Here is a 44,985-nt window from a genome sequence, read left to right as displayed (position 1 = left end):
ACTCGGGCTCTTACCTCCGGAGGGTAATGTGATATCCACTTCACTACGGGCGCAAAAATCTGTTATTCCAATGTGCCTAGATTTTACCACGCTTTCGGCGGCGGGCAAGATTTTGAATTAACCCACCAGCGGGCTTAATTGTGCCAGTTCACCGCGCAACTGAGCGATGATTTTGAGGTTGCCTTCTTCATCCCCCAATCGGCGAAATTGATGTTTTTTATGGGCGAGTTCGGCACACAATTGATAAAAATGAGCAATTGTGGGGAATGATGGTTTACCGAAATGATTTAGAAGTGTTTTGAAGCGGGCAATATTTGAGGACGAATTAAGATACTGTTCCAAAGAAATGATGCCCAATTGCACCTCTTCTTTCAATTCCGATTGAATTAACTTTTTCTCGTGATAAATGACATACAGGATGAAAATTCCCAAGCCGAGCCAGCCCGTCCAGTCAAATAATGTTCCGATCACAATGCCGGCAATACCAGGAATGATCGAGGGGATGGTATTATGGATACTGTGTAAAGCAATTGAAAGTAACAAACCACCTGTGGGGAACAACAATCTTTTGAAGCGGTGCGGTGAAAGGCGGCCAATTGCCAAACCGATGCCAAAAAATGCGGTGTAGAATGGATGTTGCCAGCCTACCAGAATCACCCTGATAAAGACCAGGGTTAATAAACCGGTATACCCGCTTTCGAGATACCCGTAATTAAAAATATAGTAGGTATTTTCTGTGGCGGCAAAACCCAACGCTGTAATTCCTGCATACACAATTCCATCTAAAATGGAGTCAAACTCTTTGCGGTAAAAGAAAAAGACGATCAGCACGGCCATCCCTTTGAGGGATTCTTCAATGATTGGGGCGATCAGCGAACCGGTGGTTTGTTGGGCAATCAGCTCTGAGCCGGTTAAGATAAAAATTCCTGCTCCAAGCAAGGTGTTGATCAAAAAGGCAAAACCAGCTGCAACGACAGCTCCCCACACGAAAGCCCCACCCAACAGGTGGCGGGGTTCTTTCTCGTAACGGTCAAGCCAGTAAACAAAGAAGGCAAAAACCAGCATGGGTAAGAAGCCGAAAATGACCGACAGGATAAAGCCCATGTTCTGAATAACTCCCGATTATTTAGACAGTTTCATATACTCGTGCAATCTCATCGCGGGTAAATTTGGTCAGCAGTTGCCGGCCATGTTCGGTGATTTGATAAACGGCTGGCTGACCACTTTCGATTTCGCCGATGACGGAAGCGTTAATGCTCTCTTTCCGCAAGGCTTTGATAATTTCCAGACCCGATTCGGCGGAAGCGGCAATGAGGAGTGCTCCTGATGCGATGCTACCCATGGGATCTAGCCCAAAAATATTGCAAACTTTACGGGAAAGTTGAGGGATAAATATTTCAGAGGGATCAATGACCAGAGTTTTCTGACTGGCATATGCCAGTTCCCAGAGGGCGGTTGCCAGCCCGCCCTCGGTCGGGTCGTGCATGGCATGGACTTCTCCTGCTTTGACCGCAATTTCTGCATCGCGGCTTACCGAAATGCCGGGTTCTTTAAGAAAATTTTGAGCTTGATCAACTTCAAATTCGCTGAGGATGCCTTGCAGCCGCTCGGGAAATTCTTTTGCCAGCAGGGCGGTAGCCTCGATGGGGATGCCTTTGGTTAAAATCAGGACATCGCCGGGTTTAGCGCCTAAGGGAGTAATGACCTTTTCGCGGGTAGTTTCTGCAATCAAAGTGGAAACCAAAATTGGCCGATCCAAGCCGCTGGTTACTTCGGTATGTCCGCCGATCAGCACAATTCCCATTTGACGGCAGGTTTCACTCACCTCTTCGGCAATTTCTTTGACCATTGAAGGGCTGGTTTTATTCTCCGGAAGCAGCAGGGTAAGCAGCATCCATTGCGGACGTGCTCCAGTTGTGGCAATATCATTCGCGGCAATTTGTACGGCATACCAGCCGATCTGGCGGGTTGCAAATGTGATCGGTTCGCTCTTAAAGACCAGACAGCGTTCACCAAACTCAACCACCGCACAATCCAGACCAATGCCGGGGCCGACGATGACCCGCTCGGATTGAGTGGGGAGAGTGTTAATCAGTTGCTGTAAAAATTCAGGGGGTAGTTTTCCAACCGGGAATGTAAAATTCATTTTTCCTCGTTGTTGATGATGGCAAAGCGTTGGATAATCGGTTTGATGCGATCGTAGTGAGAGCCTTTCCAGTAGATTTGACCACACTGCGAACAACGGCTGAACTCGTTATAGTACTGGCGGGTTAATGGCAGCAAATGTTGAAGGATTGCCTCTTTTGCTACCCGTTCTAAGAGGCCGTTGCAGCGCGGGCAACGGGTGAAGGGTTTGAAATAGGACGCAAGTTGAAATTGGCGAGTGACCTCGTCTAACTGGGAAAGTGGGTTGTCCGCCCGCACGCAATAACCCCGCTGAATCACTTTTCTCTTCAATAAGCCGCGATCACGGGTCAAGACGATGCGACCCTGTTCGGCGGCAATTTGAGCAATATCGGCATCTTCAAATTTGGGATTGTAACCGGCATCAATACCCAGCAAGCGTAAATATGCCGTCAATTTACCCAAGTGGTTGTCCAGTATGAATTTTGGGCAATTGTCGGTGGAGGTTTGCTGATCCAGTTGACCGGGGTAAATGTGGATCAGGTCGCCAGGTAGGGGATGAAAGGTCAAGTCCGCTTCTTGCTGGTTGACAAGGATTTTCCCAACTTCGGGGTGTGGCACACCCAGGGCTTCAATAATGTGCTTGAGGGAGGTCTTTTCGCGCAGTTGAAATTGGATGGTGCAAGATTCCGATTTGGATTTAAAGAAATCGGTCAAAGCGCCATGGAAAATGACCGTAATCTCACCCCGGTAAATCGATTCAGTAGACAAATTCACGGATGTCATAGCGGCTGATGTGCGGAGTGCCTTTTTTCCCGAAAACCAAATTGTTTTCAATCGCTTCGCCCTGTTGAATACGCTTTTCTGCACTTAAGGGTTGAAGGGAATTCTGGTAAGCCGTTTGAACATAGGGGAGGTTTTCATTTTCGACCAGCTCGGAGAAGTAAATCAAATCTTCCATGTCCAGTGGCATTGCGTTGATTAACCGGATTGTATCTTGAATATGGGCTTGTGCATAAGTTTCACCACCTGCTCCCAGCAGCACGATGATTCCGACCGCCACACCGCCTGCTTTGATGTTGCGAACGGCTTGTAATACATCCTGCGGCGTGCCGGGTTTGCGTAAGAATTTAAGCAGCGGTTCATGTCCGGATTCCATGCCAATGTAAATCCGTTTCAGACCCAATTCAGCCAGGCGTGAAAAATCCTGTGGGGTTTTGCGCTCCCCGCTAAAACCATCCAGAAATGCAAAAATGCCGCCCAGTTTTTCCACATCCAGTTCCTCATGAATTACTTCCATAAGGCTGATCAAGCGTGGCATTGGAATGACAAGCGCGTTGGCATCGCCCAGGAAGATGGTGCGGCGCAAACTGAGGCCTTCCCCCAAAAATGCTTTTACTGCACGGATATGTTCTCGAAATTCATCAACTCGTTTTATTCGGAAAGGACGATCGCGGTAGAAATCGCAAAAGGTGCAGGTATTAAAGGAGCAGCCTTCGGTTGCCTGTAAAACAACCGAGATATATTGATCGGGTGGAAGAATGCCGATCGGTTTGTAAACCCGGAAATAGCCGAGTGCATCGGCTTCAGCGGCGGTGTTGTCGAAGGCGGCAGCGGTTTGTAAATCGCGCCAGCCCTTGTCGTTTAGCGGTGGGTTGAGAACAATTTTTTGAGAGCGTAAGTCGCTCGTCAGCTTGCAGAGGAGAGCATGACCGCGTTCAATTAGATCAGCCGATTCAGGTGGGGTAAGCCAACGACGCTGGCGGGTTTTCTCACCAGTCTGCCATTTGGCAACAATTTTGCCATCCAGACCACGCCGATAGGAAATTTCATCTACCAGCGCTGTCCACAGGCGACCCGCGAGGTCATAACTGAATACCTCCCTGCTCCCCATACTGATGGTGAGGCAGTTTCCTTTGACGCTGATGGTCAGAGATTGATGATTCCAGAAACCTTGATGAACCATAAACAAGATTTTTTGAACGGTATAATAAAGCGATGTTCCAAAATTATCTGTGAATTATATACCAAATAGGCACACCCTCCACCAATCGAAAAAGGAAAGCGAAATAATGCGTATTCTGTTTATTCGACATGCTCAATCAACCAATAACTTATTATGGGAACAAACCGGCAGCAGTGATGGGCGTTCCAGCGATCCAACGCTGACGGAATTGGGGATAAAACAATCGCTGGCATTATGCAATCATTTCGAGCGATATCTGTCCAGAGAGGGTGACCCTCAAATCCATAAACCAGATAGTATTCACCTTTACAGCAGCCTGATGTGGCGTTCTCTTCAAACTGCACAGCCCATTGCAGAAAAATTGGACTTAAAAATCCTGGGATGGCGGGATTTGCACGAAGTCGGTGGTGTTTATCTCAAAGATCCCGAAACGGATCTCAACATCGGTCTGCCCGGTAAGAAACCGACCGAATTACAAAGCGCTTTTCCGCGCTTGAAGTTTGTGGAGAATGTTGATCAGGAAGGCTGGTATAACGCACCTTTCGAAACGGACGAACATGCTCACTTCCGCGCCAAACGAACCATTCACCGGTTGATGGAACGCCACCGCAATACGGCCGACGTGGTGGTGATGGTCAGTCATGGTGCGTTTTTCAATTATTTTATGACGGAACTGCTGGGGGTGGCTTCTCCCTATCAGGGCTGGTTTGTGATGAACAACACGGGGGTGACCTGCATTGAAGTGGATAATGAGGGCACCTATATTGTCTTTGTCAATCGAGTTGATCACTTGCCGGTTGAGTGGGTCAGTTAGGTCTTGAGTTGGTTGACTCATCCAGCCGGGGAAGGTTGATTGCGAATAAAGATCAACTGGCGGTTACGCCAGAACATGACAAAACCGATGAGTTGCAAGGCTCCGCCGACTACCAGCGCAATGCTGAGCCCGGCAAGGTCTGCGATCAGTGTGCCAATCAGGGGTGAAAGGATGGATGATATATATTGGAGACCTTGAGCGATTGAAACAAATGTGGCGCTGTATTCGGTTGGGACGGTTTTCATCAGCTCGTCGAAAAAGACCAGATTTAAACCGGCCTGAAAAATGCCGTTGATCCCGGCGAATAAGGTGATAAGAACCACATTATGTGTACTGGCTACGAGGATTGGATAGAGCGCTGCTCCTAAGGTGGTCCAGAGCAGTACATTTCGTGAACCGCGCCGACGGGATTGTTGAGTCCAGAAAAAGTAACCCACGATGACAATCGCCGTCTGAGCCATATTGATCGTGGCAATCCAACTGTTACTGGCCTGCACTTCCCGCACAAAATAAAGCGGAAAGAGAGGTAAGGTCAAGGCTGCTCCTGAGAGGAATACAAAGCGCTTAATCACAAAAGATTGAAATGGTTTTTCACCACTCAAGAGGATGCGATATTCTTTGAGGGTTTCTCGAAGTGGCCTTTTCCCCTGTGTGTTTGGTTTTTGAAAATCGGGCAGGTTGATGTGAGAAGAAAAATAGTAACTGATTAATCCACCAATTGAAAGAAAAATAAAGATGACCTGAAAGTTGGTTGGGAATGCTATACGGTCTAAAAATTGTCCGATGATGAAAACCGCTATGGCAGTAGTAACTCCCAGAATTGACCAACGCCGGGTCATTAATTCGTAACGCAAATTGGGGCCTGCCACAGCATTCATGACCACCGAAAAGGAGATGTTCAATAAGGTTTGTGGAATTGTAGCCAACGCCCAAACGAGGAGAATGCCGGTAATCAGTGGCTGACCCTGAAGCAGAAAAGCCAGAATGCCGGTGAGAGCGTAACTCATGATGACGCCCAAACGGGCAAGACTGAACCATGGGATAATCTTTTTTTGATTTTGTAAAAATTGCCCCATGGGTATTGCCAGAATCAAGCCTGCCAGGGCTGGCATGGATGTCAATAGACCAATTTCGTAAGAGGTTGCCCCCAAACGGGTAAGAAAAACCGGTAAAAATGGCGCAGCTGCGTTCGCCAGTCCAACACCAATGGCGTCTATTTGTACATTGGTGAAATTCTTTGATTGTATCCTGTCCAGTTCTGTAGGATTTGAAAATAACTTTTTGAGGTTCACAATGGATGATCCAAAGGGTTCAATTCAACCAAAACCCCATTATACTCTTCCCCATTAAAGTTTTTTACAACAAAATGTCAAATTCACCAATTTGGAGCGGCTCAGCTTCACCGATTTGAATATCAAAACGCGCGCGCCAATGCAACAATTGCAGGGCAAACTCCAACCATTGGCGGCTAGAAATTGGCATATCCATTTTCAGCCAGCCGGTAATTTTTTCAATCCATTCATGCAGGTCGCTTTGAATGGGTTGAAAGTACAAAAGGAAAGGCTGTAAATCCCATATTACTACTTTGCCATCCGTGCTGGAACTGATGAGCAGGTTTCCATCAGGAGTGAGGCCAAGTCCAGAGGCTGGTTGGGTGTGGAGTTCGCTTTCCAGGATGACTTCCAGGTCCGTTTCGTGCCGGGCATTTATTTTGCCGCTAATTTCCATACCAAAAAGCAGTGGTACAGTGGGATGATAGATGAGATGGTTCAAAGGCGAGCCCGTGGAGCGGCCTGGAGTAAGCGGCTGATAGGTGGATAGACTGAATTGTTGAATCGTCGCAGAACGAGAGGCAATCGCCAGTTTCTGGCGGGAATTGACTGCTAAGGCAAGAGGAACCCCATCCATTTCAGAAATTGAATGAATTGGTTGACCACCACTCATGGGGAAGAAATTGCAGGTGCGATTGGCACTGGAATAAATCAATAATTGATTATCCGGGGAAATGGTCAGTGAAAAAATCTCTTGTCCAGTTTCGATAGGGGGTTGAGAGGTCAAACCACTGGGGAAGTGCCACGAGAAAATTCTGCCGTCAAAACCAGCTGAATGAACCCTTCGTCCGTCCGATTGGAAAATGATGGACCTGATCTGGCCTTGATGTCCTTCCAGAGTTTTTACCAGGGCGTAGTCCTGACGACGAAAAATGCGAATGCGTTGATCGCCACCAGCGCAGACAAGATAAGTTGCCTGTGGATCGTAAGCAAGCACACGTGTCGGAGCCGTTGGACTGAGCAGGGGTTTTTGCCATTCAAGTGTGATCAGACTGAGCAATTGAATTGAGGATTCTAGACTGCCAAATGCTACTTCGGTCCCAAATGGTGAAACTGCCAAACAGGTATTGCTGCCGGCAGGGGATTGAAGAACAGTTCTTGAAGGGAAGGGCAGCGGTTGAGGCAGACATCCTTTCGCTTGTTGTGCAATCTCGCTCAATTCCGGTTCTGAGCTGAAAACGTCCGGTGCGGCGGTCAATTGAGCGAGCAGCCAGGCTGCCCAGTAAAGAGGAGCATAATTCAAAAGGCGCACCCAGGAATTATCCCGCGGATTGGAAAGAATAGTTATCCGGATTTTCTCCCAATCTGACGGGCTTAACTCCCAGATCATCAAGGCGGGCCGGTAATTGGAAAGATTGGATAACCACCCAATTTGACCCGTTGTGCGGGCATGCGCCAGGACTTTTTGGCGTAAAGATGGGCTGGCAGATGAGTAAGCTTCCAACAGCCAGTGATGAGTGAAGTCGTATGTTTCGTACTGCTCCCACTGGCTGGATAGAAAGTAGAACAGGGCTTTTTCGGCGGGTAGAAAAGGCGAGTAGTTCCGCTGAAGACAGATTTCTCGCGCGGCAGGGTCATCATAACTGATTACCAACCGACAAAGCGTGTTTTGAGCAGCAGTGTTTCCCGAATCGGCGAGGATAGTTAATTGTTGCAGGATTAATCGCTTTTCGATTTGTGAGGATTGGGGATAGAACCTGACGAGAAAGTCGCTCTTTTCTTCCTGATCCAGCCACAGCGCATTCAGCAAATTGGAAAGTCTGTGTTTGAAAGAAGAGTTGGCAGATTGGATGATTTTCAGCCGGGTGGAAGGCTGGGCCAGGTGGAAAAAATAGTCGGCTAACCGCGTGAAGTCTTTGTCGAATTGCGCATAGTCATCATCGGTGAGGTACATAAACGAAAATGCCGCTTGAAGCTCGGGCTGAGGGGAAGTCAACGGATGTTTTTGGAGAAAAGAAATGGCCCCGGAATGATTACCTTCTACTGCGAGGCGGTACAACCCTAGAACCGCGTCTGATAGATTCTCGCGGCTTAACTGAAAGAGGGCATTCAGGGCATCTTCGCGAATTTCGGGAATTGGAGCGGTAATACAAACATCCTCAAGCAGGGCAATGCTATGCGGGTTGGGGTAAGAGAGCAGCTCGCGAATGATTCCCCTATGGATCAACCGTATCAGTATCTCTTTGGGGAGCGCCGGAATCTCGCTGATCGAATGGAGCGTGCGACGAAAATCTTCCAGAAAAGGCTGGTCATTCATGTTTATCGCAGAACGAGTGGATGGATTCCGCTTGAAATGATTTCTCCGTTGGGTTGGATAATTACTTCGGCAGAGGGAACACTTTGGAGATCATTCATGGAATAGCGCGAAGTAAAGAAATGAATCGTTTTATTGCCTGATCCAATCCATGGATTGCTTGAGGGAACCGTATGGTCGTACCGGCCGGCGATAAGCACATCCACCAGGTAAATCAACCGATCTGACTGGGGCATGGCGCGGATTTCCTCAAATGTAAAACCGCTAAACACGACGATGGAAAGACTTGTTTCATTCCGGATTTGTGTCAGAAAACTCAGCAGCGGTTTAAGCTGTTGTAAGGGTTCTCCGCCGCTGATGGTCAGCCCCTCAATTTTGGGGTGAATACGCAATAACTTTTTTAGAAGTTCACTTATAAGAACTGGTTTTCCGCCAGAAATGGTATGGGTGGAGGGGTTGAAACAGCCCCTACAATTTAAAGTGCAACCCTGCAGCCAGAGGACAGCCCGTCTGCCGGGGCCGTTGGAATAACTGAGGGGTTCAAAATGATGAACACGCAGCGAATTTTCCAAGCGGACTATCCTTTGATTTCCACGGGTGGAAGGAAATTGCTGTTGTCAGAGGTGGTATCCTGACTTTCAGCAGTTAACTTGCGCTCAACCAGATGGTTGCCAAGCGCTGCTTCAAGAGATTGGGTGATTTCCAGACAGGTGGTTCCCTTTACACCGCGAACGCTGATTTCAACCTGCCCGTTGGGGTGAATTGTCAACTCAACTTCTTGAATATCCATGGAATCACCGTTATCCCATCCGCCGCATTAATAAGTGAATTTTACCAGCCTCGTCTTTTTCTTCGACGAGATAAAAGCCCTGCTCTTCCAGTTTTTGACGAGCGGCGTGATACGCATATCGCTGGTTGATCTGACGGACGAGGGTCTGACGCTTAACGCCGAGTACACCAAACCAATCAGCAACCATTTCAAATTTACCATGATGTTTTCGGAAACCAATTTCACTGCTTAACAGCGGGCGGATTTTAATTTCCACTCCCATCTTTTCACCGCGCAAAGAAGTAATGGTCAGGTCTCCTTGTTCAACTTCATATCCAAGGTCGCGCAAAGCAAGCATGAGAATTTCCGCATCTACCCATTCTGTCTTAAGTTTTGAAATATGCGACATGTCTGGATTCCTCAGGTCAAGCGGATGACGGGCTGGTTTTCCAATATGGTAATCCCGGTCTGCAAATCGCGGGCGGTAATGGTCAATCTTTTTTGTGAGTCGATGTGAAAAGCCACTTCAAAGCGAGGGATATTCGCTTCAGCAGGGGGATTAGCGGTCAGGAATGTCGGCGAATGTTCATTGACATAAAAATAAGCGCGTTCTTGAACTTGCCGGACAGGCAGCTCAACAATCCGTGCGCAACCTTGTGGATCGAAGATCAGCTCAATATTTTCCTGAGAAAAACTGCTTTGCTGATGATCCCGAACTTCAAAAATAGACATTCCCAGTTTTTGCTGGCCATTATGAGAGGCCTTGATTGTCAGTCTGGCTATAGGTTCAGTGGTGGGATAGGGTGTGCCGCTGGGAACGATTTTATGAAAGGCGTACTGGCGGGTGCTTGGATCAAGGTAGCGGATTGCATAATCGTGGCGGATGTGATCGAGAATACCTGCCCCAGCCGCAAAAAGTGCGGCACCCCGGGCGACTGCATCCAGCGGGCGGTTCAACTCAACCCGCTGTGAGCCAAAAAAGTGTTGTAAATGTTGCTGTACCGAGGGAATCAAGCTGCTGCCGCCAATCATTAATACCGATTGGATTTGATCTTCGGAATAACCCTTTTCCTTTGCCTGATTGAGAACATTGCGTAGCAAGTGGTCAATTTCGGTGAAAAGATGGTTTTGAATAAGGATTGTTTCAAATTCATCCCTGTTGACCGAAAGATTAATGGTGGCGCCGTTACCTAATTGAAGATCTCCGGTTGAGGATTTCTCATGGATGGAGAGGGATTCCTTTAATCTTTCGCAGGCAGATAAGATTTGATTGCTGGATTGTCTTACCACAGGGTGATCTTCAGACAAGTCGAAGCGCTTGAGCAGTTCCTGATAAAGCCATTGGTCAATCCGCATACCGCCAATGTTTTTACCGGCTTTGCCTAAAACGCGGCATAAAGGTTTGCCGCCGACCAGGGATTCGTTTTGCATGATCACCATAGCGGCGTGCATTGTTCCGCCGCCAAAATCAAAAATCAAAAAAACACTGCCGGGTTGAACAGAAAGACCGTAACCCACGGCTGCGGCGATTGGTTCGTCAATCAGAACGAAATTGTTCAAGCGGTTCGATTCGGCCAGGGTATTCAACCAGTAGTTGTAATCTTCAAAGGACTCAACCGGTGCGCTGAAGGCAACTTTATCAGGTCGGACTCCATGTTCTGCACGTAAAAATGCAAAAATGGCTGTGAGAAAATCCTGGGCAGCCTGGGCGGGGGTTATATTATGATTGTCCAGCTGAATGCGAATAGGGCTGCGGTTGACAATATATTGTTTCATCCAGCGCAGCGTTCGCCGTGAGGCAGGGGAAGCATGTTCACGCACCTGTTGACCGATCCAGATGCGCCCGTCTGACGAATAGTGGATCAGGGAAGGGATGAGCGGTACCTCATCTGTACCTTGCACCACCAGGCGGCTGTAAGTGGGGATGGGAATAAGAGATATGAGTTGGGATTGTTCATCCCAACCAGCGATCAGTGTGTTGGAGGTACCAAAATCAATTCCTAAACTGGAATATTCCATCCCGATTTACTCTGAAAAGCCTAACCTGCTGAACGGATATCCAGTTGAATGGGGACGAATTGATGTTCGGCATCCTCTGTTTTTTGGAAAGAGGCTGATTGAGCACGGCCTTCTCGCAGCCAGTTGCGCAGCATGGTAATGTTTTCGCGTTGAGAAACTGAAAGTGGTACCTGACGCTTAAGCGCGTACAGAATATCTTCTGTGGTAAATTCCCGTTGACCATCGTTGAAACCGATATACATTGCATCAATGACGGCCTGTTCAATTTCCGAGCCCACGTAACCGCTGGCGGCTTCTGCCAGAAGGTCAAGATCGTAATCCAGCGGAAGGCGAGCGCGTTTGCGCAGATGAACGGCGAAGATTTCACGTCGTTCTTCAAATGTTGGAAGATCAAGGAAGAAGATTTCATCGAAGCGGCCGCGACGGAGCAGCTCCGGCGGGAGGCTGGAAATATCATTAGCAGTGGCAACAACAAAACATGGGGCGGTTTTTTCCTGCATCCACGTCAAAATTGTGCCAAAAACGCGCGTACTTGTGCCACTGTCTAAACCGCCGTGGGCCAGTGCCTTCTCCATCTCGTCGATCCAGACCACACAGGGAGAAACAGTTTCAGCCAATTTCAGCGCGCGGCGGGTACGTTCTTCCGATTCACCTACCAGACTACCGAACAACGAACCAACATCCAGGCGTAATAAGGGTAAGCGCCACAAACCACCAATCATTTTGGCGGTCAGACTTTTACCTGTGCCGGGGATGCCAATCAAGCCAATTCCTTTTGGAGCAGGTAAACCGTAGGCGCGCGCCTCCTGAGAAAAGGCGCGTTCGCGCAATCTCAACCAGTTTTTCAGCACCTCTAAACCGCCGACATCGTCAGGTGTTTCGGTGACTGCAAAAAATTCCAGGGCTTCACTTTCGCGGATAATTTGTTTCTTTTCTTCCGTGACCAGATCAATGTCCCGGTCATCCAGCAAACCGTCTTTAACGATGGATTTGGCAAAGACCCGCTGAGCCTGAGCAGCGGTCAAGCCAATGGCTGCCTGCACCAGCTTTTCTTTTCCTAAAGGCGTAAGGTTGACTTTTACACCGGGGGTCTGAATCAGGCGGTTGAGGACTTCTTCCAGTTCGCTGAAAGTTGGCAGTGGGAAATCTACCAGTACTGCATCGTCTTTGAGCTCATCCGGGATCTTTACCGTAAGCGAGGTAATCAGAATTGATTTTTTGGAAAACTTCAATCGCTGGCTGATGTTTCTTAACTTGCGTTTGATTTGCGGATTGTTCCAAATCTCATGAAAATCTTTGAGTACGAACAAAGCTGGAACAGCTGGATCGGCACTTTCAATTTGTTCCAGCGCCGTAAGGGGGTCACGCGCTGAGGGCGGACTGCCGCTGCCTGCAAGCAGTTGAAACCCATCGGCGGCATCCCAGCTGAGAAGCCGGCGCTGGGTTTGCTCACAAACCCGTTGAATCGTGGTGAGAAGGCGCTCTTCTTCGGGGGTGACAAATACCAGTAAGGTGAAACGCGCTCTCAGGTATAAATCAAGTTGATCTTCAACATTCATATCGGTTGGCTTCCTGCTAAATTCCTCTGTGATTATAACGCATCCTGACGGTTCTATTGGATTGTGACATTCATCTACCAAGGCAGTGACAGAGGATTGCTGAAAGTATAGTGCTATTTCATATAATTGAATCGAGGGGAAAATCGTAATCGTTATTCTTCTTGAAATTTCCAAAAAAGGAGTGGCCGATGTTCAAGACCGATGTGGAAAAATTGCGGAGCGCACATAAACTGCTGGCAGAATTTCGGTATGACCTTCGCCCGGTGGTGAGGGGATATGCTAATCGAACCTTATATGTCAATATCAGTGAGAATCGTATTCAGAGTAAGCCGGTAGACGAAACAATGAAGCGTACCTTTACCGGCGGGAGAGGTTTCTGCTTGTGGCTGTTGTGGAATGCAATCCGTGATGATACCCGCTGGAATGATTTAGAAAACGAACTGGTTATTGCCGGCGGGCCAATTGGAGGGATTACGGCCTATCCGGGCAGCGGCAAATGTACGGTTGTAACGATTTCGCCGTTAACCAATACAGTCATTGACAGCAACAGCGGGGGTTACTTTGGCCCTTATTTGAAGTTTGCCGGGTGGGATGCGCTGGAAATTCAGGGAAAAGCCAAAAATGATGTGATCATCTACATTGACGGAGACGAGGGGGTCGTTCGAATCGAGGAAGCTCCACTTGAACCGGAAGATACCCATCTGATCAACCGAATGTTGACTGAATTGTACGCCGATGACCCACGCGGATTACGGGGAATCTCGGTTATTTCAGCCGGGCAGGCAGCCAATTACAATGCGATTTGTGGCTTGAACGTCAGTTATTATGACCCGCGCCGAGATGAGGTGCGCATTAAACAGGCAGCGCGGGGTGGTTGTGGACGTGTGCTGCGGGACAAGAGGATCAAAGCCATTGTGGTGCGCTACAGCCAAATCAGCGGTGACAGCAACGGGGTTGCCAACATGGATCTCATCCGAAAGGCTGGTCAGCGGATCAACCGGGAAATCAGTCTTTTTGATGCTTCTCAAAACGATATGCGCGGCACGGGAACTCCGTATTTGATTGAGATCATGAATAAGTTTCACCTTTTACCGGTCAAGAACTTCCGTTTCGGTCACCATGATGACGCTTATCGGGTGGCAGGTGACGTCTGGAAGCAAAAATTTGATATGCGTGGCCCGGATGGATGCTGGTATGGTTGTACAATGTCCTGCGCACATGGTGTTTCTCACTACATCCTGCAAACCGGCCCGTACAAAGGGGAAGAAGTATTTGTGGACGGGCCGGAGTACGAAACGCTGGGTGGGTTGGCTTCAAACCTGTGTATTTTTGACCCCGCGCAGGTTTTGGAGATGAATTTTTATGCGGATACCTATGGAATTGACTCAATTTCACTGGGTAATTCGCTGGCATTTGCCATGGAATGTTATGAGCTGGGTATTTTGAATAAGGAAATCACTGGCGGTATAGAACTCACCTGGGGCAACTTTGAAGCAGTGATGGAATTGATCCACCAGATGGCACGTGGTGAGGGTTTCGGTGTCGTTATCGGTCAGGGCGTGCGGGCAATGAAGCGATTATTTACTGAAAAATATGGCGCAGACCCAACCATTCTTCAGGATATTGGGATGGAGATCAAAGGGCTGGAAATTTCAGAGTACCTCTCCAAAGAATCGCTTGCCCAACAAGGAGGGTACGCATTGGCGACCAAAGGCCCGCAACATGATGAAGCATGGCTGATTTTCATGGATATGGTGCATAAACAATTGCCCACTTTTGAAGCCAAGGCTGAAGCCCTGCATTACTTTCCGATCTGGCGAACGTGGTTCAGCCTGCACGGGTTATGTAAATTGCCGTGGAATGACATTATTCCCGAAAGCAACAAAACGGCCAAGGAACCTGCCAAAGTGCCTGAGCATGTAGAAAATTACTGCTGGCTTTATGAGGGTGTGACCGGTGAAAAGATTGACATTGACGGGATAATCGAGCAGTCAGAAAAGGTTTATAACTTTCAGCGCATTTTCAACCTGCGCATGGGATTTGGAACCCGAGAGCATGATTACCCACCTTACCGCGCCATGGGACCGGTCACACCGGCAGAGTATGAAGACCGGCGGGATTATTACGACGAGATCCTGAAAAAAGAGGTTGGGCTGGATATTGGCGGGATGAGCACCGAGCAAAAAATTGCAGAATTAAGAAAATACCGTCAAAATCGCTATGACCAGTTAGTGGATGCCGTCTATCAACGGCGTGGATGGACGAAAAACGGCATTCCGACGCTCGCCACTATCCAGCGCTTGGGAATTGATTTTCCAGAAGTGGTTGCCTTAGTTAAGAAACACGGCGGGTAATTTCGCAAATTCTGCTAGGGCAAAATTTCAACCGATGTGACCAGCAGGGTGTTGCAGCCAGCATCTGCCCAGCTGCCCCGAAATTCACCCTGCTGGTCGTAGCGGTTAATGTCCAGGATTTCAATGCCTTTGATGCGCACACGATCCCCTTTGCGCACTTGAGCCAACTGTTGGTAGATTTCTTCCGTTGAGGGAACGGTGTGGAGCAAATTAATCGTCCCTTGTGGACGATTCTGCTGTTCTGAATACCAGTAAAAGCGGTGGTTTGATACCGATGTACGAACTATGGATGGATCGGAAAAATCACCGCTGGTAACCAGAATGTCGTGGGAAAGCAAGGGAAAAGCCCTTTCGTTGATTGGTGAGGTATGGCGCACTAAACCTTCAAAAATAGTGGTGTTTTTCGATTCGTATCGAATTTTCCAGGATTCTCCCCCGCTGTCTTCTACAGTTGTAAAAGATGAGTCAATTTTCCATGTGTCGAATTCGGGTATGGTCGTCCAAAGCAAGGTGATTTGGCCGGTTGAGAAGCCCCACAGCAAATAGCCAATCAGAAAAATTCCCATAAACAATAAGGGGGATCGAATCAGGCAACCTAAAGGGATTAAAAATAACTGGCTAGTTGAAGGTTCAGGTGCATCATCGGTGGAAGGATTTACAGAATGTTTGCGTTCCATTACGGTTGAATTATAGCAAAAGGCGGGTATAATCAGGCGGTGGAGGTGATAGGCATTACGAATTTGTAATGATGAGTGGAAAAGACCAGCGCATGGCTTCACATCTCTGGTTACCTGCGAGGTGGTGAAGTGACGAGGAGGAAGGTTCCCTGCTGCGAAGCAGGGTTAACCGGTGGGAACAGAGTGATGATCTGGTCACCGGGAAAATCGAAAGATCAGCGGAAGCCTTCCGGGCACTTGTTTTGCCCATCTTTTCCTGAATAATCCAAAAGCCAGAATAAATTCTCTTATCCATCTTGGATCAAGGGAATGCTTGAAATATTGAAAAGGAGCAACTATGTGCGGCATTGTTGGCTACATTGGGGAACGCAATGCAACTCCCATTGTTCTAAACGGTTTAAAACGGCTGGAGTATCGTGGTTATGACTCGGCAGGGATTGCCGTTTTGCAAAACGGCAATATCGAAATTCGACGCGATGCAGGGAAATTAAGTAAACTCGTCAGCCTTGTAGAAAACCAGCCGGTAGAAGGCCATATTGGCATCGGTCATACCCGCTGGGCAACTCATGGGGAACCCAGTGCGAGAAATGCACATCCTCATATGGGAACCAGCCGTCAGATTGTGGTGGTGCATAATGGGATTGTTGAAAACTTTCTCGAACTCAGGGAAGAGCTGATTGCAGAGGGGGTGAGTTTTAATTCGGATACCGATACAGAGGTGATTGTTCACCTGATTGAACGTTTTTTGAGCGGCGGCACCTCACTGGAAGAGGCAACCCGTCAGGCTTTACGCCACTTGAAAGGCGCTCATGGAGTGGTGGTAATGTCCTCATTGGAGCCAGATAAGATTGTTGCTGCGCGGATTGGTAACGCCGGCGGGGTTGTTATCGGTATTGGCGAGAATGAGATGTTTGTCGCCTCAGATATCCCTGCCATTCTGGATCACACCCGCCGGATGATCTTCCTCGACTCGCACCAGATGGCAGTTGTTACCCGGGATAATGTGAGGGTTTCGACTTTGGATGGCAAGCCCGTTCAACTTCAAGAACATTTGATCAATTGGGATCCGGTGGCGGCTGAAAAAGGTGAATACCGCCATTTTATGCAGAAAGAAATTCATGAGCAGGTGCGTTCACTTACCGATACGCTGGCCGGCAGGGTAGATTTTGATGAGGGGGTGATTCGTTTGCCGCAATTAAACCTAACCCCCCATCTGGCAAAGCGTATTCAGAAAATCATCATTACGGCTTGTGGTACGGCTGCTCACGCCGGTATGGTAGGCAAGGTTTTAATCGAACACATCGCCCGTATTCCAGTGGAAGTGGATATTGCCTCCGAGTTTCGCTACCGCGATCCGATTGTGAACGAAAACACGGTGGTTCTGGCGATTAGCCAGTCTGGCGAAACGGCTGATACCCTGGCAGCGATGGATGAAGGCCGTAAACGGGGGGCAGTTTTATGGTCTATTGTCAATGCAATAGGTTCACAGGCGATGCGTATCGCAGATGGGTTTATTTCGATGCAAACCGGTCCGGAGATTGGGGTGGCCTCTACCAAAGCGTTTACTGCCCCGCTGGTAGATTTATACATGCTGGCGGTGTTGCTGGGAGACCTGCGAGGAGTGCTGGACCCCCTCAAAAGAAAAAAACTGGTCAGTGATTTGCGTCTGATACCGGATCTGGTTGGGCGTTGTCTGGATCGAGAAAATGAAATCATCCCGGTGGCGCGAGAAATGAAGTATATCCGCAACATGCTCTATCTGGGGCGGGGCATCAATATGCCCATTGCATATGAGGGCGCACTAAAACTTAAGGAGATTTCCTACATCCATGCTGAGGCTTATCCGGCCGGAGAGATGAAACACGGCCCAATTGCGCTGGTGGATCGCGATATGCCGGTGCTGGCAATTGCCCCTCAGGATCCTTGGTACGAAAAGATGATCAGTCAGATTGAACAAGCCAAAGCGCGCGGCGGAAGCGTGATTGTGGTAGCAAGTGAAGGTGATACTCGGGTGCCGGAACTGGCGGATCATGTTTTCTGGGTGCCGCAAACCCCGTGGTTGCTATCACCAGTCGTTACGGTTATTCCCTTGCAGTTGTTTGCCTACCATATAGCCTCTTTACGGGGGTTGGATGTGGACCAACCGCGTAATTTAGCCAAGAGCGTTACGGTCGAATAAATAAGTTCTGCTTGTAGATGCAAGAGCGATTTCCAGCCATTCCTGGTAGGAAATCGCTCTTTTACGACTGCAGGCTTCACGGATTGGGTGAAGAGGCGGGCCGGCTGACCCACTCCTCCAAATGATCCGGCAAGCGATGATTTTGTAATGTTGCGAGCAAACGATGAGGATCATCTTCGATGGCGAAAAGATCACGATGGTTGGCGTAGATGAAGCCTTCCTGTTGAGCATGATTCACCATGGCAAGAAGCGGTAAAAAATAGGAATTGAGGTTGAGCAAGCCTAGCGGTTTACGGTGAATGCCAATTTGAATCCAGGTCAGGGTTTCGAACAATTCATCCAGTGTGCCAAAGCCGCCGGGCAGGGCGATGAACGCATCTGCCATTTGGGTCATCAACGCTTTTCGCTGGTGCATCGAATCTACAATCTTCAATTCAGTCAGATGATCGTGGATGAGTTGTGGTTGGAAGAGGGAGCGGGGAACAATCCCGATGACTGTTCCGCCTGCTGCCAGGGCGGAATCAGCCAGTGCGCCCATTAAGCCGGTTTTTCCACCGCCATAGATGATCCGAATCTGGTTTTCGGCGAGACACCTTCCCAATTCGGTTGCGCCGTCAAGGTAGGATTGATCGAGATGATCGGCGGAACCGGCAAATACACAGATTGAATGAATAGACTTTGGTTTCATAGGACTATTCTAAACGATTTTGCGGAAGTGAAAATAGGGTTTATGGATTGTATCATCCCTATTCATATGACATTCATCCTAATTTGACTGTAATATCAGAATTCAGACCATTTTAATGTTGTATTAAGAAAGCAAAATCGGTATAATTTTTTCTAATGAGGTTTTAATCTAAACTACAGGAGGTGATTATTTTTACGAGAATCTAATGGTAACCAAAACAAAGATGTTTACACCCAATTTCCCAAAATTTTTTAGAAAGGATGGAGAGACAATATGACTCAAAAACTACTCAAAGGCTTCCTGCTGGTTGTCCTGTTTGTAGTAGTGGGAGTTGTGTTGACCGCCTGTCAACAAACAACTCCAGAGCCTACTCAGCCGCCCGCTCCACCACAACCAACTGCTGTTCCATGTCCCACTGCGGCACCCTGTCCGGCAGCCCCGGATCTATCCAGCGAAGTGCCCTATTATGCTCTGTGGATGAATTCCGGTCATGCTGATGCGAGTGCGCTGGCATTCCGCTATTGGGACACGCAAGATCCAGCTGAAATACCAACATACTGCGCAAAATGTCATAGCAGTGCGGGTTTTCTGGATTATCTTGGCGCTGATGGAAGCCAGGCTTTTATGGTTGATAAGGCTGCGCCTACTGATACGGTCATCAACTGCAACACCTGCCATAACCCTGCCACCGAAACACTCACCACGGTGAAGTTCCCCTCCGGGGTGGAGCTGACCGGTTTAGGGCGCGAAGCAGTTTGTATGACCTGCCATCAAGGCAACGCTTCAATGGTTCAGGTGGATGAAGCCATTGCAAAAGCCGGCGCAACGGATGACGATGCCGTGGTTGGAGAACTTGGATTTATCAACATCCACTATTACGCTGCAGCGGTCAGCCGTTATGGTGCTCAGGTAAAGGGTGGTTACCAGTACCCCGGGAAATCGTATGATGTGCTGTTTGAGCATGTTTCGGGAGTACAGACCTGCCAGGACTGCCATAACTCGCATTCCTTGGAGCTGAAGACGGAAAGTTGTGTAACCTGCCACCCAGGCGCCAATACGGTTGAAGGGGTGCGGGCAATCCGCATGGCTTCTTCGTTGACCGATTATGACGGTGATGGGGATGTTAATGAGGGATTGGCGGATGAAATCGCTGGTTTGCGGGAACTGTTATATTCTGCAATTCAGGCCTATGCCAAAGAAGTGGCTGGTACGGCAATCGTATATGACAAGAATGCTTATCCGTACTTCTTCATTGACACCAACGAAAACGGCAGCGTTGATGAAGGCGAAGCCATTTTCCCGAACAAGTATGCTTCATGGACACCACGTCTGGAAAAGGCGGCTTTCAACTTCCAGGTTGCCATGAAAGACCCCGGTGGTTATGCTCACGGTGGAAAATACATCATTCAATTGTTGTATGATTCGATCGAAAACCTGAATGAAAAACTGTCCACGCCGGTAGATTTGAGTATGGCTAACCGCGTGGATGCCGGGCACTTTGATGGTTCCTCTGAATCATTCCGCCACTGGGATGCGGATGGAAAAGTGCCGAATGCCTGCGTCAAGTGTCACACCGCAGACGGATTACCGCAATTCCTTGCGGAAGGCGTCAATATCTCGATGATGCCTTCTAATGGCCTGCGCTGCGAGACCTGCCACAACGACCTGACCACCTTCTCCTTGTATCAGGTCGAGACGGTCACCTTCCCCAGCGGTGCAAAATTGGGGTTTGAGAACAGCCCGAATGATAATCTGTGTTTGAATTGTCACCAGGGTCGAGAATCAACGGTGAGTGTGAACCGCGCCATTGCCGGTTTAGATGCAGATACACCGTCTGACAAACTGACCTTCCGCAACATCCATTACTTCGCAGCCGGGGCGACTCTGTTTGGTTCCGAGGCGCAGGGTGTCTATCAGTACGCGGGCAAGCAGTATGTTGGAAAGTTTGAGCATATCCCCAACTATCAAGCCTGCTCCGACTGCCACGACGCTCACAAGCTAACGGTGGAAGTTGGCGCGTGCCGTGCATGCCATCAGGTTGAGGATGTCACTCAGATTCGCCTTGAAGATCCCAAAGTGGATTACGATGGCGATGGTGATGTGAACGAGGGTATTAAAGGCGAGATTGACACCTTGACCGAAATCCTTTACCAGGCCATCCGTGCTTATGGCAAGGAAGTAGCGGGTACGCCGATTGCTTACTCTCCCACAGCTTATCCCTACTTCTTTGTGGATACCAATGAAGATGGGGTCGCATCACCGGATGAGGCAATCTTCCCCAACCGCTACGTATCGTGGACGCCCAGACTGTTACAGGCGGCTTACAACTACCAGTATGCCAAGAAGGATCCGGGCGGTTATGTACATAATGGAAAATATATCCTGCAGGTGCTGTATGATTCAATTGTGGATTTGAGCAGCAAAGTGCAGGTCAACACAGCCGGTCTCAAACGCCCGTAGGCTTACTAACTGATCCCACAATCCCGGTCAACCCCTGCTGACTGCAGGGGTTGACTTTTTCGTGTCATGTATCATTCCGTAAACAGGATGAATTTCATGGTTTTTGGTGAGTGACAATCGAGATAAATTTGGAGATTAATGTATAATTAATTTTGTTTGCAAGGAATTGGCTTGATTTTACTGGTGCTTTTTCCCAAAAATAATTGAACCGTTAAGGAGCAACTTATGCCTGATCGTTACAGAATCCCTCCAGAACTGTTTATTGTGGCCTTTGGCTTTATTCTTCTGGCAGTTTGCCTGGTTGTGGGCATTGCGTTTCGAAACGAAGCCTTGCCAGTGCGGGCTGAAACCTTGCCTGTTGATATGGCTCAGTTGCCCAACAATGCAGCCTGTCTTTCCTGCCACATGGTGGAAGGTCAGGTCAAAGAGTTTCCAAACGGTGATGTGATTTCTGTGGTGATTGCCCCTGAGATGTATGGTCTCTCTGCTCACGCTACGCTGAGCTGCCAGGTTTGCCATACCAACATCAGTGGTTACCCTCATCCTGAAAATTTAGCTCAATCCAGCCGCGAATATACCTTACAGTTTCAAAACACCTGTAATCAGTGTCATCCATCGCAGGCTTCCGAATTAATGGACAGCGTCCATACGCGGTTGATGGCTGAGGGCAATCTGGACGCGCCGATTTGTGCGGATTGTCATAACCCTCATCAGCAGCCAAAAATCGCGAAGGACGAGCAAGGCCGTCTAAGTCCTGCTGAACATGCCCAATCGGCGATGGTATGTGGTCAATGCCACAGTACAATTTATGATGAATATGCGCGAAGCGTGCATGGAAGCGGGGTGCTGGAGGAAAAAAACCCGGATGTGCCTTCTTGCATTGACTGTCACGGTGTTCACAATGTGAGTGGTCCGAGCGGTGGGGCAGCCTTTCGGTTATCTTCGCCTAAAATTTGTGCGGATTGCCACACCAATGAACAAATTATGTCAAAATATGGATTATCCACCCAGGTGCTGCAAACCTATGTGGCCGACTTTCATGGGACAACCGTGACTTTATTTGAAAAACTTGATCCAGATCAACAAATCAATATGCCGGTTTGCTATGATTGCCATGGGGTACATGATATTCGGCGGTCAGATGACCCGGAAAAGGGTTTGCAGGTTAAGCAAAATTTATTGGCTGCCTGCCAAAAATGCCACCCGGATGCAACCGAAAACTTTCCCGATGCCTGGTTGAGTCACTATATTCCTGATCGCAACCGTTATCCGCTGGTTTACTGGGTGAATGAATTTTATAAATACTTCATTCCAACGGTGCTGGGCGGAATGGGTTTGTTTGTGGTCAGCGATATTTACCGGCGTTGGGTCTTGGATCGAAGAAGGAAAAACGCGAAACCTGTAGAAGGTGCCGAAGATCAAATGAGTGCTACTGAAGAAACCAGTAAGGATATTGAAACAGAGGAGCAAGCAGAACAAGCCGATACTCAATTCTCTGACGAGAAACCGCAAGATGAGGAGAATTCATAATGAGCGAGAATCAAAAGAGCTACACGCGTTTCAGTCTGGCGCAGCGAATTGAGCATATTGTGCTGATTGCCTCCTTTACCACTTTGGCGGTAACGGGATTGGTGCAGAAGTTTGCCCAGAGTTCAATTTCAATTTCTGTCATTGCGGCGTTGGGTGGAATTGAAATGACGCGCATCATACACCGCACCGCCTCGATTGTATTTTTACTTCAGGCTATTTATCATCTCGTTGCGATTGGCTATAAATTGTACGTTCAACGCAAAGAGGCCAGTATGCTGCCGGGTTTCAAGGATTTACAGGATGCCTTTCAGCATTTTCTTTACAATCTGGGTTTGAGGAAAGAACGCCCCAAAATGGATCGCTATAATTTTGTCGAAAAGGCAGAATACTGGGCGATGGTGTGGGGGTTGGTGTTGATGGCCTTGACCGGTTTCATGATGTGGAATCCGATTGCCACGGCTCGCGTCCTGCCGGGGCAGGCCATACCGGCAGCAAAAGTCGCACATGGCGCTGAGGCAATATTGGCGGTACTGGCTATTTTTATCTGGCATTTTTATCATGTCCATTTGAGAACTTTCAACAAAAGCATGTTTACCGGCAAACTGACCCGGCATGAGATGGAAGAGGAACATGCGCTGGAACTGGAAAAAATTGAGAAGGGTCTGCTTCCGCCTCCCCCTTCGCCAGAGGAATTGCGTCGAAGGAAGCGTATCTATTACCCGGTTGCTGCGGTACTCAGCCTGGTGCTGTTATTCTTTGTTTACCGCTTTGTAACATTTGAAGAAACAGCGATCACGACCATTTCACCCGTATCGGCGCGGGCAGATAGCGTTTTCGTTCCGCAAACACCCACCCCGTTACCAACCCGGCCTCCTACGGCGACACCTGCTCCGACACAGGAAGGGCAACTTTTTGAAGGGCCGTTGAGTTGGAATAATGGCATTGGCCAGATCATTGCCCAGCGGTGTGGCAGCTGTCATGGTGCAATGGGTGGTCTAGCGTTGACCACGTATCAATCCGCTTTAGAGGGTGGCAGGTCTGGGGCGGCGATTGTTGGGGGTGATGTCGAGCAGAGTTTACTGGTAACAGTCGTCAGAGATGGAACACACCCCGGTAAATTTGAACCTCAGGAACTCGAGCTAATCGTCCGCTGGATTGAGGAAGGGGCGCCAGAGTAACCGTTTTTGATTTACTGCAAAAATGTTTTCAGCCGTAATCGAAAAGGATTACGGCTTCTTGTTTAATTTCACAGAGAACTGGCAGGTCAGGGGATCTGCTTGGTGGGGATGAATGTGTTGATCCAATGTGGTTTCAGCGCTGAGCTGTTTTTGAAGAATTAATCTGTCCACCTCGCATAATTCCGGGAATTGGTTGAGCAATTCACGATAGGGGCAATTGGCAAATAAAATCCGTGGTCCTTGTGGGCGGGCTTCCCATCTGGCGGCATAACCGGCAGAATTCAGGCGGTTGATCAGCTGGATGATTTTTGAGGTTAATGAGGATGGAAATTCGGGTTGTGTGGGAAAAAGATGGTTGGCAATTTGTCCCAATGTTTCTTTTTCCCGGTTTGGAGACCCATTGAGGAGCAGAGATAGTGCGGCACGCGCCAATGAAAGTATATTATTAGGCCTGGCCTGGTGAGTGAGTGCATAACAGCGCGCCGGGCGACCCCGTTGGCTGCCTTTGTGAATTGCTGAGATTTTTACCAGATTTTGTTCCAGCAGGTTTGAGAGATGATAACGAACATCGGCCGCTGTGACTTGCAATGCGCGGCTGATTTGACGCACAGAGGCATTAGGATTTTCCGAAAGATAATCCAGAATTTGTTGAGATGTGTTCTTCTCCATGATATTTATGCAAAATTATTTTATCTTAATTCAATGTTGACAGTCAAGCAGGATGCGGTAGAATCATCAATGAACCGTACCATTTTGCAGGTTATCCACAAGTTCTTAATTCAAGAAAGGCGATTCCATGGGTGAGGAAGCGTTAAATTCGCCGGGATATGACATTCCGCCTGAAATGCACGGACAGGTGGCAATCACCACGCTGGATAAAATTTACAATTGGAGCCGTAAAAACTCCATCTGGCCGATGATGTTTGGGCTGGCCTGTTGTGCCATTGAAATGATTGGTACGGCAGCCAGCCGCTTCGATTTTTCTCGTTTTGGCATGGAGGTCATGCGCCCCAGTCCACGCCAGGCGGACTTGATGATCGTTTCGGGCACGGTGACCAAAAAAATGATTCCGCAAATTGTTCGGTTGTATAACCAGATGCCCGAACCTCGTTATGTGATTGCAATGGGTGCCTGCGCTTCAGGCGGAGGCCCTTTCAAGGAAGGTTATTCCGTCGTGGCCGGAGTGGATAAATTCATTCCAGTAGATGTTTATATTCCGGGGTGTCCGCCAACGCCGCAGGCATTGATGCATGGTTTCATTACTTTAATGAAAAAGATCGAAAAACAATCTTTGCGAAGTGTGCCCTGGTATCAAAAGACCCCCAGCGAACCAATTCCTGTTCCGGTTTTGGGACCGGATTTAATGGACCCGCGCAAGTTTGACTTGATCAAACAGGTTACCCATCAAATCCTAGAAGAGGGGAAGGCACAGGCCGAGGGAGAAACGACCCATGAGTGAACAGATTGAAATTCAATCGCCCAGCCTGACGGAAAGATTCCCGGAAATTGTTGTACCAGATCCCAGAGCGGGATATGGAGGTTATATGGTTCAGCCGGAGAATCTGGTGCAGGTTGTGCAAGCCTTGAAGGATGAAATGGGCTATGATTACCTCTCCTCGGTGACCGGAGTTGACTACCTGCCGGAAAACAAGATGGAGGTAGTGTATCACTTTTACCGGACTACCGGTGGGGGAGCGCTGGTTCTAAAAACTCAGGTTGATCGTGAAAATCCGGTGGTACCATCCCTCACACCGTTATTTCCGGGGGCAGAATTTCAAGAGCGTGAAGCTTGGGATTTGCTGGGTATTCGATTTGAGAATCACCCCGACCTGAGGCGAATCTTAACCTGGGAGGGTTTTTACGGTCATCCATTACGCAAAGACTGGAAGGAACCGTTTTTTGAGGAAGAAACCAAACCCTTCAAAAGTCGCTGGCCGGAAGGTCATGTGTATCGAATCGAAGATAAAAATCCCTTTCATGATAATGTTCAATTTCCACCGGGTTTTGATCCAGAGCAGTGGTCTCCAGAAACGGATGAATTGCTGTATAGCGGTTTGAAGCGGGTGGACAAAACGGACGATTTTTTGACTGAGCAGGTGGTGGTCAATCTCGGACCTCAACATCCCTCAACCCATGGGGTGTTTCGCATGGTGGTGGTGTTGGATGGAGAAACCGTGGTTGATTTGAAACCAATCATGGGCTATCTGCACCGCAATCACGAAAAGATTGGCGAACGGAACACGTTTTTACAAAATATGCCCTTTACTGACCGGCTGGATTATGTTTGCTCGATGAGCAACAATTTTGGTTATGCTCTGGCGGTTGAAAAGTTGATGGGTGTTCAACCACCTGAACGCGCAGAATACATTCGGGTGATGATGGCGGAGTTAACCCGCTTCTTGAATCACATTTTTTCGATCGGTTTTTTGTTGAATGATTTGGGTGCGTTCTTCACTCCCATGTTGTATGCGCTCGAAGAACGGGAATTGATCCTGGATGTGTTTGAAGCGGTGTCCGGTTCACGGATGATGTGTAATTATTTTCGTTTTGGGGGTGTGGCGCGTGATATTCCTGACGATGTGATGGAAAAAATCCGCAAACTGGTATTGGACCGCCTCCCCAGAAAACTGGATGAGATGGATTACTTCATCACAAATAATGAGATTGTACGTGGACGATGTGAGGGGGTGGGTGTGTTGACCGCTGAACAGGCAATTGCCCTGTCTGCTTCAGGACCGGTTTTACGAGCATCGGGGGTGCCGTATGATGTCCGCCGGGCTGACCCATACAGCATTTATGACCGCTTTGAGTTCGATATTCCGGTTCGCTATAACGGTGATATATACGACCGCTACCTCTTGCGACTGGATGAAATGCGACAAAGCTTACGCATTCTCCAGCAGGTGTTGCGGGATATCCCCGACGGCCCAATTATGAGTGGGAAACCCCAATATCAGGTACGGGTGCCGGCCGGCGAATCGTATGGTAGGGTTGAAGGTCCGAAAGGCGAGTTGGGGTTTTATGTGGTATCGAACGGCAAACCCAACCCATGGCGCTATCATGTTCGGGCTCCAACCTTTATCAATCTGACCAGTCTGGCCGAGATGTGCCGAGGTCAAAAGATTGCCGATGTAGTGACCATATTGGGTTCAATTGATATTGTTTTGGGCGAAGTGGACCGATAAGGCCGGAAGGAGGAGGGATGATTACAGGAAGCGGCATTCTAAGAGGTTTGTGGACAACCTTCCGACACTTTGTAAAAACCTATCTTGAAGATTTGCGGATTGGAAAGAAGCGTTACTTTACGCCGGAGGGAATAGAACTCAGACGCAGTCCGGATGTGGAGGGAATTTTCACCATCCAGTATCCGGAAGAAAAACTTCCCGTTCCAGAAGAATTCCGCTACATTCCTTTTCTGGTGTATGATGAAGGGGTAAATGGCGAAAAAGAGATTCGCTGCACATCCTGTGGGATATGTGCAAAAGTGTGCCCGCCGCAATGTATCTGGATTGTGCGTACAAACGATCCGGTTACAGGTAAGCCCATTCCGCAGCCAAAAGAATTCTACATTGACGTGGATATCTGTATGAATTGTGGTTTTTGTGCAGAATTTTGTCCGTTTGATGCCATCAAAATGGACCATGATTACGAAATCGCATCGTATGACCGTTTGAAAGAGCACATCTTCGATTTGGAACGGCTGAGCAAACCGGCTTCTTATTATGCTCAAATCCGTCCAACAAATTACGCACGGGAAGAGGCTGCCCGGGCTGAAAAGGAAGCCCAAAAGGCTGCCGCCAGAAAGGTCAACCCTTGATTTTGACTTTCGAGGAAAGCCGACAGCATGTATAATAGCGATACGGAAGTGATGTTTCCCCCGCGCGTGATTGGCCACTTGCGCAATTTACGCGGGGTTGACTGGCAAAAACTGGTTGACGAGGTCTGTTCTGAAAAGGCAGATCTGGTCGAAAGAGCAGCATTTACCCTGATGATGGTACGGATGGGAGGCTGCCAAACCTGTACAATCGATTCGTACCGCGGTATGCGGGGTTGTACGATGTGCGCCAGACAGACGATCCGCCGTTTTCGTGGTTCAGACCATGATCTGGTAAAACAGTTTGAGCAATGCAAAAGAGAATTGCAACAGTATTTCAATAAATCTTGAGACTCTTTTCAAGCAAAGCATGAGGTTAAATTAATGGATTCACCTTCTATTACAAAAGATGCTGTCCTGGCAGCGTTGAGCAAGGTTGAAGAACCGGAGCTTCATCAGGATTTAGTTTCTCTGAATATGGTTCAAAACCTTGAAATCCAGGATGGAAAAGTCAGTTTTGACATTGTGTTGACAACACCGGCCTGTCCTCTGAAAGGGAAGATTGAGGCTGAGGCCCGCCAGGCAGTGCTTGCCATACCAGGAGTCAATGAAGTTCAGATTCGCTTTGATGCCTACGTTCGTAATGATGGTCATGCGCGCGGTTTGATGGAAATTCCTGTCAAGAACGCAGTGGCGATTGCTTCGGGGAAAGGCGGAGTAGGTAAAACCACTGTGGCGGTTAATCTGGCGGTGGCGTTAGCACAAAGTGGTGCGAGGGTGGGCCTTTTGGATGCAGATATCTATGGTCCAAACGTCCCACGGATGATGGGAGTTGATCGTCTACCTCCCATTCAGGGAGAAAAGATTAAACCTGCCGAAGCATACGGTGTAAAGGTTATGTCCATTGGTTTTCTGGTACCACCCGGTAAAGCCTTAATCTGGCGAGGGCCGATGCTGCATTCAGCTATTCGACAATTTTTAGGCGATGTAGATTGGGGATTGCTCGATTACCTGATCATTGACCTGCCTCCAGGAACCGGTGATGCGCAACTCAGTCTGGCACAATCCATGCCGCTCAGCGGTGGGGTGATTGTTACCCTGCCACAAGCGGTTTCGCTGGAAGATGCCAGCCGGGGAATTCAAATGTTTGAGCAGTTGAACGTTCCGATATTAGGGGTAATTGAAAATATGAGCTACCTGCAAATGCCGGATGGAACGGTAGTGGATGTGTTTGGAAGAGGAGGAGGAGAATCGCTGGCGAAACAGCATCAGGCGCCTTTCCTTGGGGTAATCCCGTTAGAACCGGCTGTAAGGGTGGGCGGAGACGAAGGAAAACCGATAGTCCTTTCCCAACCCGATTCAGCAGCCGGTAAAGCTCTGCGCCAAATCGCGGAACAACTGGCTGCTCAATTGAGTGTGGCTGCCTTTAAAAGACAGGGCGGCGTGAAAATTGAGATGGTGGAGTAAAATTGAATGGAGACAACTGCTGTTCAGCAGATTGTTGGGATTCGTTTTTCCAAAGTCGGTAAGATCTATCACTTTCAGGCAACCAATCTGCCTCTGCTCCGCGTAGGCGACGCGGTGGTGGTCGAAACTGCTCGCGGCTGGCAAATTGGTGAAGTTGCCCAAATTGTCAAAGAACCCATGCAGCCACCCGAAGGCGGCTGGAAACCAGTTGAACGGGTGGCCACACCCCGAGATTTGTTATTGCGCCAGCTGTGGCAGTTGCGGGAATTAGATGTGGTCGAGGTTTGCCGACGGCGGGCATCGGAATTAAGGCTGCAAAACCTCAAGGTAGTTGCAGCCGAGTATAGTTTTGATGGTTCGCGGCTGACGATACTGTATTCAACCGAGGGCGAAGAGCGGGTAGACCTAAAATCCCTGCGGCAGGATATGCAACGACAATACGCTCCAGCGATGGTGGAATTGCGTCAAATTGGGCCACGGGATGTGGCCAAGTTGCTGGGGGGGATGGGAGCTTGTGGGCTGGAAACGCGGTGTTGTTCGCGCTTCTTGACTGAGTTCAGCTCGATCTCCATCCGGATGGCGAAAGAGCAGGGAATATCCCTGACTCCCACTGAAATCACTGGGATGTGCGGGCGGTTGCGTTGCTGCCTGATCTATGAATTTGATACCTATGTTGAAGCCCGCAAAGGTTTGCCGAAGCGGAATAAACGAATTGCCACTCCGCTTGGTGAGGGCAAGGTGATTGATGTTTTACCACTGGCTGGCAAAGTGCGCGTAGATATACCCGAAGTGGGCATCAGGGAATTTACCCGCGAAGAAATTCTAGCTTTCAGTGAACCACCCGTCGAAAGCGGGACGGTTGAAGCGGTTATTGAAGAAGAAAACATTGAAGAATACGAAGCGGGTATACAACCCCCCACTGAAGATGAGAGTGGTCGGCCTGAACAAACGACTGGATATCCAGAGCCCTCATCTACCAAGCCAAGACGGCGATCAGGAGGAAAAGGTGGTCGAAGAAAACGCGGACCAAAAAAATCCTGAAAACTGGTCAGGTCCACAGAAAATTCTGGTAATTCTGGCTCATCCGGATGATCCAGAATTTTTTTGCGGTGCGACAATTGCCCGTTGGACACGCATGGGACATTGGGTTGAATATTGTTTGCTTACCCGGGGCGACAAAGGGGTACGAGGCGAACTGGTTGACCGGCAAGCCTTATCCCGCCTTCGCGAGGAGGAACAAAATCGGGCAGCCGCCATTTTGGGCGTTGATAAAGTCAGGTTTCTTGACTTTGAAGATGGGTATCTTCAACCAGACCTGGCAGCCCGGCGTGAAGTAGTGGCGGTGATTCGTGAAGTTAGACCGGATGTGGTCGTCACGAGTGACCCAACCAATTATTTTCACCGCGAAGACCGCATCAATCATCCTGACCACCGCATTGCCGGTCAAATTGTCTGTGAGGCGGTTTATCCGGCTAGCGGCAATCCGCTTTACTATCCCGAGTTATGGGAAAAGGGACTGCTTCCTCACGAAATTAAAGAATTGTGGTTGACACTGACAGCGCAACCGAATATGATGATAGATGTAACCGAAACATGGGAATTAAAAATTGAGGCTTTAAAGCAGTACCGCAGCCAGATTGCAAATTTAGAGGAAATGGAGCGGATGCAGCGCCAGCGTCGATCTGCGGACAGCAGCGAGGATAATCCCCGTTATGTTGACTCATTCCGGAGAATCAAGTTCAAATGACAAACACACCTCCATTTGTTGAAAAAGCCGAAACGCTATTTGCGTATAGCCAGAAATTACGACGGGACTTCCACCGGCATCCTGAGTTGGGTTTCCGAGAGTATCGTACGGCCGAGGTTGTAACCAGAGAATTGCGCTCCCTCGGTTTGGAGGTTTCAACGGGTATCGCGGAAACAGGGGTTGTGGCGGTCATTGAAGGCGCACGGCCCGGACGGGTGGTGATGCTTCGCTTTGATATGGATGCTCTTCCAATTGATGAGCAGACCGGGGCGGAGTACGCTTCCCAAAATCCTGGTGTCATGCACGCCTGCGGTCATGATGGACACATGGCAATTGGATTAACGGTGGCGCGTCTGTTGCAGGAGTATCGAGATGCGATTCATGGAACGGTTAAATTGGTCTTTCAACCGGCAGAAGAAGGATTGGGGGGTGCAGAACGGATGGTTGCTGAACAAGTGCTTGAAAATCCCAAAGTAGATTATTGTTTAGGTCTGCATTTATGGAATGAAAAACCGCTTGGCTGGGCAGCGGTGGTGCCTGGCGCGTTTATGGCCGGCGCGGATTTCTTCACAGTGCGCATTTTGGGAAAAGGCGGCCATGGAGGACTGCCCGAAACGACCATTGACCCGATTGTGGCAGCCGCCCAGATTGTGATGGCTCTGCAGACAATTGTATCTCGAAATATTGCTCCGCTCGAGTCGGCGGTTGTGAGCGTGACTCAAATGGCTGCCGGAAGCGCTTACAACGTTATTCCCAATCTGGCCGAGCTGCGTGGAACAATTCGCACTTTTCTACCCGAAGTCCGCGATGTTGTTGTGGCACGGCTTGAGCAAATTGTGCGCTCAATTTCACAGGGAATGAATTGTGAGGCGGAAATTGAAATCCAACGTCTGACCTGGCCAGTGGTGAATCATCCCCGAATTGCAGAAATTGTGCAGGAAGTGATGTTGAATTTGCTCCCCGAGTACCGCAATGAAAGAAATTACCGCAGCATGGTTTCAGAGGATATGGCGGTATTTTTGAACGCAGTTCCCGGCTGCTTTTTCTTTATAGGCAGCGGGAACCCAGAGAAGGGATTGACTGCCAGTCACCATCACCCGGAGTTTGACTTTGATGAGCAAGTGCTCCCCAAAGCTGCTGCGATTCTCGCAGCGGCAGCCATCGAGTTGGGTAAAGCGGAGTTGTAATCATCTCAAAATGCCAATACTTTTAGATTTGAGCGGTTTTTCTTCCTTCCCGGAGCGGGTGGTTTCTCTGGTGCCTTCGATGAGCGAAAGCCTGTTTGATTTGGGGATGGGCGCTCATCTTGTTGGTGTAACGGATTATTGCATCCATCCATCCCAAGTTCTTGATTTACCGAAAGTTGGAGGTACAAAAAACACGCGAGTTGATCAGGTTTTGCAATTATCCCCCGATTTGGTGATTGCCAATCAGGAAGAAAATAGCCGGATTTGTGTGGAGGAATTGGCACAAACGCTAAATGTTTGGCTGACCTTTCCAAAAACGGTTCGACAGGCACTGGATGACCTCTGGCAGCTGGTTTATTTATTCCGACAGGAAAGGGCGTTTGCATCTTTGAGAACGCTGGAAACCGCAGTGGAATATGCGGAGAACCGCCTGTTTGATCTTCAGCCCGTGCCTGTTTTTGTTCCCATCTGGCAAGACCAAACCCCTTCCGGTGTTCACTGGTGGATGACGTTCAATCGGGACACTTACTGCCATGATTTGATCCGCTTGATGGGCGGAAATAACGTATTTGCAGAGCGTAAACGGCGGTATCCATTGGATGCTGATTTGGGATTCGCTGCTGAAATAGCGGGTGAAGGGGTTGATACACGTTATCCGCATGTCACGGTTGAAGAAGTGCTGGAAGCTCAACCCGAATTGATTTTGCTGCCGGATGAACCGTATTTATTTCAGGACGAAGACGTGCAGGAAATATTTCGGTTGTTGGAGAAAACACCGGCAGTGAAGCACAACAAAGTTTATGGGATTGAAGGTAGTTTGCTGACATGGCACGGGACGCGTTTGGGAAAAGCGCTGGTGGAATTGACTCAGTATTTTGATTGAAGCAAGATCATTCTTTTTATCCCCTTTTTTCCTTACAAAAATCATTCTTGTTTGAAAGGCAGGGCGGTGATATACTATAAGCGATATAATCATCTGATTAATCAGTTTTTTTTGATTCAATATCCCATGCAAAACGGTGATTTTCATCTTTCAGAATTTCTGCGCTACCTGTCCTGCGGCAAGGTGAAAGTTGGTGAGCGTATTCCCTCCCTGTCGCAGTTGAGCCGTGAATTGGGCATCAGTATTGCCAGTCTGCGTGAGCAGTTAGAAGTTGCGCGGATAATGGGGTTGGTTGAGGTGCGTCCCCGAACCGGCATTCGACTGCTGCCATATCAATTCAAACCGGCAGTACTTCAGAGTTTGTATTATTCCCTATCTCAAAACGCGGAGACGTTTCTGGAATTTTCCGATTTGCGCACCCATATTGAAACTTCTTACTGGTATGAGGCTGTAGGATTGTTGAACAGCGAAGATTATCAGCAATTGAGAATGATTGTCCAGCGCGCAAAGGAAAAATTGTCTTCCAATCCGCCACAGATCCCTCATCAGGAACACCGCCTGCTTCATTTGACCATTTTCAAAAGGCTGGAAAATCCGTTTGTCCAGGGATTACTGGAGGCGTATTGGGAAGTATATGAGGCGGTTGGATTGGATGTTTATACGGATTTTGCTTATTTAGAACGGGTTTGGCAGTATCACGAAAAAATGGTGGATGCCATTTGCAAGCAAAACTTCAACGAAGGATATGATGCACTGGTCGAACACATGGACTTAATTTACCAGCGTTCGAAAAGGCCATCCTATCAGACATTTGAGTAAACCGAACGGCGAATTACCTTACAACACTCAAAAGGAGTCCCTATGTCTCAGATACAGCCTGCTTTAGTTAGCGATAACGGTACGGTGGGCGATAGAATAGTTAACGACTTTTGCATTACCTTTAGCACGGTCAATGGGTCGGGTTCTGCAACTGCTAATACCATCCTGCTGAAAACCTTATTCCGCATGGGAATTCCAGTCAATGGGAAAAATATATTCCCATCCAATATTCAGGGATTACCCACCTGGTACTCAATTCGATTGAGCAAGAAAGGTTACCTGGCACGGGTCGAGATGGATCATATTGTCGTAGCAATGAATCCTTCCACATTGGCTACCGAAATGAAATTTCTCGTGCCGGGGGGAGTGCTTTTTTATCCAGATGATTTCAAGCTGGATATTGACCGTGATGATATCGTGCTCTATCCCATGCCAGTTAAGCGGCTCATCAAAGAGGCCGATGCGCCGCAAAATTTGCGTGATTATATGGCGAATATGGTCTATGTTGGGGTTGTTGCCCAAATGCTCGGCATTGATCTGGATGTGGTCTATCAGGTATTGGATGCGCACTTCAAAGGCAAGAAGAAAGCGGTTGATTCAAACTGGCAGGTAATCAAAGCAGCAGCCGATTGGGCAAAACAAAATTTAATTAAACGTGATCCTTATTATGTGGAACCCATGTCCCCTTTGGAAGGATATATTATCACTGAAGGAAATATCGCATCGGCACTGGGTGCGCTGTATGGTGGTGTTCAACTGACCGCATGGTATCCCATCACGCCGGCTTCCAGTTTGGCTGAGGCGGTTATGGAATATCTGCCTTCACTGCGTACCGACCCGGAAACTGGTAAAGCCACCTCGGTGGTGATTCAGGCTGAGGATGAGATTGCTGCAATTGGCATGGCGGTTGGTGCGGGTTGGGCAGGATTGCGTGCCATGACTTCCACCTCCGGCCCGGGGATTTCGCTGATGGCAGAGTATTTGGGTCTGGCTTATTATGCTGAAGTGCCAGTTGTGGTTTGGGATGTGCAGCGGGTAGGCCCTTCGACCGGTTTGCCAACCCGCACGGCTCAAGGTGATTTAACTTTCGCCAATTTCATCAGTCATGGTGATACGGAATACATTATCCTATTACCGGGTAATGTTAAGGAATGTTTTGAATTTGGATGGAAATCTTTCGATATTGCCGAGCGTTTACAGACCCCTGTATTGATTTTGACCGATCTCGACCTTGGCATGAATTACCATATCTCGCCGCGTTTTGAATATCCCGATCAACCGATGGATCGTGGGAAAGTGTTGTGGGAAGAGGACTTGCAGAAAATTCTTGAAAAACTGGATGGTAAATGGGGCCGGTATCTGGATATTGATGGGGATGGAATACCATATAGAACCCTGCCCGGCAATCGCCACCCTGCCAGTGCCTATTTTGCTCGTGGCACCGGCCATGACGAGATGACCCGCTACAGCGAAGATCCGGATGTCTGGGAACGCGGTCTCAACCGGTTGAAAAGAAAGATTTGGGATAACCGTCATCTCTTGCCCGACCCGGTTATAGAGAGGATGGAAGGTGCAAAATTTGCTATCGTTGGTTTTGGCTCAACCGATCCAGCAATTCAAGAAGCACGCGATTTGCTGGCTGAGGCTGGATTCCCGACCGATTACATGAGAGTTCGATCCCTGCCTTTCCGGGATGAGGTGTGCAATTTCCTGCATGAATATGATCGCACCTATGTTGTAGAGTTGAACCGTGATGGTCAATTGAAACAGTTGTTGACCATGCACTTTTCAGAATGCGGTTCCAGGTTGCGCCAGGTTTCTCACATTGACGGTATGCCGATCACCGCAAACTGGATAAAAGAACGGATTTTGTCAATGGAGGGCAAATAACCGATGACTACTCAGGCTGCGCCGAAAACTCAGGTGAACCTTGCAGGCTTAAGCCGGCAGGATTACAAAGGTCATAACAGCACTTTATGCGCTGGTTGTGGGCATAATTCCATTTCCAATCAAATCATCGCTGCTCTGTACGAATTAAATGTCGTTCCCGAAACGGTTGTCAAATTCAGTGGGATTGGTTGTTCCAGTAAAAGCCCGACCTATTTTCTCAACCGTTCTTTTGGCTTTAATGGTTTGCATGGCCGTATGCCGTCGTTGGCTTTGGGCGCCTTATTCGCCGATCACACTCTCAAAGGGATTGGCGTCAGTGGGGATGGGGATACAGCCAGCATTGGGATGGGGCAGTTTAAGCATGTCATGCGCCGAAATCTGCCAATGGTCTATGTGGTTGAGAATAACGGTGTTTATGGATTGACCAAAGGCCAGTTTTCAGCAACTGCCGAAGTGGGGCTGGAACTAAAGCGGCAAGGGGTGAACAGGTACTTTCCGGTGGATATCTGCATGGAAGCGCTGGTCAGCCGGGCTTCGTTTGTTGCAAGATCTTTTGCCGGCGACCCAAAGCAGGTAAAGGAAATCTTCAAAGCCGCCTTCAGCCACCGGGGAATTGCGGTTATTGACATCATCAGCCCGTGTGTTACCTTTCACAATAAAGAAGATTCCTTCCATTCCTATACGTGGGGTAAAGAACACGAGATAGCCTTGCACGATATCACTTACGTTCCTGCTCGCGAGGAAATTACGATTGAGGACTTCGAAGAGGGCAGTGCTCGTGAAGTCACATTGCATGATGGAGCAACCATCGTTTTGAAGAAACTCGACCGCGATTATGATCCAACCAACATCTTTGAAGCTTTGCGGGTTCTTTACGAGGCGGAGCAAAATAACTGGTTGTTGACCGGCATTCTGTATGTCAATCCCAATGCGCCAACCATTTTTGATATGTACAATCTGCCTGATACGCCCTTAAATCGGCTTCCCGCTGAAAAATTGCGACCCAGCCGCGAATCGCTCGATAAAATCATGCAACAGATGCAGATTTAGAGACGATCCGTCAGCCAACTTCGATTGGGCGATTGAGGTCTCTGATCCACTCGCTCCAAGAGCCGGCATACAGTTTTGCACCCTGTATGCCGGCATATTCCATTGCCAGCAGGTGATGGCAGGAAGTTACTCCGGAACCACAATAAACAATCACCTGATGGGGAGGTGTGTCTCCAATTAATTCTGTGAATTCTTTCCGTAGAATCTCGGCTGATTTCAGCTTGCCTGCACGGGCAAGATTTTTTTCGTGAAAACGATTGAGGCTGCCGGGAATGTGACCGGCAACAGGGTCGAGGGGTTCGAATTCACCGCGGTATCGTTCGGGAGCGCGGGCATCAATGATTTTGTATTCGGGCTTCTTCAGCAGGTTGAGCATTTCGGCAGTGGTAATCATTTTGTCCGGCTGAGGGTTGGGGACAAATTTGCCGCGGGGTCGGGTTTCAATTCCCTGTGCAAGCGGAAAGCCGGCAGATTTCCACGCATTCCAACCACCGTTTAGAACAGCCACAGTTGAATGTCCCAACCACTTAAGCATCCACCAAAAGCGCGCAGCAAATGAACCGCCAGTGGTATCCAGGGCAACTACCTGAGAATGATTGCTGATCCCCAACCGCTCGAGGGTATCGGCAAAGTCCTGCGGTGAAGGTAATGGGTGCCTTCCAGTATGAGGAGTGGGCGGAGCAGAACAATCGTGATCCAAATGGGCGTAGACCGAGCCAGGAATATGACCCTGTTGATAGTCCTTGAAACCCCATTCGACGTTTGTCAGATCGAAACGACAATCCACGATGAGCCAGTCAGGATGATGTAAGTGGGCAAAGACATCTTCAACTTCAATGAGCGTGGTATAAGGGGACATCTTTATCACCTCAAGTCCATTCTCCAACCGTATAAAGTAAGGCGAAATTGGGTGGGCGCATGGCGCCCACCGGAAATCCACTGATGACCACCACCTGATCTCCGCTGCGGATGGAGGTTGAAGAAACCAGCGCGGCTTCGACACTGGCAACCATGGCTTCCACCGTTGAGGCAAATGGAACCAGGAAGGGGATCACTCCCCAGTAGAGTCCCATTCGTTGATAGGTTTGTTCTTCGGGTGTAAAGGCAAAAACGGGGACGTTAGGTCGCGATTTTGACATCAGCAAGGCGGTTTTACCGGTTTGGGTGAAAACGGCAATCGCAACGACATTGCGGTCGTGCGCCAGTTCTTTAGCAGCGCGGGTAATTGCCAGTGCATCATCCTGCGGGGCTTCTGCGGGGCGGGTTGAATAATGAGCATATTCAGCGGCATTGGCTTCAGCTTCGCAAATGATGTTTGCCATAACTTTTACAGCTTCTATTGGATATGATCCGCTGGCGGTTTCGCCAGAGAGCATTACCGCATCGGTGCCGTCAAAGATTGCATTGGCAACATCGGAGGCTTCGGCGCGGGTGGGCCTTGGGTTGCGAATCATGGAGTCCAGCATTTGGGTGGCGGTTATGACCGGCTTTGCATGGCGATTTGCCATGTCAATAATTCGTTTTTGAATGATGGGTACGGTGGAGGGGGAAGTTTCTACCCCTAAATCGCCACGGGCGACCATTACCCCGTCGGCTGCGTGAATGATTTCATGCAGGTTTACGATTGCTTCGGGGCGTTCCAGTTTGGCGATGATGGGGGTATTCGCCCGGCTGGGGAGTATTTCCCGCATGGCATTACGGACTTCTTCAATATCCGACGCGCGATGCACAAAACTGATCGCAACCCAGTCTACCCCATTTTTCAAACCAAATTCGAGGTCGAGGCGGTCTTTTTCCGTGAAAGGGGGAATGCCAAGCGCTGCGCCAGGCAGGTTGACGCCCTTGTTGGAATACAACGTTCCGCCCAGAATAACCTTTGCAAATACAGCGTCCCCTTTGACCTCAGTGACTTCAAATTCAAGATTACCGTCATCCAGCAGAATGCGATTGCCGGGAACGACACCGCGCGCCAGATTGGGGACATCCAAAGGAATGAGAACGATGGATGGGGGCAGGTCATCCAGTGAACCCATATTGGAAACCTGGGTCAGCACAACCATATCCCCGGCTTGGAGAGGGATTCCTTCTGCAGGTAATTTGCCCACCCTGAGTTTGGGTCCCTGTAAGTCTTGCAAAATGGAGACTGGTTTACTTAACTCTTCAGAAAGTTTTCGAATCAGGCGGATTTTTTCAAGATGTTCTTCATGGGAGCCATGCGAAAAATTCAAACGGGCTACATCAATGCCGGCTTCAATCAAACGCCGCAGTGTATCTTCGTTTTCACTTGCCGGACCGATGGTCGCTACAATTTTTGTCTTGCGAAAATTCATCATTCACCTCGCGGAGGTTAGAGAGGACTGACACCTTGATTGTACCAAATCATGGGATAAGCCAGGCAGGCAGGTTGTGATTAAACTCAACACCGGCTTGTAATCGCCGGTGTTTATTGTGGTCATTGAGCTGTTGAACCTCAGGGCATCGTCAAAACATCGTAAATATGGGGAACGGCCCAATCAATCTCCTTACGAGTGATGATCAGAGGTGGTGCAAAGCGGATGATGTGCTGATGAGTTTCCTTGGCGAGGATGCCTTTTTTCTGCAAAGCCTCACAAAACCGCCGCGCGCCACCCGCCTCTTCTTTCAATTCAACACCGATCAGTAGACCGCGTCCGCGCACTTCTCGGATATGTGGAGAGGGGATTTCTTCGAGACGTTCAAGGAAGTATTCTCCCATCTGGCGGGCATTTTCGATGAGATTCTCTTCAACTATGACCTTCAAAGCCTCGCGCGCTACGGCGCATGCAAGAGGATTTCCACCAAAGGTAGAGCCATGTTCACCAGGTTGATACAGGCTCAAGATGGGGTGGTCTGCCAGGATTGCCGAAACGGGGTAAAATCCACCGGAAAGCGCTTTGCCGATGATGACAATATCCGGGCGGACATTTTCGTGATCACAGGCGAAGAGTTTGCCGGTGCGTCCGAGGCCGGTTTGAATTTCATCAGCGATGAACAAAACCTGATTTGCATTGCAAATCCTGGCTACCTCTTGTAAATAACCGGCTGGAGGAATGATAACTCCGCCTTCCCCTTGAATGGGCTCCAATAACACGGCTGCGGTGTTGGGCGTAATGGCTTTGGCAAGTGCCTGAGCATCACCATAGGGTACGGTCACGAAGCCGGGTGTGAATGGCCCAAAATCGTTTTTATAGAGCGGTTCAGTAGAGCAGGAAATGATGGAAATGGTGCGCCCATGGAAGTTGCCTTCGGCGACGATGATTTCAGCCTGATAGCGGGGAACTCCCTTTACCTGATAAGCCCATTTACGGGCCAATTTGAGCGCGGTTTCAACCGCCTCGGCACCACTGTTCATCGGCAAGGACATGTCGTAACCGCTCAGTTCAGATAGCTCTTTGTAGAAGAGCGGTAACTGGTCATTGCGGAAGGCACGCGAGGTCAGGGTAACCTTTTGAGCCTGTTCGGTAAGGGCGCGTAAAATGCGCGGATGAACATGGCCTTGATTAAGTGCAGAATAGGCGCTCAGGCAATCCAGATAGCGGTTGCCTTCAACATCCCAGACCCACACCCCTTCAGCCCGGTTGATTACGACATCCAGCGGATGGTAGTTGTGGGCGCCGTATTTTTCTTCCAGTTCGATCAGTTCTTTGGTCAGATTTTCTCTGGTCAGCATAGGTTTATCCTGTTATTTTTCCACCAGCAATTCAACCAAAATCGCTTTTTGGGCATGCAAGCGGTTATGAGCTTGAGGGAACAGGCGGGAATGAGGCCCATCAGCAACTTCGTCAGTAATTTCCTGTCCACGATGTGCTGGGAGGCAGTGCATGACGATGACATCCGAACGTGCTTCGGAAACCAGTTGTTGATTTACCTGATAGGGCGGAAAGACCATTTCGCGTTTTTTGGCTTCCGCTTCCTGTCCCATGCTGGTCCAGGTGTCGGTATAAATGACATGGGCATCTTTGACGGCCTGGTGTGGGTCGCGCAAGAAAGTCAACCGGCTGCCACTTTCGGCGGCAAATTGCTTGGCCATTTCAACCGCTTTGGGGACAATATCGTACCCTTCCGGGCTGGCGATGGTGAAATTTGCACCCAATTTCGTGCAGATGTGCATCAAAGATACGGCTACATTATTGCCATCGCCAATAAAGGTGACATTCAATCCTTTGAGCGAGCCAAATTCTTCCTGAATTGTGAGGGCATCCGCCATTGCCTGACAGGGGTGGTTATAATCGCTCAGACCGTTGATGACAGGGATGCTCGACCATTTTGCCAGTTCCAGCACGTGCTCATGGGCGAATACTCTGGCCATCATGGCATCCACATACCCGGACATGACGCGGGCAACATCCGCGATCGATTCGCGCTGCCCCAAGCCAATTTCATTGGGTGAGAGGTACAACGCATCCCCGCCCAGATGGCGCATGGCCATATCAAAACTGACCCGGGTGCGCAGGCTGGGTTTTTGGAAGATCATCCCAAGAACTTTGTTTTTGAGCAGGGGCTCGTTTCCGCCTGCCTGCCATTCTTGCTTCAGGCGGATTGCCAAATCAAGCATTCCTTGTAGTTCTGCCGGGGTATAGTCAGAAACCGCAAGAAAATCTTTTTTCATATGGGCTCCTTTTTAGGAATGGAATTTGGGGGCATACAGAGTATAACATACCCTTAAGGTTCTACCAGTGGTCTTTAGCATGTTTGCTTGGGTCTTTTGTCTTAAGTTAAACAGCGTACCAATCTATACAAGGCGCTACCAGCCCGGTAAAATAAATTGGAAAGGGATTATGATGACAATGACCAATATTTTCAAATCAATTCAATCGTTTCGAAAATATGTGTGGGGAGTTCTTTTTTACAATATTCTGGTCATTCTATGGGGGGCATTTGTGCGTGCTACCGGTTCTGGTGCAGGTTGCGGGGCACACTGGCCTTTATGCAATGGCGAGGTGATTCCCCGTGCACCGGCAGTTGAAACGCTGATTGAATTTACCCATCGTCTCTCCAGTGGACTGGTCGTGATTTTAATGGCCGTGCTGGTAATTGCAGCTTTCCGGTTATTCCCCAAAGGCCATTTGGTGCGAAAATCTGCTGCGGCTGCCGGTGTTTTCACTATTGTAGAATCATTAATTGGGGCTGTTCTGGTATTGAATGAGTTAACTGGACAAAACGACTCGATTCACCGCGCCGTGGTGATGATGATTCATCTAATCAATACATTCTTGCTGGTTGCGGCTATTTTCCTAACCGCCCGGTGGAGTGCAGATGATCACTCAAACCGGTTGGAGCTGAAGCGAGGTGGATGGAGTGTATTGATTTACCTTGGGCTGATTGGAATGATTGTTCTTGGCGCAAGCGGGGCCGTCACCGCACTGGGAGACACCCTTTATCCTGCCACTTCTCTTGTTCAGGGGTTGCAGCAGGATTTTGACCCCACTGCCAACTTCTTAATTCGCTTGCGGGTTTTCCATCCGGGAATTGCCGCTCTGATGGGGGTTTATACCCTTGCAGCAGCACTTGCATTTCGTAGAAATTTTCCTTTTCAATTGATGCAACAGGCAACCTACGCGCTCAGTGCGCTATTTGTGTTACAACTTGTGCTTGGAGTCATCAACGTCATCCTGCTGGCGCCGGTGTGGATGCAAATTCTGCATTTGCTGGTAACCAATCTGATCTGGTTGGCGTGGCTTTGGCTGGCGGAGTTATTTTTTAGCGGTCGTTTTGCGCTGCAAGGCAGACGCGACCATGCGATCCATCAAAGCGTAAGTCAATCCCTTACCCAGTAAACGGAACGCAAAATATATCAATTTGTTTTCGAAACCGGGCAGAATAATATATTTACGGCGGGCTACTCCGATGAGAATTTCCCGCGCAACCTGGTCGGGCTTGAGAATTCCTCCGCTGCTTGCCAGAACTTTGGTTACATACGGCTTGTATTGATTCTCGTAGGCTAATTGAGGGGTATCCGTATCGGGCGGATAGACAAGCGAAACCTGAATTCCGTGAGGTTTTAATTCCATTCTTAAAGCGTCCGATAAACCCGTCACCGCATATTTGGAAGCGCCATAAGCGGTGTAACCGTAGATATTCATGTAGCCAACGACGGAGGACATGTTTACAATGATGCCATTCTTTTCTGTTAACATTTCTGGCAATACGGCACGAATGGCATTTACCGTTCCAAAATAATTGATTTGCATCATATGATGGAAGATTTTTTCTTCCAATTGCCAGAACTCACCGGGGTGGGCAACTCCGGCAGAATTGATTAAAATGTCCACTTTCCCCCAACGGGATAACAAAGTGGAAAGAGCTTGATTTAGATTAGCCGAATCAGAAACGTCGGCTGTAAGACTGGAAATTTCGACATCTGGTGAAGGATGTGTATTTTCCAGTTCGCAGACGGCTTTTTGGAGATTTTCCGGAGTTCGGGCGAGAATGCAAACCTTTGCTTGATGTTGAATCAAAAGACTGGCGAGGGCCAGTCCTATGCCGCTGGATCCACCGGTAATCAATACCTTTTTATTCTGATAAAAATCGGTGAGCGTTGCCGCCATTGCTCAATTGCCACAGCAGGAACAGGATCCACCACTACAAGATGAGCAACCGGAGGAGGAGCTGCCAGCAACCGGCTTGCCTTCTGAGGCGGCAAAAAAGAGAGATAAAGCTCTGCGGGTGTTCTTACTGAAACACTTTTTACATTGGATTGGTTCGTCGGCGTCCTTAATGGGACGAAAAGCATCAAATCGCGAACCACAATCCAGACAGGTATATTCGTAAAGCGGCATCGCATTCCTCCACCACAATTATCGTGGCTGGATTTTACTCCGGATTGGTGGCTCAGTCAAATGAGCCTGCGTTAAAAAGGTGAGGTGATATGCTGCGATCCCAAACGCAACAGCCACGTTCAAGGAGCGTTTGTAACCGACCATTGGGATGAAGAGCGTTTGATCGCATAATTCCAATATTTGAGGGTCAATACCGCTCACTTCGTTGCCTACTACCAGTACGAGGGCTTGATGGGAGGGAATGGATTGAATTTCAAATAATGAGCAGGCTGCCGGGGTTGTCTCCAAAGCCCACAAGATTTTACCTTCAGCCTTGAGAGATTGGGCCAATTGTAACCCGTTAGGGGCATATTCCCAAGGAACGGCAAATTCAGCCCCCAATGCAGTTTTGGAAATCCGCGGGTTGCCGGGCAGGGGAGTTAAACCGCTCAAGTATAAGTGTCGTAAACCGGCACCATCCGCAGTGCGAAACATTGCGCCAACATTGAAAGTTGAGCGGATGTTGTCTAATAAAGCCTCTAAATGGAGGGAAGGGGTTGTACTATGGCTCGATTGGCTGAGGGTGGTTTGTACTTCCTGCGCAGTGGGGACCGGTAAAAGCGGTGATTTACAGCGGGGGCAGGTCAACTGGCCCGTTTGTGCCGCCCGCCCGGCAGGTATCCGCAGGGCGCATTTTGGGTTACTGCACTGGTAGAATGGGTGGGAAAGTTGTACAGCTCTCATTCTTTCATTATAAATCCTGTACGAACATAACGGGCAGCGTGTGGATCAAGCCTTAATTCAATCAGGATTTCTTCGGGTCGGCCGGTTGCCCCTTCTCGTGCAGAAAGCTGCATCTGGAACTCGAGGCAGTTATCTGGAAGTGAGCGTAACAAGATGTTTTCAATTAACGGTCGTAAATCGTAGGTTTTGTTTCGTCGAGTACGAATGATGGTGTTGCGTTCCAGTAATTCCTTGAGGCGATTTTGGACTTCGGGAAGGTTGAGGGGATCCAGTGGAATGACGCGGTAGAGAGAAGAAAGGATTAGCGTGGGCAGACTGGGTGAGTTGAGCGCGACTGCCTTTACAGAAAGGATTTCAATGCCGGGTTGATGTGTGGTTTGGAGGTGAATAAAAAAGTCGTCTTCTTTAAACTCATTTTCATCTGCTTCGACCCACACATCAATCAAATCATTCTGGCTGAGAAAGCCTAAGGGTAGCGGAGCAGCCTGTTGAATTTTTGGCTGAGGATGAAAACCTTGCGTGTAGGCAACAGGAACGCGAGCCCGACGTAAATATCGTTCCCAAACTTTGTGCAGGTCAAGGTTCCCAATGTATTGTAATGGAGCATCTTTGTTGTACTGAATGCGGAAGCGCTGCATGGGTAAGCCTTAGGCGGTTTGTTCGATGTTGACTTTTATCGGACGACGGGGCACTTCCGGGCACTTCC

General features: G+C 48.9%; 42 protein-coding genes and 1 pseudogene (1 of these 43 cut by a window edge). 20 read left to right on the top strand and 23 right to left on the bottom strand.

The genetic code is table 11. The annotated features are described in order from the left end of the window. Window positions 1–117 precede the first annotated feature (117 nt). Genes ACWIZX_RS05745 through ACWIZX_RS05730 form a run of 4 tightly spaced genes read right to left on the bottom strand, consistent with a single transcriptional unit; the run spans window position 118 to window position 4,090 of the window. A complete protein-coding gene (locus ACWIZX_RS05745) occupies window positions 118–1,104 on the bottom strand; it encodes a PrsW family intramembrane metalloprotease (RefSeq protein ID WP_322793787.1) in 987 nt (328 codons plus the stop codon). A 22-nt stretch (window positions 1,105–1,126) separates the two neighbouring features. Then, window positions 1,127–2,146 carry an AIR synthase family protein gene (locus ACWIZX_RS05740; protein ID WP_448335097.1) on the bottom strand — a complete coding sequence of 340 codons (1,020 nt, stop codon included), beginning with the start codon at window positions 2,144–2,146 and terminating at the stop codon, window positions 1,127–1,129. Next, window positions 2,143–2,895 carry a Mut7-C RNAse domain-containing protein gene (locus ACWIZX_RS05735; RefSeq protein ID WP_322793789.1) on the bottom strand — a complete coding sequence of 251 codons (753 nt, stop codon included), beginning with the start codon at window positions 2,893–2,895 and terminating at the stop codon, window positions 2,143–2,145. The genes ACWIZX_RS05740 and ACWIZX_RS05735 overlap by 4 nt, the downstream gene beginning before the upstream one ends. After that, the gene (locus tag ACWIZX_RS05730; RefSeq protein WP_448335096.1) at window positions 2,885–4,090 is read right to left on the bottom strand and encodes a radical SAM protein; all 1,206 of its coding nucleotides are present in this window, start codon (window positions 4,088–4,090) and stop codon (window positions 2,885–2,887) included. Before ACWIZX_RS05730 ends, ACWIZX_RS05735 begins: the two co-directional genes overlap by 11 nt. Before the next feature lie 106 nt (window positions 4,091–4,196). Here ACWIZX_RS05730 and ACWIZX_RS05725 point away from each other — a divergent pair, with 106 nt between their 5' ends. Then, on the top strand, window positions 4,197–4,904 hold the full coding sequence (locus ACWIZX_RS05725) for a histidine phosphatase family protein (RefSeq protein WP_448335095.1): 708 nt from the start codon (window positions 4,197–4,199) through the stop codon (window positions 4,902–4,904). A gap of 17 nt (window positions 4,905–4,921) precedes the next feature. Here the strand turns inward: ACWIZX_RS05725 and ACWIZX_RS05720 are convergent, their stop codons facing one another. The 7 genes from ACWIZX_RS05720 to ACWIZX_RS05690 form a co-directional block, all read right to left on the bottom strand. After that, the gene (locus ACWIZX_RS05720) at window positions 4,922–6,196 is read right to left on the bottom strand and encodes an MFS transporter (RefSeq protein WP_322793792.1); all 1,275 of its coding nucleotides are present in this window, start codon (window positions 6,194–6,196) and stop codon (window positions 4,922–4,924) included. 64 nt (window positions 6,197–6,260) lie between these two features. Beyond that, window positions 6,261–8,492 carry a WD40 repeat domain-containing protein gene (locus tag ACWIZX_RS05715; protein ID WP_448335094.1) on the bottom strand — a complete coding sequence of 744 codons (2,232 nt, stop codon included), beginning with the start codon at window positions 8,490–8,492 and terminating at the stop codon, window positions 6,261–6,263. 2 nt (window positions 8,493–8,494) lie between these two features. Beyond that, entirely contained in the window at window positions 8,495–9,061 is a 567-nt protein-coding gene (locus ACWIZX_RS05710; RefSeq protein WP_322793794.1) for a 4Fe-4S single cluster domain-containing protein, read from the bottom strand. A 5-nt stretch (window positions 9,062–9,066) separates the two neighbouring features. After that, window positions 9,067–9,279: a DUF2997 domain-containing protein gene (locus ACWIZX_RS05705; RefSeq protein ID WP_322793795.1), complete on the bottom strand. Its 213-nt coding sequence runs from the start codon at window positions 9,277–9,279 to the stop codon at window positions 9,067–9,069. Window positions 9,280–9,289: 10 nt separating this feature from the next. Then, the gene (locus tag ACWIZX_RS05700) at window positions 9,290–9,667 is read right to left on the bottom strand and encodes a DUF1257 domain-containing protein (RefSeq protein WP_322793796.1); all 378 of its coding nucleotides are present in this window, start codon (window positions 9,665–9,667) and stop codon (window positions 9,290–9,292) included. Window positions 9,668–9,678: 11 nt separating this feature from the next. Beyond that, on the bottom strand, window positions 9,679–11,277 hold the full coding sequence (locus ACWIZX_RS05695) for an Hsp70 family protein (protein ID WP_448335093.1): 1,599 nt from the start codon (window positions 11,275–11,277) through the stop codon (window positions 9,679–9,681). Window positions 11,278–11,297: 20 nt separating this feature from the next. After that, window positions 11,298–12,836, bottom strand: a complete 1,539-nt coding sequence (locus ACWIZX_RS05690) for an AAA family ATPase (protein WP_448335092.1) — start codon at window positions 12,834–12,836, stop codon at window positions 11,298–11,300. Window positions 12,837–13,024: 188 nt separating this feature from the next. Between ACWIZX_RS05690 and ACWIZX_RS05685 the strand changes: the two genes are divergently transcribed. Further along, window positions 13,025–15,190, top strand: coding sequence for an aldehyde ferredoxin oxidoreductase family protein (locus ACWIZX_RS05685; RefSeq protein WP_322793990.1), 2,166 nt, complete (start codon window positions 13,025–13,027; stop codon window positions 15,188–15,190). A gap of 14 nt (window positions 15,191–15,204) precedes the next feature. Here ACWIZX_RS05685 and ACWIZX_RS05680 read toward each other — a convergent pair whose 3' ends face one another. After that, complete coding sequence (locus ACWIZX_RS05680; protein WP_322793989.1) at window positions 15,205–15,756, bottom strand: hypothetical protein; 552 nt, start codon at window positions 15,754–15,756, stop codon at window positions 15,205–15,207. Between the two features lie 448 nt (window positions 15,757–16,204). On the opposite strand from ACWIZX_RS05680, the gene glmS reads away from it, so the two are divergent. Next, complete coding sequence (gene glmS, locus ACWIZX_RS05675) at window positions 16,205–18,046, top strand: glutamine--fructose-6-phosphate transaminase (isomerizing) (protein ID WP_448335091.1); 1,842 nt, start codon at window positions 16,205–16,207, stop codon at window positions 18,044–18,046. A gap of 76 nt (window positions 18,047–18,122) precedes the next feature. Here the strand turns inward: glmS and ACWIZX_RS05670 are convergent, their stop codons facing one another. After that, the gene (locus tag ACWIZX_RS05670) at window positions 18,123–18,719 is read right to left on the bottom strand and encodes an LOG family protein (protein WP_416181057.1); all 597 of its coding nucleotides are present in this window, start codon (window positions 18,717–18,719) and stop codon (window positions 18,123–18,125) included. Between the two features lie 288 nt (window positions 18,720–19,007). On the opposite strand from ACWIZX_RS05670, the gene ACWIZX_RS05665 reads away from it, so the two are divergent. From ACWIZX_RS05665 to ACWIZX_RS05655, 3 genes are all read left to right on the top strand, one after another. Next, entirely contained in the window at window positions 19,008–21,194 is a 2,187-nt protein-coding gene (locus ACWIZX_RS05665) for a cytochrome c3 family protein (protein WP_448335090.1), read from the top strand. A gap of 225 nt (window positions 21,195–21,419) precedes the next feature. Further along, window positions 21,420–22,724 carry a hypothetical protein gene (locus ACWIZX_RS05660; protein WP_448335089.1) on the top strand — a complete coding sequence of 435 codons (1,305 nt, stop codon included), beginning with the start codon at window positions 21,420–21,422 and terminating at the stop codon, window positions 22,722–22,724. Next, window positions 22,724–23,902, top strand: a complete 1,179-nt coding sequence (locus tag ACWIZX_RS05655) for a cytochrome b/b6 domain-containing protein (RefSeq protein ID WP_448335088.1) — start codon at window positions 22,724–22,726, stop codon at window positions 23,900–23,902. Before ACWIZX_RS05660 ends, ACWIZX_RS05655 begins: the two co-directional genes overlap by 1 nt. A 48-nt stretch (window positions 23,903–23,950) precedes the next feature. On the opposite strand, the gene ACWIZX_RS05650 is transcribed toward ACWIZX_RS05655, so the two are convergent. Further along, window positions 23,951–24,571: a helix-turn-helix transcriptional regulator gene (locus ACWIZX_RS05650; RefSeq protein ID WP_448335087.1), complete on the bottom strand. Its 621-nt coding sequence runs from the start codon at window positions 24,569–24,571 to the stop codon at window positions 23,951–23,953. 127 nt (window positions 24,572–24,698) lie between these two features. Between ACWIZX_RS05650 and ACWIZX_RS05645 the strand changes: the two genes are divergently transcribed. From ACWIZX_RS05645 to ACWIZX_RS05585, 13 genes and pseudogenes are all read left to right on the top strand, one after another. Further along, a complete protein-coding gene (locus tag ACWIZX_RS05645; RefSeq protein WP_322793982.1) occupies window positions 24,699–25,361 on the top strand; it encodes an NADH-quinone oxidoreductase subunit B in 663 nt (220 codons plus the stop codon). After that, a pseudogene (locus ACWIZX_RS05640) lies at window positions 25,354–25,779 on the top strand (NADH-quinone oxidoreductase subunit C); the annotation flags it as partial. The gene ACWIZX_RS05645 and the pseudogene ACWIZX_RS05640, both read left to right, overlap by 8 nt. A 207-nt stretch (window positions 25,780–25,986) precedes the next feature. Continuing rightward, a complete protein-coding gene (locus ACWIZX_RS05635; RefSeq protein ID WP_448335101.1) occupies window positions 25,987–27,087 on the top strand; it encodes an NADH-quinone oxidoreductase subunit D in 1,101 nt (366 codons plus the stop codon). A gap of 17 nt (window positions 27,088–27,104) precedes the next feature. Next, complete coding sequence (locus tag ACWIZX_RS05630) at window positions 27,105–27,719, top strand: 4Fe-4S binding protein (RefSeq protein ID WP_448335086.1); 615 nt, start codon at window positions 27,105–27,107, stop codon at window positions 27,717–27,719. A gap of 27 nt (window positions 27,720–27,746) precedes the next feature. Further along, entirely contained in the window at window positions 27,747–28,067 is a 321-nt protein-coding gene (locus tag ACWIZX_RS05625) for a hypothetical protein (RefSeq protein ID WP_448335085.1), read from the top strand. Between the two features lie 33 nt (window positions 28,068–28,100). Beyond that, window positions 28,101–29,183, top strand: a complete 1,083-nt coding sequence (locus ACWIZX_RS05620; RefSeq protein WP_322793978.1) for an Mrp/NBP35 family ATP-binding protein — start codon at window positions 28,101–28,103, stop codon at window positions 29,181–29,183. 6 nt (window positions 29,184–29,189) lie between these two features. Next, a complete protein-coding gene (locus ACWIZX_RS05615) occupies window positions 29,190–30,224 on the top strand; it encodes a PSP1 domain-containing protein (RefSeq protein ID WP_448335084.1) in 1,035 nt (344 codons plus the stop codon). Beyond that, window positions 30,190–30,930, top strand: a complete 741-nt coding sequence (locus tag ACWIZX_RS05610; RefSeq protein ID WP_448335083.1) for a PIG-L deacetylase family protein — start codon at window positions 30,190–30,192, stop codon at window positions 30,928–30,930. The genes ACWIZX_RS05615 and ACWIZX_RS05610 overlap by 35 nt, the downstream gene beginning before the upstream one ends. Then, complete coding sequence (locus tag ACWIZX_RS05605) at window positions 30,927–32,117, top strand: M20 metallopeptidase family protein (protein WP_448335082.1); 1,191 nt, start codon at window positions 30,927–30,929, stop codon at window positions 32,115–32,117. The genes ACWIZX_RS05610 and ACWIZX_RS05605 overlap by 4 nt, the downstream gene beginning before the upstream one ends. A 10-nt stretch (window positions 32,118–32,127) precedes the next feature. After that, window positions 32,128–33,000 (top strand): helical backbone metal receptor, encoded by an 873-nt coding sequence (locus tag ACWIZX_RS05600; RefSeq protein WP_448335081.1) that lies wholly within the window; start codon window positions 32,128–32,130, stop codon window positions 32,998–33,000. A 126-nt stretch (window positions 33,001–33,126) separates the two neighbouring features. Continuing rightward, window positions 33,127–33,819 carry a FadR/GntR family transcriptional regulator gene (locus tag ACWIZX_RS05595; RefSeq protein ID WP_322793973.1) on the top strand — a complete coding sequence of 231 codons (693 nt, stop codon included), beginning with the start codon at window positions 33,127–33,129 and terminating at the stop codon, window positions 33,817–33,819. A gap of 42 nt (window positions 33,820–33,861) precedes the next feature. Beyond that, complete coding sequence (locus ACWIZX_RS05590) at window positions 33,862–35,709, top strand: 2-oxoacid:acceptor oxidoreductase subunit alpha (RefSeq protein WP_448335080.1); 1,848 nt, start codon at window positions 33,862–33,864, stop codon at window positions 35,707–35,709. A gap of 3 nt (window positions 35,710–35,712) precedes the next feature. Then, the gene (locus tag ACWIZX_RS05585) at window positions 35,713–36,759 is read left to right on the top strand and encodes a 2-oxoacid:ferredoxin oxidoreductase subunit beta (protein WP_322793971.1); all 1,047 of its coding nucleotides are present in this window, start codon (window positions 35,713–35,715) and stop codon (window positions 36,757–36,759) included. A 10-nt stretch (window positions 36,760–36,769) separates the two neighbouring features. On the opposite strand, the gene ACWIZX_RS05580 is transcribed toward ACWIZX_RS05585, so the two are convergent. From ACWIZX_RS05580 to argF, 4 genes are all read right to left on the bottom strand, one after another. Next, a complete protein-coding gene (locus ACWIZX_RS05580) occupies window positions 36,770–37,618 on the bottom strand; it encodes a sulfurtransferase (protein ID WP_448335079.1) in 849 nt (282 codons plus the stop codon). 10 nt (window positions 37,619–37,628) lie between these two features. Further along, complete coding sequence (pyk, locus tag ACWIZX_RS05575; RefSeq protein ID WP_322793969.1) at window positions 37,629–39,092, bottom strand: pyruvate kinase; 1,464 nt, start codon at window positions 39,090–39,092, stop codon at window positions 37,629–37,631. A gap of 137 nt (window positions 39,093–39,229) precedes the next feature. Next, window positions 39,230–40,447 carry an ornithine--oxo-acid transaminase gene (gene rocD / locus ACWIZX_RS05570; protein WP_448335078.1) on the bottom strand — a complete coding sequence of 406 codons (1,218 nt, stop codon included), beginning with the start codon at window positions 40,445–40,447 and terminating at the stop codon, window positions 39,230–39,232. 12 nt (window positions 40,448–40,459) lie between these two features. Then, complete coding sequence (argF, locus tag ACWIZX_RS05565) at window positions 40,460–41,386, bottom strand: ornithine carbamoyltransferase (RefSeq protein ID WP_448335077.1); 927 nt, start codon at window positions 41,384–41,386, stop codon at window positions 40,460–40,462. Between the two features lie 169 nt (window positions 41,387–41,555). Here argF and ACWIZX_RS05560 point away from each other — a divergent pair, with 169 nt between their 5' ends. Further along, window positions 41,556–42,554: a COX15/CtaA family protein gene (locus ACWIZX_RS05560; RefSeq protein ID WP_448335076.1), complete on the top strand. Its 999-nt coding sequence runs from the start codon at window positions 41,556–41,558 to the stop codon at window positions 42,552–42,554. On the opposite strand, the gene ACWIZX_RS05555 is transcribed toward ACWIZX_RS05560, so the two are convergent. The 5 genes in view from ACWIZX_RS05555 to ACWIZX_RS05535 are tightly spaced (at most 18 nt apart) and all read right to left on the bottom strand, a layout consistent with a single transcriptional unit that may run on beyond the window. Beyond that, window positions 42,471–43,325 carry an SDR family oxidoreductase gene (locus tag ACWIZX_RS05555; RefSeq protein ID WP_448335075.1) on the bottom strand — a complete coding sequence of 285 codons (855 nt, stop codon included), beginning with the start codon at window positions 43,323–43,325 and terminating at the stop codon, window positions 42,471–42,473. The genes ACWIZX_RS05560 and ACWIZX_RS05555 overlap by 84 nt on opposite strands. A 3-nt stretch (window positions 43,326–43,328) precedes the next feature. Then, the gene (locus ACWIZX_RS05550) at window positions 43,329–43,556 is read right to left on the bottom strand and encodes an FmdB family zinc ribbon protein (RefSeq protein WP_448335074.1); all 228 of its coding nucleotides are present in this window, start codon (window positions 43,554–43,556) and stop codon (window positions 43,329–43,331) included. An 18-nt stretch (window positions 43,557–43,574) separates the two neighbouring features. Next, entirely contained in the window at window positions 43,575–44,279 is a 705-nt protein-coding gene (locus tag ACWIZX_RS05545; RefSeq protein ID WP_322793650.1) for an RNA methyltransferase, read from the bottom strand. Continuing rightward, entirely contained in the window at window positions 44,276–44,917 is a 642-nt protein-coding gene (locus tag ACWIZX_RS05540) for a TIGR03936 family radical SAM-associated protein (RefSeq protein ID WP_322793649.1), read from the bottom strand. The genes ACWIZX_RS05545 and ACWIZX_RS05540 overlap by 4 nt, the downstream gene beginning before the upstream one ends. A 9-nt stretch (window positions 44,918–44,926) precedes the next feature. Continuing rightward, on the bottom strand, window positions 44,927–44,985 hold the final stretch of the coding sequence (locus ACWIZX_RS05535) for a TIGR03960 family B12-binding radical SAM protein (protein ID WP_448335073.1). The gene runs 1,849 nt beyond the window's last position; only the last 59 of its 1,908 coding nucleotides appear in the window; its start codon lies off the right edge, out of view — the gene reads right to left on this strand; the stop codon is at window positions 44,927–44,929.

The organism is Bellilinea sp., from assembly GCF_053501535.1.
The sequence above is the reverse complement of the archived record's forward strand: the minus strand, read 5'-3'. Positions and strand labels throughout refer to the sequence as shown.

What these genes read in the sequence shown, in the direction of transcription:
- ACWIZX_RS05745 (WP_322793787.1), bottom strand. Translation starts at nt 1,104, where the DNA reads ATGGGCTTTATCCTGTCGGTCATTTTCGGCTTCTTACCCATGCTGGTT.
- ACWIZX_RS05740 (WP_448335097.1), bottom strand. Translation starts at nt 2,146, where the DNA reads ATGAATTTTACATTCCCGGTTGGAAAACTACCCCCTGAATTTTTACAG.
- ACWIZX_RS05730 (WP_448335096.1), bottom strand. Translation starts at nt 4,090, where the DNA reads ATGGTTCATCAAGGTTTCTGGAATCATCAATCTCTGACCATCAGCGTC.
- ACWIZX_RS05725 (WP_448335095.1), top strand. Translation starts at nt 4,197, where the DNA reads ATGCGTATTCTGTTTATTCGACATGCTCAATCAACCAATAACTTATTA.
- ACWIZX_RS05715 (WP_448335094.1), bottom strand. Translation starts at nt 8,492, where the DNA reads ATGAATGACCAGCCTTTTCTGGAAGATTTTCGTCGCACGCTCCATTCG.
- ACWIZX_RS05705 (WP_322793795.1), bottom strand. Translation starts at nt 9,279, where the DNA reads ATGGATATTCAAGAAGTTGAGTTGACAATTCACCCCAACGGGCAGGTT.
- ACWIZX_RS05700 (WP_322793796.1), bottom strand. Translation starts at nt 9,667, where the DNA reads ATGTCGCATATTTCAAAACTTAAGACAGAATGGGTAGATGCGGAAATT.
- ACWIZX_RS05695 (WP_448335093.1), bottom strand. Translation starts at nt 11,277, where the DNA reads ATGGAATATTCCAGTTTAGGAATTGATTTTGGTACCTCCAACACACTG.
- ACWIZX_RS05690 (WP_448335092.1), bottom strand. Translation starts at nt 12,836, where the DNA reads ATGAATGTTGAAGATCAACTTGATTTATACCTGAGAGCGCGTTTCACC.
- ACWIZX_RS05685 (WP_322793990.1), top strand. Translation starts at nt 13,025, where the DNA reads ATGTTCAAGACCGATGTGGAAAAATTGCGGAGCGCACATAAACTGCTG.
- ACWIZX_RS05680 (WP_322793989.1), bottom strand. Translation starts at nt 15,756, where the DNA reads ATGGGAATTTTTCTGATTGGCTATTTGCTGTGGGGCTTCTCAACCGGC.
- glmS (WP_448335091.1), top strand. Translation starts at nt 16,205, where the DNA reads ATGTGCGGCATTGTTGGCTACATTGGGGAACGCAATGCAACTCCCATT.
- ACWIZX_RS05665 (WP_448335090.1), top strand. Translation starts at nt 19,008, where the DNA reads ATGACTCAAAAACTACTCAAAGGCTTCCTGCTGGTTGTCCTGTTTGTA.
- ACWIZX_RS05660 (WP_448335089.1), top strand. Translation starts at nt 21,420, where the DNA reads ATGCCTGATCGTTACAGAATCCCTCCAGAACTGTTTATTGTGGCCTTT.
- ACWIZX_RS05655 (WP_448335088.1), top strand. Translation starts at nt 22,724, where the DNA reads ATGAGCGAGAATCAAAAGAGCTACACGCGTTTCAGTCTGGCGCAGCGA.
- ACWIZX_RS05650 (WP_448335087.1), bottom strand. Translation starts at nt 24,571, where the DNA reads ATGGAGAAGAACACATCTCAACAAATTCTGGATTATCTTTCGGAAAAT.
- ACWIZX_RS05645 (WP_322793982.1), top strand. Translation starts at nt 24,699, where the DNA reads ATGGGTGAGGAAGCGTTAAATTCGCCGGGATATGACATTCCGCCTGAA.
- ACWIZX_RS05630 (WP_448335086.1), top strand. Translation starts at nt 27,105, where the DNA reads ATGATTACAGGAAGCGGCATTCTAAGAGGTTTGTGGACAACCTTCCGA.
- ACWIZX_RS05625 (WP_448335085.1), top strand. Translation starts at nt 27,747, where the DNA reads ATGTATAATAGCGATACGGAAGTGATGTTTCCCCCGCGCGTGATTGGC.
- ACWIZX_RS05620 (WP_322793978.1), top strand. Translation starts at nt 28,101, where the DNA reads ATGGATTCACCTTCTATTACAAAAGATGCTGTCCTGGCAGCGTTGAGC.
- ACWIZX_RS05615 (WP_448335084.1), top strand. Translation starts at nt 29,190, where the DNA reads ATGGAGACAACTGCTGTTCAGCAGATTGTTGGGATTCGTTTTTCCAAA.
- ACWIZX_RS05605 (WP_448335082.1), top strand. Translation starts at nt 30,927, where the DNA reads ATGACAAACACACCTCCATTTGTTGAAAAAGCCGAAACGCTATTTGCG.
- ACWIZX_RS05600 (WP_448335081.1), top strand. Translation starts at nt 32,128, where the DNA reads ATGCCAATACTTTTAGATTTGAGCGGTTTTTCTTCCTTCCCGGAGCGG.
- ACWIZX_RS05595 (WP_322793973.1), top strand. Translation starts at nt 33,127, where the DNA reads ATGCAAAACGGTGATTTTCATCTTTCAGAATTTCTGCGCTACCTGTCC.
- ACWIZX_RS05590 (WP_448335080.1), top strand. Translation starts at nt 33,862, where the DNA reads ATGTCTCAGATACAGCCTGCTTTAGTTAGCGATAACGGTACGGTGGGC.
- ACWIZX_RS05585 (WP_322793971.1), top strand. Translation starts at nt 35,713, where the DNA reads ATGACTACTCAGGCTGCGCCGAAAACTCAGGTGAACCTTGCAGGCTTA.
- ACWIZX_RS05580 (WP_448335079.1), bottom strand. Translation starts at nt 37,618, where the DNA reads ATGTCCCCTTATACCACGCTCATTGAAGTTGAAGATGTCTTTGCCCAC.
- pyk (WP_322793969.1), bottom strand. Translation starts at nt 39,092, where the DNA reads ATGATGAATTTTCGCAAGACAAAAATTGTAGCGACCATCGGTCCGGCA.
- rocD (WP_448335078.1), bottom strand. Translation starts at nt 40,447, where the DNA reads ATGCTGACCAGAGAAAATCTGACCAAAGAACTGATCGAACTGGAAGAA.
- argF (WP_448335077.1), bottom strand. Translation starts at nt 41,386, where the DNA reads ATGAAAAAAGATTTTCTTGCGGTTTCTGACTATACCCCGGCAGAACTA.
- ACWIZX_RS05560 (WP_448335076.1), top strand. Translation starts at nt 41,556, where the DNA reads ATGATGACAATGACCAATATTTTCAAATCAATTCAATCGTTTCGAAAA.
- ACWIZX_RS05555 (WP_448335075.1), bottom strand. Translation starts at nt 43,325, where the DNA reads ATGGCGGCAACGCTCACCGATTTTTATCAGAATAAAAAGGTATTGATT.
- ACWIZX_RS05550 (WP_448335074.1), bottom strand. Translation starts at nt 43,556, where the DNA reads ATGCCGCTTTACGAATATACCTGTCTGGATTGTGGTTCGCGATTTGAT.
- ACWIZX_RS05545 (WP_322793650.1), bottom strand. Translation starts at nt 44,279, where the DNA reads ATGAGAGCTGTACAACTTTCCCACCCATTCTACCAGTGCAGTAACCCA.
- ACWIZX_RS05540 (WP_322793649.1), bottom strand. Translation starts at nt 44,917, where the DNA reads ATGCAGCGCTTCCGCATTCAGTACAACAAAGATGCTCCATTACAATAC.